At 71.1% G+C, this 54339-nt stretch carries 59 protein-coding genes and 1 tRNA gene (2 of these 60 only partly in view); 19 read left to right on the forward strand and 41 right to left on the reverse strand.

Features of this window, described 5'->3' with window-relative positions; all coding sequences use genetic code 11:
* The 3 genes from metF to metK all read right to left on the reverse strand — a co-directional run.
* Window positions 1-147: the 5' portion of a methylenetetrahydrofolate reductase [NAD(P)H] gene (gene metF / locus D466_RS0110045; protein ID WP_018913590.1), read on the reverse strand. Its footprint begins 687 nt before the window's first position; the window shows 147 of its 834 coding nt (coding positions 1-147); the start codon lies at window positions 145-147; its stop codon lies off the left edge, out of view.
* 5 nt (window positions 148-152) lie between these two features.
* Window positions 153-1571: an adenosylhomocysteinase gene (gene ahcY, locus D466_RS0110050; protein WP_018913591.1), complete on the reverse strand. Its 1419-nt coding sequence runs from the start codon at window positions 1569-1571 to the stop codon at window positions 153-155.
* A 220-nt stretch (window positions 1572-1791) separates the two neighbouring features.
* Window positions 1792-2997: a methionine adenosyltransferase gene (gene metK, locus D466_RS0110055; RefSeq protein WP_018913592.1), complete on the reverse strand. Its 1206-nt coding sequence runs from the start codon at window positions 2995-2997 to the stop codon at window positions 1792-1794.
* A gap of 227 nt (window positions 2998-3224) precedes the next feature.
* Here metK and D466_RS0110060 point away from each other — a divergent pair, with 227 nt between their 5' ends.
* The 11 genes from D466_RS0110060 to hslU all read left to right on the forward strand — a co-directional run bounded on the left by D466_RS0110060 (window position 3225) and on the right by hslU (window position 14764).
* The gene (locus tag D466_RS0110060) at window positions 3225-4100 is read left to right on the forward strand and encodes a lysophospholipid acyltransferase family protein (protein WP_018913593.1); all 876 of its coding nucleotides are present in this window, start codon (window positions 3225-3227) and stop codon (window positions 4098-4100) included.
* A complete protein-coding gene (locus D466_RS0110065; protein WP_018913594.1) occupies window positions 4097-4990 on the forward strand; it encodes a hypothetical protein in 894 nt (297 codons plus the stop codon). The genes D466_RS0110060 and D466_RS0110065 overlap by 4 nt, the downstream gene beginning before the upstream one ends.
* A 29-nt stretch (window positions 4991-5019) precedes the next feature.
* Window positions 5020-5901: a diaminopimelate epimerase gene (gene dapF / locus D466_RS0110070; protein WP_018913595.1), complete on the forward strand. Its 882-nt coding sequence runs from the start codon at window positions 5020-5022 to the stop codon at window positions 5899-5901.
* Window positions 5902-5920: 19 nt separating this feature from the next.
* A complete protein-coding gene (locus D466_RS0110075) occupies window positions 5921-6583 on the forward strand; it encodes a DUF484 family protein (RefSeq protein ID WP_018913596.1) in 663 nt (220 codons plus the stop codon).
* Between the two features lie 3 nt (window positions 6584-6586).
* Entirely contained in the window at window positions 6587-7597 is a 1011-nt protein-coding gene (locus D466_RS0110080) for a tyrosine recombinase XerC (RefSeq protein ID WP_018913597.1), read from the forward strand.
* Window positions 7598-7617: 20 nt separating this feature from the next.
* A complete protein-coding gene (locus tag D466_RS0110085; RefSeq protein WP_018913598.1) occupies window positions 7618-8799 on the forward strand; it encodes a class I SAM-dependent rRNA methyltransferase in 1182 nt (393 codons plus the stop codon).
* Window positions 8800-8906: 107 nt separating this feature from the next.
* Window positions 8907-9971 carry a GTP-binding protein gene (locus D466_RS0110090; protein ID WP_018913599.1) on the forward strand — a complete coding sequence of 355 codons (1065 nt, stop codon included), beginning with the start codon at window positions 8907-8909 and terminating at the stop codon, window positions 9969-9971.
* Between the two features lie 475 nt (window positions 9972-10446).
* Entirely contained in the window at window positions 10447-10935 is a 489-nt protein-coding gene (gene dksA / locus D466_RS0110095) for an RNA polymerase-binding protein DksA (protein ID WP_018913600.1), read from the forward strand.
* A 36-nt stretch (window positions 10936-10971) separates the two neighbouring features.
* Window positions 10972-12834, forward strand: coding sequence for an STAS domain-containing protein (locus D466_RS0110100; RefSeq protein ID WP_018913601.1), 1863 nt, complete (start codon window positions 10972-10974; stop codon window positions 12832-12834).
* Between the two features lie 63 nt (window positions 12835-12897).
* Complete coding sequence (hslV, locus tag D466_RS0110105) at window positions 12898-13434, forward strand: ATP-dependent protease subunit HslV (protein ID WP_018913602.1); 537 nt, start codon at window positions 12898-12900, stop codon at window positions 13432-13434.
* Window positions 13435-13459: 25 nt separating this feature from the next.
* Window positions 13460-14764 (forward strand): ATP-dependent protease ATPase subunit HslU, encoded by a 1305-nt coding sequence (hslU, locus tag D466_RS0110110; RefSeq protein ID WP_018913603.1) that lies wholly within the window; start codon window positions 13460-13462, stop codon window positions 14762-14764.
* Here hslU and D466_RS0110115 read toward each other — a convergent pair.
* The 5 genes from D466_RS0110115 to D466_RS0110135 are packed head-to-tail and all read right to left on the reverse strand — an operon-like array spanning window position 14752 to window position 19026.
* Complete coding sequence (locus D466_RS0110115) at window positions 14752-15546, reverse strand: type III pantothenate kinase (RefSeq protein ID WP_018913604.1); 795 nt, start codon at window positions 15544-15546, stop codon at window positions 14752-14754. The genes hslU and D466_RS0110115 overlap by 13 nt on opposite strands.
* Window positions 15547-15595: 49 nt before the next feature.
* Entirely contained in the window at window positions 15596-17173 is a 1578-nt protein-coding gene (gene ubiB / locus D466_RS0110120; RefSeq protein ID WP_018913605.1) for a ubiquinone biosynthesis regulatory protein kinase UbiB, read from the reverse strand.
* Window positions 17174-17179: 6 nt separating this feature from the next.
* Window positions 17180-17854, reverse strand: a complete 675-nt coding sequence (locus D466_RS0110125; RefSeq protein ID WP_018913606.1) for an SCP2 domain-containing protein — start codon at window positions 17852-17854, stop codon at window positions 17180-17182.
* Window positions 17855-17861: 7 nt separating this feature from the next.
* Entirely contained in the window at window positions 17862-18602 is a 741-nt protein-coding gene (ubiE, locus tag D466_RS0110130) for a bifunctional demethylmenaquinone methyltransferase/2-methoxy-6-polyprenyl-1,4-benzoquinol methylase UbiE (RefSeq protein ID WP_018913607.1), read from the reverse strand.
* Window positions 18592-19026, reverse strand: coding sequence for a gamma-butyrobetaine hydroxylase-like domain-containing protein (locus D466_RS0110135; RefSeq protein ID WP_018913608.1), 435 nt, complete (start codon window positions 19024-19026; stop codon window positions 18592-18594). The genes ubiE and D466_RS0110135 overlap by 11 nt, the downstream gene beginning before the upstream one ends.
* A 72-nt stretch (window positions 19027-19098) precedes the next feature.
* Between D466_RS0110135 and D466_RS0110140 the strand changes: the two genes are divergently transcribed.
* From D466_RS0110140 to D466_RS0110155, 4 genes are all read left to right on the forward strand, one after another.
* A complete protein-coding gene (locus D466_RS0110140) occupies window positions 19099-21780 on the forward strand; it encodes a bifunctional acetate--CoA ligase family protein/GNAT family N-acetyltransferase (protein WP_026285120.1) in 2682 nt (893 codons plus the stop codon).
* 122 nt (window positions 21781-21902) lie between these two features.
* On the forward strand, window positions 21903-22988 hold the full coding sequence (locus D466_RS0110145) for a YeiH family protein (RefSeq protein ID WP_018913610.1): 1086 nt from the start codon (window positions 21903-21905) through the stop codon (window positions 22986-22988).
* Window positions 22989-23115: 127 nt separating this feature from the next.
* A complete protein-coding gene (locus tag D466_RS0110150; protein WP_026285122.1) occupies window positions 23116-23571 on the forward strand; it encodes a prenyltransferase in 456 nt (151 codons plus the stop codon).
* A gap of 73 nt (window positions 23572-23644) precedes the next feature.
* Window positions 23645-25444 (forward strand): cation:proton antiporter, encoded by a 1800-nt coding sequence (locus tag D466_RS0110155; RefSeq protein WP_018913611.1) that lies wholly within the window; start codon window positions 23645-23647, stop codon window positions 25442-25444.
* Window positions 25445-25487: 43 nt separating this feature from the next.
* Here D466_RS0110155 and D466_RS0110160 read toward each other — a convergent pair whose 3' ends face one another.
* The 4 genes from D466_RS0110160 to D466_RS0110175 form a co-directional block, all read right to left on the reverse strand.
* Window positions 25488-27122, reverse strand: a complete 1635-nt coding sequence (locus D466_RS0110160) for a PAS domain S-box protein (RefSeq protein WP_081629912.1) — start codon at window positions 27120-27122, stop codon at window positions 25488-25490.
* 27 nt (window positions 27123-27149) lie between these two features.
* A complete protein-coding gene (locus D466_RS0110165) occupies window positions 27150-28793 on the reverse strand; it encodes an acyl-CoA synthetase (RefSeq protein WP_018913613.1) in 1644 nt (547 codons plus the stop codon).
* A 212-nt stretch (window positions 28794-29005) separates the two neighbouring features.
* Window positions 29006-29938: an EamA family transporter RarD gene (gene rarD / locus D466_RS0110170; RefSeq protein WP_038165928.1), complete on the reverse strand. Its 933-nt coding sequence runs from the start codon at window positions 29936-29938 to the stop codon at window positions 29006-29008.
* A 132-nt stretch (window positions 29939-30070) separates the two neighbouring features.
* Window positions 30071-30889, reverse strand: a complete 819-nt coding sequence (locus D466_RS0110175) for a hypothetical protein (RefSeq protein ID WP_156004169.1) — start codon at window positions 30887-30889, stop codon at window positions 30071-30073.
* A gap of 144 nt (window positions 30890-31033) precedes the next feature.
* Between D466_RS0110175 and D466_RS0110180 the strand changes: the two genes are divergently transcribed.
* Together D466_RS0110180 and D466_RS21355 are read left to right on the forward strand one after the other, a co-directional pair.
* The gene (locus tag D466_RS0110180; protein ID WP_018913616.1) at window positions 31034-31360 is read left to right on the forward strand and encodes an EthD family reductase; all 327 of its coding nucleotides are present in this window, start codon (window positions 31034-31036) and stop codon (window positions 31358-31360) included.
* A gap of 23 nt (window positions 31361-31383) precedes the next feature.
* Entirely contained in the window at window positions 31384-31584 is a 201-nt protein-coding gene (locus D466_RS21355) for a DUF1778 domain-containing protein (RefSeq protein WP_018913617.1), read from the forward strand.
* Window positions 31585-31704: 120 nt separating this feature from the next.
* On the opposite strand, the gene D466_RS0110190 is transcribed toward D466_RS21355, so the two are convergent.
* The 8 genes from D466_RS0110190 to petA all read right to left on the reverse strand — a co-directional run bounded on the left by D466_RS0110190 (window position 31705) and on the right by petA (window position 36713).
* The gene (locus D466_RS0110190) at window positions 31705-32013 is read right to left on the reverse strand and encodes a HigA family addiction module antitoxin (protein WP_018913618.1); all 309 of its coding nucleotides are present in this window, start codon (window positions 32011-32013) and stop codon (window positions 31705-31707) included.
* Window positions 32014-32022: 9 nt separating this feature from the next.
* Window positions 32023-32301, reverse strand: coding sequence for a type II toxin-antitoxin system RelE/ParE family toxin (locus D466_RS0110195; protein WP_018913619.1), 279 nt, complete (start codon window positions 32299-32301; stop codon window positions 32023-32025).
* Window positions 32302-32426: 125 nt separating this feature from the next.
* Window positions 32427-32502 (reverse strand) — tRNA-Thr (locus D466_RS0110200).
* Between the two features lie 31 nt (window positions 32503-32533).
* Window positions 32534-33094: a ClpXP protease specificity-enhancing factor gene (locus tag D466_RS0110205; protein ID WP_018913620.1), complete on the reverse strand. Its 561-nt coding sequence runs from the start codon at window positions 33092-33094 to the stop codon at window positions 32534-32536.
* Between the two features lie 24 nt (window positions 33095-33118).
* Window positions 33119-33730 carry a glutathione S-transferase N-terminal domain-containing protein gene (locus D466_RS0110210; RefSeq protein ID WP_018913621.1) on the reverse strand — a complete coding sequence of 204 codons (612 nt, stop codon included), beginning with the start codon at window positions 33728-33730 and terminating at the stop codon, window positions 33119-33121.
* A gap of 121 nt (window positions 33731-33851) precedes the next feature.
* Window positions 33852-34658: a cytochrome c1 gene (locus tag D466_RS0110215; protein ID WP_018913622.1), complete on the reverse strand. Its 807-nt coding sequence runs from the start codon at window positions 34656-34658 to the stop codon at window positions 33852-33854.
* Window positions 34659-34718: 60 nt separating this feature from the next.
* Window positions 34719-36122 (reverse strand): cytochrome bc complex cytochrome b subunit, encoded by a 1404-nt coding sequence (locus D466_RS0110220; RefSeq protein ID WP_018913623.1) that lies wholly within the window; start codon window positions 36120-36122, stop codon window positions 34719-34721.
* 12 nt (window positions 36123-36134) lie between these two features.
* Window positions 36135-36713: a ubiquinol-cytochrome c reductase iron-sulfur subunit gene (gene petA / locus D466_RS0110225; RefSeq protein WP_018913624.1), complete on the reverse strand. Its 579-nt coding sequence runs from the start codon at window positions 36711-36713 to the stop codon at window positions 36135-36137.
* 357 nt (window positions 36714-37070) lie between these two features.
* Between petA and mscL the strand changes: the two genes are divergently transcribed.
* Complete coding sequence (mscL, locus tag D466_RS0110235; protein ID WP_018913626.1) at window positions 37071-37499, forward strand: large conductance mechanosensitive channel protein MscL; 429 nt, start codon at window positions 37071-37073, stop codon at window positions 37497-37499.
* Here the strand turns inward: mscL and pdxA are convergent.
* Window positions 37489-38496: a 4-hydroxythreonine-4-phosphate dehydrogenase PdxA gene (gene pdxA, locus D466_RS0110240; RefSeq protein ID WP_018913627.1), complete on the reverse strand. Its 1008-nt coding sequence runs from the start codon at window positions 38494-38496 to the stop codon at window positions 37489-37491. The genes mscL and pdxA overlap by 11 nt on opposite strands.
* A 118-nt stretch (window positions 38497-38614) precedes the next feature.
* Window positions 38615-39361, reverse strand: coding sequence for a Nif3-like dinuclear metal center hexameric protein (locus tag D466_RS0110245; RefSeq protein ID WP_018913628.1), 747 nt, complete (start codon window positions 39359-39361; stop codon window positions 38615-38617).
* Window positions 39362-39419: 58 nt separating this feature from the next.
* On the opposite strand from D466_RS0110245, the gene D466_RS21360 reads away from it, so the two are divergent.
* Complete coding sequence (locus tag D466_RS21360; protein ID WP_051083732.1) at window positions 39420-40679, forward strand: S1C family serine protease; 1260 nt, start codon at window positions 39420-39422, stop codon at window positions 40677-40679.
* 25 nt (window positions 40680-40704) lie between these two features.
* Here D466_RS21360 and tatC read toward each other — a convergent pair whose 3' ends face one another.
* The 19 genes from tatC to D466_RS21365 all read right to left on the reverse strand — a co-directional run.
* Window positions 40705-41532, reverse strand: a complete 828-nt coding sequence (tatC, locus tag D466_RS0110255; protein WP_026285127.1) for a twin-arginine translocase subunit TatC — start codon at window positions 41530-41532, stop codon at window positions 40705-40707.
* 90 nt (window positions 41533-41622) lie between these two features.
* A complete protein-coding gene (gene tatB, locus D466_RS0110260; RefSeq protein WP_018913631.1) occupies window positions 41623-42126 on the reverse strand; it encodes a Sec-independent protein translocase protein TatB in 504 nt (167 codons plus the stop codon).
* Between the two features lie 62 nt (window positions 42127-42188).
* A complete protein-coding gene (gene tatA / locus D466_RS0110265) occupies window positions 42189-42434 on the reverse strand; it encodes a Sec-independent protein translocase subunit TatA (protein WP_018913632.1) in 246 nt (81 codons plus the stop codon).
* Window positions 42435-42586: 152 nt separating this feature from the next.
* Window positions 42587-42946 (reverse strand): phosphoribosyl-ATP diphosphatase, encoded by a 360-nt coding sequence (locus tag D466_RS0110270; RefSeq protein WP_018913633.1) that lies wholly within the window; start codon window positions 42944-42946, stop codon window positions 42587-42589.
* Window positions 42943-43341 (reverse strand): phosphoribosyl-AMP cyclohydrolase, encoded by a 399-nt coding sequence (gene hisI / locus D466_RS0110275; RefSeq protein WP_018913634.1) that lies wholly within the window; start codon window positions 43339-43341, stop codon window positions 42943-42945. Before hisI ends, D466_RS0110270 begins: the two co-directional genes overlap by 4 nt.
* A 402-nt stretch (window positions 43342-43743) precedes the next feature.
* Complete coding sequence (gene hisF, locus D466_RS0110280; RefSeq protein WP_026285128.1) at window positions 43744-44514, reverse strand: imidazole glycerol phosphate synthase subunit HisF; 771 nt, start codon at window positions 44512-44514, stop codon at window positions 43744-43746.
* Window positions 44515-44525: 11 nt separating this feature from the next.
* Entirely contained in the window at window positions 44526-45281 is a 756-nt protein-coding gene (gene hisA, locus D466_RS0110285; protein ID WP_018913636.1) for a 1-(5-phosphoribosyl)-5-[(5-phosphoribosylamino)methylideneamino]imidazole-4-carboxamide isomerase, read from the reverse strand.
* Window positions 45282-45346: 65 nt separating this feature from the next.
* Entirely contained in the window at window positions 45347-46006 is a 660-nt protein-coding gene (gene hisH / locus D466_RS0110290) for an imidazole glycerol phosphate synthase subunit HisH (RefSeq protein WP_018913637.1), read from the reverse strand.
* A gap of 46 nt (window positions 46007-46052) precedes the next feature.
* Window positions 46053-46640, reverse strand: coding sequence for an imidazoleglycerol-phosphate dehydratase HisB (hisB, locus tag D466_RS0110295; protein WP_018913638.1), 588 nt, complete (start codon window positions 46638-46640; stop codon window positions 46053-46055).
* A 10-nt stretch (window positions 46641-46650) separates the two neighbouring features.
* Entirely contained in the window at window positions 46651-47742 is a 1092-nt protein-coding gene (gene hisC, locus D466_RS0110300; protein WP_018913639.1) for a histidinol-phosphate transaminase, read from the reverse strand.
* Window positions 47743-47783: 41 nt separating this feature from the next.
* On the reverse strand, window positions 47784-49139 hold the full coding sequence (hisD, locus tag D466_RS0110305) for a histidinol dehydrogenase (RefSeq protein WP_018913640.1): 1356 nt from the start codon (window positions 49137-49139) through the stop codon (window positions 47784-47786).
* A gap of 21 nt (window positions 49140-49160) precedes the next feature.
* Window positions 49161-49832, reverse strand: a complete 672-nt coding sequence (hisG, locus tag D466_RS0110310) for an ATP phosphoribosyltransferase (protein WP_018913641.1) — start codon at window positions 49830-49832, stop codon at window positions 49161-49163.
* 65 nt (window positions 49833-49897) lie between these two features.
* Entirely contained in the window at window positions 49898-51166 is a 1269-nt protein-coding gene (gene murA, locus D466_RS0110315; protein WP_018913642.1) for a UDP-N-acetylglucosamine 1-carboxyvinyltransferase, read from the reverse strand.
* Between the two features lie 152 nt (window positions 51167-51318).
* Window positions 51319-51561, reverse strand: a complete 243-nt coding sequence (locus tag D466_RS0110320) for a BolA family protein (RefSeq protein ID WP_018913643.1) — start codon at window positions 51559-51561, stop codon at window positions 51319-51321.
* A gap of 23 nt (window positions 51562-51584) precedes the next feature.
* Complete coding sequence (locus D466_RS0110325; protein WP_018913644.1) at window positions 51585-52340, reverse strand: ABC transporter permease; 756 nt, start codon at window positions 52338-52340, stop codon at window positions 51585-51587.
* Window positions 52337-53254 carry an ABC transporter ATP-binding protein gene (locus tag D466_RS0110330; protein WP_018913645.1) on the reverse strand — a complete coding sequence of 306 codons (918 nt, stop codon included), beginning with the start codon at window positions 53252-53254 and terminating at the stop codon, window positions 52337-52339. The genes D466_RS0110325 and D466_RS0110330 overlap by 4 nt, the downstream gene beginning before the upstream one ends.
* Window positions 53255-53259: 5 nt before the next feature.
* Window positions 53260-53577, reverse strand: coding sequence for a lipid asymmetry maintenance protein MlaB (locus D466_RS0110335; protein ID WP_018913646.1), 318 nt, complete (start codon window positions 53575-53577; stop codon window positions 53260-53262).
* On the reverse strand, window positions 53574-54206 hold the full coding sequence (locus tag D466_RS0110340; RefSeq protein WP_018913647.1) for a phospholipid-binding protein MlaC: 633 nt from the start codon (window positions 54204-54206) through the stop codon (window positions 53574-53576). Before D466_RS0110340 ends, D466_RS0110335 begins: the two co-directional genes overlap by 4 nt.
* 71 nt (window positions 54207-54277) lie before the next feature.
* Window positions 54278-54339, reverse strand: partial view of a VacJ family lipoprotein gene (locus D466_RS21365; protein ID WP_018913648.1) — the end only. It continues 802 nt past the right edge of the window; 62 of the gene's 864 nt are visible here — the last part of the coding sequence; its start codon lies beyond the right edge, outside the window; it ends in the stop codon at window positions 54278-54280.

Here is a 54339-nt window from a genome sequence, read left to right on the forward strand (position 1 = left end):
CTCCTGCGTGGAGCCGCCGGCGCCGAAGGTCACCGAACAGAACTCCGGCGCGCAGGCGTACAGGCGCCGGCGCACCGCGCGCAGCTTGTCGGCGCCCTCGGGGGTCTTGGGCGGGAAGAACTCGAAACTGAGGTGGGCGAGGTCCATGCTGCTCAGTAGCGGTAATGCGCCGACTTGTACGGGCCTTCCTTGGGCACGCCGATGTAGGCCGCCTGCTGGTCCGTCAGCTCGGTCAGGCGCGCGTTGAGCTTGCGCAGCTGCAGGCGGGCCACCTTCTCGTCCAGGTGCTTGGGCAGGGTGTACACGCCCACCGGGTACTGCTCGGTGCGGGTGAACAGCTCGATCTGCGCGATGGTCTGGTTGGCGAAGCTCGAGCTCATCACGTAGCTGGGGTGCCCGGTGCCGCAGCCCAGGTTCACCAGGCGCCCCTTGGCCAGCAGGATGATGCGGCGCCCGTCGGGGAAGATGATGTGGTCGACCTGGGGCTTGATCTCCTCCCAGCGGTACTGCTCCAGCGAGGCGACGTCGATCTCGTTGTCGAAGTGGCCGATGTTGCACACGATGGCCTGGTCCTTCATGCGCACCATGTGCTCGTGGGTGATGACGTGGAAGTTGCCGGTGGCGGTGACGAAGATGTCGGCCTGCGGGCAGGCCTCGTCCATGGTCACCACGCGGTAGCCTTCCATGGCGGCCTGCAGCGCGCAGATGGGGTCGACCTCGGTCACCCAGACCTGCGCGGACAGCGCGCGCAGCGCCTGCGCCGAGCCCTTGCCCACGTCGCCATAGCCGCAGACCACCGCGACTTTGCCCGCCACCATCACGTCGGTGGCGCGCTTGATGCCGTCCACCAGGCTCTCGCGGCAGCCGTAGAGGTTGTCGAACTTGCTCTTGGTGACGCTGTCGTTGACGTTGATCGCCGGGAAGCGCAGCTCGCCGCGCTGGTGCATCTGATAGAGGCGGTGCACGCCGGTGGTGGTCTCCTCGGTGACGCCGCGCACGTGCGCCAGGCGCGTGGAGTACCACTTGGGGTCGGCCTTGATCTGGGCGCGGATGGCCGCGAACAGCACCCGTTCCTCTTCGCTGGTGGGGTGGCTGAGCACCGCCAGATCGGCTTCGGCGCGGGCGCCCAGGTGAAGCAGCAGCGTCGCGTCGCCGCCGTCGTCCAGGATCATGTTCGAGTAGCCGCCGTCCGCCCAGTCGAAGATGCGGTGGGTGTACTCCCAGTACTGCTCCAGGCTCTCGCCCTTGACCGCGAACACCGGGGTGCCGCTGGCGGCGATGGCCGCCGCCGCGTGGTCCTGGGTGGAAAAGATGTTGCACGAGGCCCAGCGCACCTGCGCGCCCAGCGCCTGCAGGGTCTCGATGAGCACCGCGGTCTGGATGGTCATGTGCAGGCTGCCGGTGATGCGCGCGCCGCGCAGCGGCTGCTGCGCCGCGAATTCCTCGCGGATGGCCATCAGGCCCGGCATCTCGGTCTCGGCGATGCGGATCTCGCGTCGGCCCCACTCGGCCAGGCCGAGGTCGGCGACCACGAAATCGGGGGAGGAAGCGTTCGAAGCCACAGCGTTCATGTCGGAATCTCCGCGAAACGTGGGCCCGCCAGGGGATGCACACCGCATCGCCGTGACGGGCACGGGTAGGGTGAGCGCGGTTGCATGGGCGGCGCACGCGCATCGCGGCGCCGCCGACGTCAACGGCCCCCGAGCCTGGCGACCCACGGCATGGGCGCGCGATCCACGCGCGCCCCGTGCTGCGGGCGTTGCAACGCTCCTCGGGGTCCGGGAATTGTAATCAGGCCGCCGCCACCGGCACCTCCGGGCTGAGGCCGACGTCGGCGCGCAGGGCCGCCGCCTTGTCCACCGCCTCCCAGGTGAATTCCGGCTCGTCGCGCCCGAAATGCCCGTAGGCCGCGCTCTTGGCGTAGATCGGACGCTGCAGGTCGAGCATGCGGATGATGCCGCGCGGACGCAGGTCGAAGTGCTGGCGCACCAGTTGCTCCAGGCGCGCATCGTCCACCACGCCGGTGCCCTGGGTGGTCACCATGATGCTGGTCGGCTGGGCCACGCCGATGGCGTAGGAAACCTGCACCAGGCAGCGCTTGGCCAGGCCCGCGGCCACGATGTTCTTGGCCACGTAGCGCGCGGCGTAGGCGGCCGAGCGGTCGACCTTGCTCGGGTCCTTGCCGGAGAAGGCGCCGCCGCCGTGCGGGGCCGCGCCGCCGTAGGTGTCGACGATGATCTTGCGCCCGGTCAGGCCGCAGTCGCCCTGCGGGCCGCCGATCACGAAACGACCGGTCGGGTTGATCAGGTACTTCACCGGGTTGCGCATCCAGTGCGCGGGCAGCACCGGCTTGATGATCTCCTCGATCACCGCCTCGCGCAGCTGCCCCATCTCGATGTCGGGCGCGTGCTGGGTGGACAGCACCACGGTGTCGATGCCCACCGGCAGCCCGCCCTCGTAGCGGAAGGTGATCTGGCTTTTCGCGTCGGGGCGCAGCCAGGGCAGGCGCCCGTCGCGGCGCAGCTGGCTCTGGCGTTCGACCAGACGGTGGGCGTAATAGATCGGCGCCGGCATCAGCTCCGGGGTCTCGTCGCAGGCGTAGCCGAACATCAGGCCCTGGTCGCCGGCGCCCTGGTCGAGGTCGTCGTCCTGCGCACGGTCCACACCGCGCGCGATGTCGGGGCTCTGCTTGTCGTAGGCCACCAGCACCGCGCAGCTCTTGTGGTCGATGCCGAAATCGGCGTTGTCGTAGCCGATGCGCTGCAGGGTGTTGCGCGCGACCTGGATGTAGTCGACCACCGCGCGGGTGGTGATCTCGCCGGCCAGCACGATCAACCCGGTGTTGGCCAGGGTTTCGGCGGCCACGCGCGATTGCGGGTCCTGTTCGATGAGGGCGTCGAGGATCGCGTCGGAGATCTGGTCGGCCACCTTGTCGGGGTGACCCTCCGAGACCGACTCGGACGTGAACAGGTGCGAGGAAGAAGGCAGAACGGCCATGCGCGGGCTCCGGAAAGGTACTGCGGTGGTGGAACCGCCTCGGGCCTGCTGCATGCCGACGCTTTAGCGGTTCCCACGGCCGGTGGCTCAGGGCCTGCCGGCTTGTCGCCCCGCAAGTTGTCATTAACTCGGCGACACCGTGCATTATAGGCCGCTCGAGGCCGCGCGTGCCGGACGCCGCCGCATGGCCCTCGCTAACATGCACGGCTTGCCCGCCCCCTGCCCTGATGCCGCCTTCCGCCATGCTGCGCCTGTTCCGCGTCCTGTCGCTGCTGCCGCTGGGCCTGCTGCAGGCCGGCGGCGGCGTGATCGGCCTGCTGGTGTACGCCGCCTCGCCGCGCTATCGCCGGGTGTTGCGCCACAACCTCGCGCAGGCAGGCTTCGCCTCGCGCGCGCTCGCGCTGAGGGCGGCGATGGAAGCCGGCCGCATGGCCGGCGAGCTGCCCTTCGTGTGGCTGCGCGACGGAGCCGGCGCCGCCGTGCGGCGCGTGCGGGTGAGCGGACGCGAGGCGGTCGAGCAGGCCTGGGCCGAGGGACGCGGCGTGCTCTACCTGACCCCGCACCTGGGTTGTTTCGAGGTCGCGGCCCAGGTGGCCGCGCAGTGGGGGCCGATCACCGTGCTGTACCGGCCGCCGCACAAGGCCTGGCTGAACCCCCTGGCCGGGGCGCGTCTGCGCCACAACCTGCGCACCGCGCCGGCCAGCGTGGCGGGCATGCGCCCGCTGTTGCGCGCGCTGCGCAACGGCGAGGCCGTGGGCATGCTGCCCGACCAGGCGCCGTCGGCCGGGGACGGCGTGTGGGCGCCGTTCTTCGGCCGGCCCGCCTACACCATGACCCTGCCGGTGCGCCTGGCCCGGCTCACCGGCGCGCGCATCGTGTTCGCCGTGGCCGAGCGCCTGCCGCGCGGCGCGGGCTACCGGCTGAACTTGCGGGCGCTGCAGGGGCCGCTGCCCGAGGACCCGCGCCAGGCCGCGGCGCGGCTCAACCGCGAGATCGAGGAATTGGTGCGCACCTGCCCGCGCCAGTACCTGTGGGGCTACAACCGCTACAAGGTTCCGGCCGGAGCGCCGCTGCCGCCCGCCGGGCCGGAGGCCTCGCCATGATGACTCGCCTGCTGCTGGCGCTGCTGTGGCTGCTGCACTGGCTGCCCTACCCGGTACAGGCCGCGCTGGGCTGGGCGCTGGGCAGGCTCCTGTGGCTGCTCGCGCGCAGGCGTCGGCGCATCGCGCTGCGCAACCTGGAGCTGTGTTTCCCGCAATGGGGCGCGCGCGAGCGCGAAGCCGTGGCGCGGGAACACTTCGTGTGCGTGGCGCGCGCGCTGCTCGACCGCGGCCTGCTGTGGTGGGGCGGCCCGCGGCGCCTGCGCCGCCTGCTGCACTTGCGCGGCCCGGTGGACGAGGCGCTGCACGGCGAGGGCGCGGTGCTGCTGGTGGGCCTGCACTTCGAGGGCATGGACGCCGCGTGGACCGCGCTGACCCTGGCCGCGCGCCGGCCGTTGTCGGGCATGTACACGCCGCAGAAGTCGCAGGCGCTGGACCGCTGGGTGCTCAGCGGGCGCAGCCGCTTCGCCACCGAGCGCATCGTCTCGCGCCACGAAGGCGCCACCGGCATGCTGCGGGCGCTGCGTCGGCACACGCCCTTCTACACCCTGCCGGACATGGATTTCGGGCCCAAGCATTCGCGCTTCGTGCCCTTTTTCGGGGTGCCCGCGGCCACGCTGGACGTGGTGCCTCGCCTGGCCGCCTCGGCCCGCGCCCGCGTGTACCCGGTGGTGGCTCGCATGCTGCCCGGCGCGCGCGGCTACGAGGTGACCATTCACCCCGCCTGGGAAGGCTACCCGGCCCTGCGCGACGGGCGCATCGCCGACATCGACGCCGAACTGGCGCGCCTGAACCGTTTCATCGAGCAGCGTGTGCTGGAGATGCCCAGCCAATATCATTGGGTGCACAAGCGCTTCAAGACCCGCCCGCCGGGCGAGCCGCCGCTGTACTGACCGGGCCACGTACTCCCACCGCCTCCTCCATGGTCCTGCATTTCGCCAAGATGCACGGCGCCGGCAATGACTTCGTGGTCATCGACGCCACCCGAGAGCCCTTCGCGCTGCGGCCGGAGCAGTTGCGCCTGCTCGCCGACCGGCATTTCGGCGTCGGCGCCGACCAGATCCTGGTGGTGGAGGCTCCCCCCGGGCCCGAGGTGGACTTCCGCTACCGCATCTTCAATTCCGACGGCGGCGAGGTCGAGCAATGCGGCAACGGCGCCCGCTGCTTCGTCGCCTTCGTGCGCCTGCGCGGGCTGACGACCAAGCGCACGGTGCGCGTGCTCACGCGCTCGGGCATCATCGAGCCGAGCATGGGCGAGGACGGCGAGGTGCGCGTGGACATGGGCCCGCCGCGTTTCGACCCCGCCGAGATTCCCTTCGACGCATCCGGCCTGCATTGCACGCCGGAGGGCGATCTGCCGCGCTGGGATCTGCCGCTGGACGACGGCCTGCTGCGCCTGAGCGTGGTGTCCATGGGCAACCCGCATGCGGTGCAGCGGGTCGACGACGTCGACCGCGCGCCCGTGGGCCTCGTGGGCCCGCGCCTGGAGCGCCACCCGCGCTTCGCCCAGCGGGTCAACGCCGGATTCCTGCAGGTGCTGGATCCGCACCACGCGCGCCTGCGCGTGTGGGAACGCGGCGCCGGCGAGACCCTGGCCTGCGGCACCGGCGCCTGCGCGGCGGCGGTGGCGGGCATGCGCCACGGCTGGCTGAGCAGCCCCGTGCGCGTGCAGGCACGCGGAGGCGAGCTGGGCATCGCCTGGCAGGGCCCGGGCCATCCGGTGCTGATGAGCGGGCCCGCGGTGCACGTGTTCGACGCCAGCATCGACCTCGATGCGCTGGCCGCGCCGCCGGCGGCGGCCTGAATCTTCTGGAAGGAACCCGATGGAACTCAGCGAACAGGACCTCGCCGCCTACCTGGCCGAGCACCCCGACTTTTTCGAACGCCACGCCGAGCTGCTGGCGACGGTGCAACTGGCCAGCCCCCACGGCAACCGTGCGGTGTCGCTGCAGGAGCGCCAGATCGAGATGCTGCGCGACAAGATGCGCGCGCTGGAGCACCGCCTGGCCGAGATGATGCGCAACGCCGCCGACAACGAGGCGCTGTCGGGCCGGCTGCTGGGCTGGGCGCGCGCGCTGCTGGAGCAGCCCGACGCCGCCGCGCTGCCGCGCAGCGCGGTGGAGCAGCTGCGCCAGCGCTTCGACATGCCGCTCGCGGCGCTGCGCCTGTGGGGCCTGAGCCCCGAGTTCTCCGCGCTGGCCGAGGCCGCCCCGGTGGGCGAGGACATTCCCGTGCTGGCCAGCAGCCTGAGCCAGCCCTTCTGCGGTGCCAATGCCGGATTCGAGGCCGCGCGCTGGCTGGACGCGCCGCCGCAGTCGCTGGCGCTGGTGGCGCTGCGCGCCGACCCGCAATCGGCCGCCTTCGGGCTGCTGGTCCTGGGCTCGCAGCAGTCGGATCGCTTCACCGCGGACATGGGCACCGAATTCCTCGCCCGCCTGGGCGAGGTCGCGTCTTCCGCGCTGCTGCGCCTGCTGCCGCGGGCCTGAGCCGTGCCGGCGCCGCGGCCTGCCGTTCCCGACGCCGCGGCCGCGGCGCCGCAGCTGGCGCAGGCCTGCGAGCGGCACCTGCAACGCCTGGAACAAGTGCGGCGCCTGGCGCCGCGCACCCTGGTCAATTACCGGCGCGACCTGCGCGACCTGTGCCTGCGCGCCGCCCAGGCCGGCGTGGACGCCGATGCGCTGCAGGCGCGCCACCTGCGTGCCTGGGCCGCCGCGCTGCACGCGCAGGGCATGAGCCCGCGCGCCATCGCCGCCCGCCTGTCGGCCTGGCGCGGCCTGCTGCGCTGGATGGGCACCGAGGGCCTGCTGCGCAGCGACCCGGCGCGTGAACTGCGCGCCCCGCGCGCGCAGCGCCCGCTGCCCAAGGCGCTGAGCGTGGAGCACGCGGTGGCGCTGGCCGCCGGCGCCCCGCCCTCCGACCCACCTGCCGCGCCTGCCGATGCGCGCGCCGACGCGCGCGCCCACGCGATGACCGAGCTGCTCTATTCCAGCGGCCTGCGCGTGTCCGAGCTGGTGGGGCTGGACCTGCGCCCGGTGCGCGGCGCCGAGCATGTGTCGCTGGGCTGGATCGACTGGGACGGCGCCGAGGCGCACGTGCTGGGCAAGGGCGGCAAGCGGCGCAGCGTGCCGGTGGGCCAGCAGGCCATGCAGGCCCTGCGCGAATGGCTGCGCCTGCGCGGCGAGCCGCCGCAAGGGGCGGCGGCGGGCGACCGCGCGGCGCTGTTCCTGGGCCCTCGCGGGCTGCGCATCAGCGCCCAGCGGGTGCGCGAGGAACTGCGCCGGCGCGCGCTGCAGGCCGGCCTGCCGGTCGCGGTGCACCCGCACATGCTGCGGCACTCCTTCGCCTCGCACCTGCTGCAGTCCAGCGGCGACCTGCGCGGCGTGCAGGAGCTGCTGGGGCATTCGAGCATCGCCAGCACCCAGATCTACACCCGGCTGGACTTCCAGCATCTGGCCAAGGTCTACGACCAGGCCCATCCCCGCGCGCGCAAGCCGCGCTGAAACCGCAACCCCGCATCCCCGTGAAAGTCATCCGCCTGCACCCCGGCAAAGAGCGCGCCGTGCTGCGCCGCCACCCCTGGATCTTCGCCGGCGCCATCGCGCGCGGCGGCGCCGACAGCGGCGAGACCGTGCGCGTGGAATCGCACGAGGGCCAACTGCTGGGCTGGGCCGCCTACAGCCCGGCCTCGCAGATCCGCCTGCGCATGTGGAGCTTCGACCCGGCGCAGCGCATCGACCGCGATTTCCTGCACGAGCGCCTGCGCGCGTCGATCGCGCGGCGCCACGACCTGGGCATCGACCTGCGCGCCGCGCGCCTGGTGTGGGGCGAGGCCGACGGCCTGCCGGGTTTCGTGGTCGACCGCTACGCCGACGTCGCCGTGGTGCAGTTGCTCAGCGCCGGCGCCGAGCGCTGGCGCGAGACCCTGCTGCAGGCGCTGCGCGACGAGTTGCCCGGGCTGCGCATCCACGAGCGCTCCGACGTGGGCGTGCGCGAGCGCGAGGGCCTGCCCGAGCGCAGCGGCTGGCTGCACGGCGACGGCTCCAGCCGCGTGGACATCGAGGAACACGGCATGCGCCTGCACGTGGACGTGGCCGGCGGACACAAGACCGGCTTCTACCTCGACCAGCGCGACAACCGCCTGCGCTTTCGCGAACTGGTGCGCCAGCGCGGGCTGCGGCGGGTGCTGAACTGCTACGGCTACACCGGCGGCTTCACGCTGGCGGCGCTGGCCGGCGGCGCCGAAGAGGTGATCACCGTGGACTCCTCCGGCCCGGCGCTGGAGCTGGCCGCCGAGCACCTGCGCGGCAACGGCTTCGATCCGGCGCGCAATCCCTTGCGCCAGGCCGACGTCGGGCGGGTGCTGCGTGAGCTGCGCGAGGCCGGCGAGCGTTTCGACGCCATCGTGCTCGACCCTCCGAAGCTGGCGCCCACGGTGGCGCAGGCACCGCGCGCCACGCGCGCCTACAAGGACATCAACCGCCTGGCGCTGGGCCTGCTGCGCCCGGGCGGCTGGCTGTTCAGCTTCTCGTGCTCCGGGGGCATCGACGCCCCTCTGTTCCAGAGCGTGGTGGCCGGCGCGGCGGTGGACGCCGGGCGCGATGCCGACATCGTGCAACGCGTGGGCGCCGCGCCCGACCACCCGCTGCTGCTGAGCTTCCCCGAGGGCGAGTACCTGAAGGGCCTGTTGCTGCGCGCGCGCTGAAACGCGCTCCGGCTTACACTGGCGGACCGGGGGCGCGCGAACCGCGCCGCGCCCCGCGCCGCCGCCGCGGCGGCGGCCCCGAAAACCCCTTGCCCGACCCTTGCGCCATGTCGTCCGCCCTCATTCCCGCCACCATCCTCACCGGCTTCCTCGGAAGCGGCAAGACCACGCTGCTCAAGCGCGTGCTCGGCGAGGCGCACGGCTCGCGCATCGCGGTGATCGAGAACGAGTTCGGCGAGGAGAACATCGACAACGAGATCCTCGTGCAGGAGCGCGAGGAGCAGATCGTGCAGATGTCCAACGGCTGCATCTGCTGCACCATCCGCGACGACCTGCGCGCCACCCTCAGCGACCTGGCGCAGCGCCGGCGCCGCGGCGAGCTGATGTTCGACCGCGTGATCATCGAGACCACCGGCGTGGCCGACCCCGGTCCGGTGGCGCAGACCTTCTTCATGGACGACGACGTGGCCAGCCAGTACCTGCTGGACTCCATCGTCACCCTGGTCGACGCCGTGCACGCGCATCAGCAGCTCGACCACCGGCTGGAAGCCCAGCGCCAGGTGGGTTTCGCCGACCGCATCTTCATCTCCAAGTCCGACCTGGTCGACGCCGCCGCGCTGGCCGAGCTGCAGCAGCGCCTGCGGCGCATGAATCCGCGCGCGCCGCAGAAGCTGGTGCATTTCGGCGAGGTGCCGCTGAAGGAGGTGCTGGACCTGCGCGGCTTCAACCTCAACGCCCGCCTGGAGATCGACCCCGAGTTCCTGCGCGAGGAGGAGCACGAGCACGAGCACCACCACGGTCACGACCACGACCATGCCTGCGCCGAGGACCACGAGCACGGCCCCGAATGCGCGCACCACCATCACCACGACGACGACGTCAAATCCTTCGTGTTCCGGGCCAGCCAGCCCTTCGAGCCGGCCAAGCTGGAGGAGTTCCTCGGCACCATCGTGCAGATCTACGGCCCGCGCATGCTGCGCTACAAGGGCGTGCTGAACATGCGTGGCATCGATCGCAAGGTGGTGTTCCAGGGCGTGCACCAGCTCATGGGCAGCGACCTGGCGGCAGCCTGGGGCCCGCAGGAGCCGCGCGAGAGCCGCATCGTGTTCATCGGCATCGACCTGCCTCGCGACATCATCGAGCAGGGCCTGCGCCAGTCGCTGGCGGCCTGAAGGCTGGCCGCGGCACCGCGCCCGGCGGGCAGGATCCGGCGCCTGCGCCGGCTGCGCTTATAATCCGCCGGTTTTTGGTCTTCGCTCCGGGCTGGCCGGCATGGGCACGGCCCAGGGCGCGGACGGCGCGTGGGCAGCGCGTGCAGTCGTGCCTGGGGCGCCAGTCGTGCCTGGGGCGCCAGGGGCGCCTGGGCCGGCAACTCATGCCGGAATCACGCGCAAGGTTGCATCCAAGCAACAGCCGCCTGCGGCCCGCGAGGGCACAGGTGCTACAACGTCCACAGGGGGATGAATCGTGGCCAAGAGCACACGCGCAGCACCTGCGGCACCCGGCGCGGGCGGCAAGACCGCCGCGCGCCGGCCATCCGGTTCGGCCGCCGCGCGCGCGTCATCCGCTCCAGCTACACTGCCGGCCGCGTCGCATCCCGAGCCCGCCGCGGGCCGCAACTCCGCATCGTCCAACGCAGCCAACGTCATGAGCACCGTCGCCACCTCCACCGCACCGACCCACGCCGACCCCAAGCTGGCCAACGCCTGGAAGTCGAAGTCGCCCCGGGACCTGAGCGACGCCGAAGTGCTCGCGATGCCCGAAGGCGAATACATGAACGCGGCGCAGCTCGAGTTCTTCCGCCACCGCCTGGCCACGCTGCGCGGCGAACTGCTGCGCAGCGCCGGCGAGACCACCGAGCACCTGCGCGAGGACACGCTGCTCGTGCCCGATCCTGCCGACCGCGCGACCATCGAGGAAGAGCATGCGCTGGAGTTGCGCGCACGCGACCGCGAGCGCAAGTTGCTGAAGAAGGTCGAGCAGGCGCTGGCGCTGATCGACAGCGGCGAATACGGCTGGTGCGAGGAGACGGGCGAGCCCATCGGCATCGGCCGACTGCTGGCGCGCCCCACGGCCACGCTGTCGCTGGAAGCCCAGCAGCGCCGCGAGATGAAGCAGAAGATGTTCGGGGACTGAGTCCGGACCGCCCGGCGCAGCCGCCCCGCACCGCCCATGGCCGACGAAGCATCTCCCAAGCAGCGCACTTTCTGGGGCCGGGTCACGGAGTTCGTCAAGAATCCGACCCAGGACTGGGCGCTCACGCGCCATGAGAACGCGCTGCGCGAACAGCAGGAGCAGGAGCATCAGCGCGCGCGCGAGGAACAACGCAAGCTCGACGCCTTCATCCGCAAGCGCGAGCTGGCCGCGCTGAGGCGCCTGCGCAAGCAGCAGGCCAGCGGCGAGGCCCCCGACCTGGTGTTCTCCGACCTGCCCGACACCGGCGCCGGCGTCGGCGCCCCGAAGGCTCCGCAGCGCGAGGCCACGCTGCGCAAGATCAACGAGATCGAACGGGCGATGGCGCAGGACTCCACCGCCGAATCCCGCCCCCGGCCTGCGTCGCTGGCACCCACCGCGCAGATGACCCGGCCGCCGGCACCGCCGCCGCTGAGCACCCAGCCGCTGAGCTTCGCCTCCACCAACACCGCCAGCCGCCTGCCGCCGCGCGCGGGGGCCGAGCAGGCGACCGTTCCCGCGCCGACCCGGCTGGCTCCCACGCAGATGGCCGCCGGCCACCTGGAGCCCACGCGCCTGGCCGCCGACCCGCTGGATGCCGGACTGCCCGCGCCCGGCGACGCCACGCGCATCGACCCGACGCAGATCGACGCCACCCAGCTTGCGCCCACGCGCCTGGGCGCGGTGGCCACCACCGAGCCTCCCCTGTCGCCGCTGTCGGGCGAGTCCGCGTGGCTGCGCAGTTCCCAGCCCAGCGACCCGACGCGCTCGATGGCGGTGGACGTGCAGGAAGGCGTGTCCTCCAGCCCGCTGTTCGACCAGGCCTGCATGGACTTCGCCAACGGCAACGACCAGGGCGCCGAGCGCGCGCTGCTGGAGGCCATCTCCGGCTCGCCGGAGCGCAAGCTGGAGAATGAATTCTGGCTGGCGCTGTTCGACCTGTACCGCGCCAGCGGCGACATGCAGCGCTTCGAGGCGCTGGTGGTGGACTACCTGGATCGCTTCCAGTCCTCGGCGCCGTCCTGGGGCTCCGCCGCTGCCGCCGCTCCCGCGGCGCAGACCCGCTCTGGCGCGGCCGGCACCGCGCAGGCTTCGTTCGCCGCGCTGGGCGAGCTCGACGCCGCGCAGGCGCGCACGCTGCTGCAGCTGGCGCGCGGCGGCGCGGCCAGCGTCAGCCTGGACTTCAACGCCCTGACCGCCGCCGCGCCCGGGGCCGAGCAGGCGCTGGCGGAGGCCTTCAAGGTGCTCAACGCCGCCAGCGGCTGCGAGGTGGAGGTCGCGGGCCTGGACCATCTGCTCGAAGCCTGCGCGGCCCAGTCGCCGGCGATGCAGCGCGACAGCGATGCGGCCTGGTGGAACGCGCGCCTGGAGGCGCTGCGCCTTGCCGGGGCCCAGGAAGCCTACGAAGCCACCGCGCTGGACTACTGCGTGACCTACGAGATCTCGCCCCCGTCGTGGGAGCCCAGCCGCGCCCGCGTGCGCCTGACCACCGGCTCCGAGCCCGCCGCGACGGGCGGCAGCACGCGCGGCGGCGAGGCCAGCGGCCGCGTGGCCACTCGCTTCGCCAACAGCGAGATGGACGGTATCGCCCTGACCCGCCTGGACGGCGAGATCCGCGGCGGCAGCGAGGATTTCCTGCAGCCGCTGGACGAAGCCGCCGCGGGCCGCTCCGCGGTGCTGATCGACCTCAGCGCGCTGCGCCGGCTGGATTTCGCCAGCGCCGGCATCGTGCTGAACTGGGTGATGGCGCAAAGCAGCGCCGGGCGCTCCGTGCGCTTCGAGGGCACCCACCGGCTGATCGCCGGACTGTTCGCCATCCTCGGCATCAGCTCGGTGGCGCAGGTCGAGCTGCGCAAGACCTGAGTCCGCGGCCCCCGATACGGGCCACGCCCTGCCGCGGGCCGCGCGAAGCCTTATGCTCCATGCATGGAACAATATCACGGCACCACCATTCTGAGCGTGCGCCGCGGCGCGCAGGTGGCCCTGGGCGGCGACGGCCAGGTCACGCTGGGCAACGTGGTGATCAAGGCCAGCGCGCGCAAGGTGCGCAAGCTGCACGACGGGCGCGTGCTGGCCGGCTTCGCCGGCGGCACCGCCGATGCCTTCACGCTGTTCGAGCGTTTCGAGGCCAAGCTGCAGGAACACCATGGCCAGCTGGTGCGCGCCGCGGTGGAACTGGCCAAGGACTGGCGCAGCGACCGCGCGCTGCGTCGGCTGGAGGCCATGCTCGCGGTGGCCGATGCCAGCGCCTCGCTGGTGATCACCGGCAACGGCGACGTGCTGGAGCCCGAACAGGGCATCCTGGCCATCGGCTCCGGCGGCGCCTACGCGCAGGCCGCCGCGCGCGCGCTGCTGGAGAACACCGAGCTGGCGGCACGCGAGGTGGTGGAGCGCTCGCTGCACATCGCCGCCGACCTGTGCATTTACACCAACCACGAACTGCGCATCGAAACCCTCGATTGATGCGCGGCAGCCCCGCGAGACTGCGATGGAAATGACCCCGCGAGAAATCGTCTCCGAACTCGACCGCTACGTGGTCGGCCAGGCGCAGGCCAAGCGCGCCGTCGCGGTGGCCCTGCGCAACCGCTGGCGCCGCCAGCAGGTGGCCGAGCCCCTGCGCCACGAGATCACGCCCAAGAACATCCTGATGATCGGCCCCACCGGGGTCGGCAAGACCGAGATCGCGCGCCGTCTGGCGCGCCTGGCGCATGCTCCCTTCGTGAAGATCGAGGCCACCAAGTTCACCGAGGTGGGCTACGTCGGGCGCGACGTCGACACCATCGTGCGCGACCTGGTCGAGGTGGCCGTGAAACTGGTGCGCGAGCAGGCGATGCAGGCGCACCGCGCGCAGGCCGAGGACGCCGCCGAGGAGCGCATCCTCGATGCGCTGCTGCCCGGCGTGGCGGCCGACTCCAGCACGCGCCAGGTGCTGCGCAAGCGCCTGCGCGAGGGCCAGCTCGACGATCGCGACATCGAGATCGAGGTGGCGCGGCCCCAGCCCAGCGTGGACATCATGACCCCGCCCGGCATGGAGGAGATGGCCGAGCAGCTCAAGGGCCTGTTCGCCGGCATGGGCCAGGGCCCCGGGCGCAGCAGCCGGCGCGCGATGAAGGTGCGCGAGGCGCTGCGAGCGCTTCAGCAGGAGGAGGCGGCACGCCTGCTCGACGACGAACAGATCAAGACCCGCGCGGTGCAGCTGGCCGAGCAGCACGGCATCGTGTTCCTGGACGAGATCGACAAGATCGCCGCCTCCTCGAATACCCACGGCGCCGACGTGTCGCGCCAGGGCGTGCAGCGCGACCTGCTGCCGCTGGTCGAGGGCACCACGGTGAGCACCAAGTACGGCATGGTGCGCACCGACCACGTGCTGTTCATCGCCAGCGGCGCCTTCCACGTGGCCAAGCCCTCGGACCTGATTCCCGAGCTGCAAGGGCGATTCCCCATCCGCGTCGAGCTCGACAGCCTGTCGGTGCAGGACTTCGTGGCCATCCTGGGCACCACCGATGCCAGCCTGGTCAAGCAGTACGAGGCGCTACTGGCCACCGACGGGATACACCTGGAGTTCGCGCCCGACGGTGTCGAGCGCATGGCCGAGATCGCCCATGCGGTGAACGCACGCACGGAGAACATCGGCGCGCGGCGCCTGCACACGGTGCTCGAGCGCCTGCTGGAGGAAATTTCCTTCCAGGCCGACGGCAGCCGGCCCCAGAGCCTGCGCATCGACGCGGAATTCGTCGAGCGCCAGCTCGGCGAGATCGCGCGCGACCAGGACCTGTCGCGCTACGTGCTGTAGCTGCGCACGCGCGCGGGCGAGGCCAGCCCGAGTTCGGCCGCGATGCCCTGCAGGCCGTCGAACACCAGGTGTTCGATGCTCTCGTGGGGCAAGCCCAGCGCCAGCTCCAGCTTGGGCGCGGCCCCGCCGGTCAGCAGCACCAGCGGCGCGCGCTGCTCCACGCGGCCCAGGCGCTCGTGCATCTGGCGCGCGGCGCCCGCGATGGCCAGCGCGCCGCCGGTCATCAGCGCGTCGCTGGTGTTGTTGGGGAATTCGCGCAGTTCGCCCTCGGGCACCTTCAGCCCCGCGGTGCCCATTTCCAGCGCCCGCAGCATGAGCCCGAAGCCCGGCAGGATCACCCCGCCCAGGAATCGCCCGTCGGCGGCCAGGCAGTCGATGGTCACCGCGGTGCCCACGCTGATGATCAGCACGGTCCGGCCGGGGTGGCGCAGGCGCGCGCCGACCAGCGAGGCCCAACGGTCCGCGCCGAGCATGCTGGGCGTGGTGTAGCCGTTGCGCACGCCGCACTGCTGGGGCAGCGAATGGATCCAGTGACAGCGCAGCCCCAGGCGCGCCAACTGCGCCTCGGCGCGCATCGTGGCCACCGCGCCGGCCACCGCGCAGCCCACAGCCGCGTGCAGCCTGGCGCCGCCGTGCGCGCGCACGCTTTCGGCCAGGGTCTCGATGGACTCCAGGGGCATCGCAGCGTGCGCCGGCACGGGCTGCGGCGCCGCGTCGGAGGTGCATGGGCACACGCCCCATTTCAGGCGGGTGTTGCCGAGATCGAGCAGCAGCAGGGCCATGGCGTGACGGGGCGGAAGTGGGCGCTACGGAACTTGGCGCTACCTTAGCTCAGAACGGGTGCAGATCCCACAGCGCGATCACCAGCAGCACCGCCAGCACCCCCAGGCCGAAGCCCACCAGGCCCTGCAGCAGCGCGTTGGTGCGCCGCTGCTCGGCCAGCAACTGGCGCTGCAGCTCGCGCTCGCGCCCGCCCAGCGAGTGCTCCAGCGCCTGGTGGGCCAGGCGCGGCAGCGCGGGCAGGTACTGCGCGTAGCGCGGTGCCTCGCGGCGCAGGTGCTCGCGCAGCGCCGGCCAGCCCACCTGGGAGCGCATCCAGCGCCGCAGGAAGGGTTGCGCGGTGCTCCACAGGTCGAGCTCGGGGTCGAGCTGGCGCCCCAGGCCCTCGACGTTGAGCAGGGTCTTCTGCAGCAGCACCAGCTGCGGCTGGATCTCGACCTTGAAGCGGCGCGAGACCTGGAACAGGCGCATCAGGATCTGCCCCAGCGAGATGTCCTTCAGCGGGCGCTCGAACTGGGGTTCGCACACCGTGCGCACCGCCGCCTCGAGTTCCTCCACGCGCACGTCGGCGGGCACCCAGCCCGACTCCAGGTGCAGCTCGGCCACGCGGCGGTAGTCGCGCTGGAAGAAGGCGATGAAGTTCTGCGCCAGGTAGTCCTTGTCGAAGGCCGACAGCGTGCCGATGATGCCGAAGTCCAGCGCGATGTACCAGCCGAAGGTCTCGGGCTCCAGGCTGACCATGATGTTGCCGGGGTGCATGTCGGCGTGGAAAAAGCCGTCGCGGAATACCTGGGTGAAAAAGATCTCCACGCCGCTTTGCGCCAGCTTGCGGATGTCCACGCCGGCCGCGCGCAGGCGCTCGATCTGGCTGATCGGCACGCCGCGCATGCGTTCCATCACGATCACGCTGGGGCGGCACAGGTCCCACACCATGCGCGGGATCAGCACCAGGCCCAGGCCGTCCATGTTGCGCCGCAGCTGCGCGGCGTTGGCGGCCTCGCGCACCAGATCGAGTTCGTCGTGCAGGTACTTGTCGAACTCGCCCACCACCTCGCGCGGCTTCAGGCGCTTGCCGTCGGCCCAGGCGCGCTCCACCCAGCCGGCGAGCAGGCGCATCAGGGCCAGGTCCTGGTCGATGACCGCCAGCATGCCCGGGCGCAGCACCTTCACCGCCACGTCGCGCGGAGTGTCGTGCGCCCGCCCGGCGGCCGCGGGCAGCGTGGCGAAATGCACCTGCGCGATGGAGGCGCTGGCCACCGGGGTGCGCTCGAACTGCTCGAAGCACTGCTCCAGCGGCCCCCCCAGCGCCTTCTCGATCAGCCCGACCGCGACCTCGGAATCGAAGGGCGGAACCCGATCCTGCAGCAGCGCCAGCTCGTCGGCGATGTCCAGCGGCAGCAGGTCGCGGCGCGTGGACAGCATCTGCCCGAACTTCACGAAAATCGGCCCCAGGCTCTGCAGCGCCAGGCGCAGGCGCACGCCGCGGGGGGTGCCGAGGTCGCGCCCCAGCGCCAGCACCCGCGCCAGCGCGCGCAGCCAGCGGTGCTTGAAGCCGCCCAGCACGAGCTGGTCCAGCCCGTAGCGGTGCGCGACCAGCAGGATGCGCAGCAGGCGCAGCAGGCGACGCATGCGGCCTCAGGCTCCGTGCAGGCGCCGACGCAGGGCGTCGACGCGCTTTTCCAGGCGAGCCGCCGCATCGCGCAGGCGCGCCACGTCGGCGGCGGCGGACTGCAGCTCCCAGCGCCCCACCACCGCACGCGGCCCCTCGCGCAACCACTCCCGCGCGTCGGTCTCGGCGCGCCGCGCGAAGGCGCGCGCGCGCGCGGCGGCGGCGCCGGCGGCGCGCGCGGCGCGGTGCGCGACCACGTCGCCCACCACCCGCGCCATGTCCGCCTCGGCATCCCAGCGCAGGTGGCCGAGCAGCCAGGACACCGCCTGTGCGAACTCGGCGTCGCCGGCGATGCGCACGCCTCCCAGCGCCGCCTCCGCGCCGCCGCGCAACTGCGCGGACAGCCAGCGCGCGACGTCGACGTCCAGGCGCAGCGCGGGCGGGGCGAGGCCCTGCTCGGCGGCGGGCTCCGGCGCCGCGGGCAGCAGCCGCGCGTCTTCGCTCACGCCGAAGCGCAGGCTGATCGCGCCGGCGCGCAGTTCCAGGGTCTTGCCGGCATGCGGCAACAGGCGCCGGCGGCCCTCGGGCTGCTGTTGCAGCAGGTGGTCGAGGACAGCGGCCAGGGCGCGCAGCACCTGGCGTTGCGCATCGGCGAAGGCGCGGCCCGTCGCGGGGCCGGCCGTGGCGCTGGTTTCGGCCATCGGTCGCTCAGCCCCGCATGCCCACGTGCAGCGCAACCACCCCCGCGCTCAGGTTGTACCACTGCACGCCCACGAAACCGGCCTGCTCCATCAGCGCCTTCAGCGTGGCCTGGTCCGGATGCTTGCGGATGGACTCGGCCAGGTAGCGGTAGCTGCCCGCATCCCCGGCGACCAGCTTGCCCAGGCGCGGCAGCACCCGGAAGGAATACCAGTCGTACAGCGGGCGTACGGCCTCCCAGGGTCGGGAGAACTCCAGCACCATCAGCTTGCCGCCCGGACGCAGCACGCGCCGGAACTCGGCCAGCGCGGCCTCCTTGTGGGTCATGTTGCGCAGCCCGAAGGCCACGCTGACGCGGTCGAAGCTGGCGTCGGCGAAAGGCAGGCGCTCGGCGTCGCACTGCACGGCCGGCACGCACACGCCGGCGTCCAGCAGGCGGCGCCGGCCCTCGGCCAGCATGGCGCCGTTGATGTCGGTGGCCACCACCATGCCGCCAGGCTGCACGCGACGCGCGAAGGCCAGCGCCAGGTCGCCGGTGCCGCTGGCCACGTCCAGCACCCGCTGGCCCGGACGCAGCCCGGCCAGTTGCACCGTGAAGGCCTTCCAGGCGCGGTGCAGGCCGGCGCTCATCAGGTCGTTCATCAGGTCGTAGCGCGGGGCCACCGAGTCGAAGACCTCGGCCACGCGCCGGGCCTTCTCGCTCTCGGCGACGGTCTCGAAGCCGAAATGCGTGGTCGGCTCAGTGGGCATGTCGTCCTCCCTGGTGTGAGGAGCAGGCCGAAGCGGAGCCGGAACCGGCGCCCTGCATCGGCGCGTCGCGGTCGGCGCCGGCCAGCTGCAGGCGCTCCAGGTATTCCTGCCACAGGCGCTCGCGCTCCTGGCCGAGGAAATACAGGTATTCCCAGGTGTAGATGCCGCTGTCGTGCCCGTCGGAAAAGCTCGGCTGCACGGCGTAGTTGCCCACCGGCTCCAGCGCATCCACCAGCACCTCGCGCTTGCCGGTCTGCAGCACCTCCTGGCCGGGGCCATGGCCGCGCACCTCGGCCGACGGGGAGTAGACCCGCATCAACTCGAAGGGAATCCGGTAGCGGGCGCCGTCGTCGAAGGCAACTTCCAGCACGCGCGAGCCCCGGTGCACGGTCAGCTCGGTGGGTTGTGGGACGGACTTGGTCATGGCGCAAGAGATCGGCGGAAAGTGCATTATGCGACTGGCCCGGCGCCCTGGCTGCGGCGCACAATGCCGGACATGGACAAGCACTACCTCAAGCCGCTGTTCGCCCCCGAGTCGATCGTGGTCTTCGGCGCCGCCGACGGCCAGGCCGGCGACAGCCCCGCGCTGGCCGTGCAGCAGGCGCTGCGCCACGGCGCCTACCAGGGGCGCCTGCACTTCGTGGACCTGCGCACCAGCGGCACGCTGGAGGAACTTTCCCATGCGCATGCCGACCTGGCGGTGCTGGCGCTGCCGCAGGAGCAGGCGGCCGAGGCGCTGGAGCTGGCCGCGCGCATGGGCTGCGCCAGCGCGTTGCTGGTTTCCCATGGCATCGACGCGCAGCGCGCCCGCCAGTTGCGGGAAATCGCCGAACGCGAGGGCCTGCAGTTGCTCGGGCCCAACAGCCTGGGCTTCCAGCGCCCGGCCGCGGGGCTCAACGCCAGCGCCTGCGGGCCCCTCGCCCAGCCGGGCCCGCTGGGCCTGGTGTCGCAATCGGGCGCACTCAGCGCCTCGATGCTGGACTGGGCGCTGGAGAATCGGGTCGGCTTTTCGTCCCTGATCTCGGTGGGGCCGCATACCTGCGTGGGCATCGATGGCGCGCTGGACTTCCTCGCCAACGACGCGCAGACCCACAGCATCATCGTGTACCTGGAAGGCATCACCAACGCGCGGCGCTTCATGAGCGCGCTGCGCATGGCCGCCAGCGCCAAGCCGGTGATCGTGCTCAAGGCCGGGCGGCGCCCAGCGGGCGGCGAGGCGGCGCAGACCCACAGCGCCGCCAGCGTGGGCAGCGACGACGTGTTCGACTCGGCGCTCAGCCGCGCCGGGGCGGTGCGCGTGCGCTCCTTCGTCGAGCTGTTTTCCGCCGCCAAATGCCTGGCTTCGCGCTACCGCGCGGTGGGGCGGCGCCTGGCGGTGGTCACCAACGGCGGCGGCCCCGGCGTGCTGGCGGCCGACTGGATGAACGAGATCGGCCTCGAACTCGGCCGCCTGGATGCCGGCGCCGCCGCGGCGCTGCGCCCGCAGCTGCCGCCGCTGGCCTCGCTGAGCGACCTGCTGGACCTGTCCGAGGACGCGCAGGCCGAGCACTACCGCATCGCGCTGCACGCAGCCGCGCAGGACCGCGCCATCGACGGCGTGCTGGCCATCCACTCGCCCAAGGCGGGCAGCGACGGGCTGGCCGCCGCCGAGGCGGTGGCGGCGACGCGCCGCCAGTTCGGCAAGCCGCTGCTGGCCTGCTGGATGGGAGACGCCACGCCCGAGCCGGCGCGGGCCGCGTTGCGCGCCGCAGACATCCCGAGCTTTCGCACCCCGGAAGCCGCGGTCGGCGCCTTCGGCAACATCTCCACCTTCTACCGCAACCAGCAACTGCTGCAGCAGACCCCGCCGCCGCTCAGCGACCTGCGTGCCCCCGACGTGGAATGCGCGCGCCTGGTCATCGAGGGCGTGCTGGCCGAGCGCCGCACCGTGCTCACCGAGATGGAGTCCAAGGCGCTGCTGTCGGCCTTCCACATCCCGGTGACCCACGCGGCGCTGGCGCGCAGCGGCAACGAGGCGATGCTCCTGGCCAGCCAGATGGGCTTTCCGGTGGCGATGAAAATCGACTCCCCCGACATCAGCCACAAGTCCGACGTGCAGGGCGTGGCCCTCGACGTCGCCAGCGGCGCACAGGCGCGCGACACCTTCGACGAGATGATGCGCACCGTGGCGCGCCTGCAGCCGGGCGCGCGCATCCACGGCGTGACGGTGCAGAAGATGGCCGCCGCGCGCCGCGGCCGCGAGGTCTTCGTCGGCATGGTCACCGACGACCCCTTCGGCCCGGTGATCGTGTTCGGCGCCGGCGGCGTGCTGGTCGAGCTCATGGGCGACCGCGCCATGGAACTGCCCCCGCTCAACCCCTTCCTGGCGCGCCACATGATCGAGCGCACCCGCGTGGCCGAGACCCTGGGCGCCTGGCGCGGCGCGCCGCCGGCCAGCCTGGAGGCGCTGGAGCAGCTGCTGCTGCGCGTGTCCGAGATGGTGTGCGAGCTGCCCCAGCTGCGCGAAATGGACATCAACCCGGTCATCGTCGACGAACACGGCGCCGTGGCGGTGGACGCACGCATCGTGGTCGACGGCACCCAGCTGGCCATGGCCGGCAGCGCCGACCGCTACCGCCACCTGGCCATCCTGCCCTACCCGGCGCGTTTCGAGCAGGTGCAGCCGCTGCCCGGCGGCGGCGAGTACCTGCTGCGCCCGGTACGCCCCGGCGACGGCGCGCTGCTGCAGCAACTGGTGCAGAACCTGTCGCCGGAAAGCCGCTATTTCCGCTTCGTCTCGTCGCGCGCCGAATTGCCTCCGTCGATGCTGGCGCGTTTCACGCTGATCGACTACGACCGCGAGATGGCGCTGGTCGCCGTGCTGCACGAAACCAACCCCGCCGCGTCCGATGCGCCGGCACACGAGCGCATCATCGGCGTGTCGCGCTACATCACCAATCCGGACCGCAGCAGCTGCGAGTTCTCCCTGGTGGTGGCCGACGAGTGGAACGGCAAGGGCATCGGCTCGCGCCTGATGCAGGGCATCATGGACGTGGCCCGCGAGCGCGGGCTCAAGACCATGGAAGGGCTGGTGCTGAGCAATAACCCGGCCATGCTCAAGCTCATGCGCGGCCTGGGCTTCGTCGTCGAAGCCTACCCCGAGGACCCCGACTTCCGCCTGGTGCGCCACGCGCTGTAGGCCCCAGCCCGCGCGCCCACGGAGAGCGCCCGCGCTTTCCGTGCCATGAATCGATTTAATCGATAGGTAGAAGCGAAACAATTCGTTTTACAGGTCAAGACACCCCGGGGAGAATCCTCCCCATGAACTCCGGTCCCTACGTTTTCAGTTTCCTGCGCCCACCCGGCCGTGCCGCCGCGCTGGGCGTCCTGCCAGGTCTGGCGCTGTGCGCGGCAGTCACCGCCGCGGCGATGGGCCTGCAGGCCCTCGAAGCACGCTGGCTGGGCCGCGCCTGGCTGGAAGCCCTGGTGCTGGCCATCCTGCTGGGCACCGCGCTGCGCACCCTGTGGGCCCCGGGGCCGCGCTGGACCGCGGGCATCCGCTTGAGCGCCAAGACCCTGCTCGAGATCGCGGTGGTGCTGCTGGGCGCCTCCATCAGCGCGCGCATGATCCTGCAGGCTGGCGCCGGGCTGATCGCGGGTATCGCGCTGGTGGTGGTGCTGGCCATCTGCGCCAGCTACGCGCTGGGGCGCCTGTTCGGCCTGTCGCACCAGCTGTCGACCCTGATCGCCTGCGGCAACTCCATCTGCGGCAACTCGGCCATCGCCGCGGTGGCTCCGGTGATCGGCGCGCATGGCGAGGACGTGGGCGCCTCCATCGCCTTCACCGCGGTGCTCGGCGTCGCCGTGGTGCTGGGCCTGCCGCTGCTGGCCTCGGCGGCGCACATGGACCCCCGCATGTTCGGCGTGTTCGCCGGCATGACCGTGTACGCCGTGCCGCAGGTGCTGGCGGCCACGGCGCCGGTGGGCCAGGTCGCCGCGCAGGTGGGCACCTTCGTCAAACTGGTGCGGGTGCTGATGCTGGGGCCCGTCGTGCTGTCGCTGTCGTTGGCCGCCCGGCGCGGCGCGCCCGGCGCGGACCACGCCGGGAAGACGGCGGCGCGGCGCCTGCCCTCGCCGGGCCAGTTGCTGCCCTGGTTCATCGTCGGCTTCCTCGGCCTGGTCGCGCTGCGCTCGGCGAACCTGATCCCGACCGGGCTGCTGGCGCCGCTGTCGGTGGCCTCGACCTGGCTGACCATCGTCTCCATGGCGGCGCTGGGCCTGGGCGTGGACCTGCGCGCCATCGCCAAGGCCGGGCCGCGGGTCACCGCGGTGGTGTCGTTGTCGCTGCTGGTGCTGGGCCTGGTGTCCTGGGCGCTGATCCACCTGCTGCAGCTGGGGCCGCGCTGAGGCCCAGAGGCTCGACCCGGCCGGCCCTCCTGTAGTAAGGTCGATGGTCGAGCGCCTGCGTCTACCGCCGCGCGTGCGCCTTCCCGCCCCCCTCGGCCCTGCCCCGGCCGCATCCTCCGCCTTCCCCATGCCCACGCCAGCGTCCCGGCTGTTCGCCCCCATCGCACTGGCCGCCTGGCTGGCCTGCAGCCCCGCGCACGCGGCCACCCTGGACCAGGTGGATGCGCTGCTGCACGCAGGCCACCTGAACCAGGCCGACCACGCCGTCGCCCAGGTCCTGGCCGCGCAGCCGGATTCGGCGCGCGCCCATTACCTGGACGCGCGCCTGCTGGCCGCCGAGGGCAAATGGCCCCTCGCCGAGGACGAACTGCAGCGGGCGCGCCGCCTCGACCCCACGCTGGGCTTCGCGCCAGCGCCCCAGGTGCAGGCGCTGGCGCACGAGGTGATCCAGCACCGCTGGAAGAACCCCTCCGGCTTCGCCGGCTACGGGCAGGCCGCCCTGGCCGGGCTGTTCCTGCTGGTGTCGGGCTACCTGGTGTTCGGCATGCTGCGCGGCCGGCGCAGGCCGCCGCCCAAGGCCTGACCCACCGCGCCCGGCCCGGCGGTCCGGCGCGCGCCGCGAGGCCCGGCGCGCTCCTTCGCTCTACCATCCGCGCATGTCCGCCACCGCCGTGCTCACCCTGCTCGCGGCCACCGTGCTGCTGGTGCCCCTGTTCAAGCGCCTGGGGCTGGGCTCGCTGCTGGGCTACCTGATCGCCGGCATCGCCGTGGGCCCCTACGGGCTGCACGTGGATTCGCAACCCCAGGCCGTGCTGCACACCGCCGAACTGGGCGTGACCCTGCTGATGTTCCTGATCGGCCTGGAACTCAAGCCCACGCGCTTGTGGGCCTTGCGGCGCCAGGTCTTCGGCCTCGGCCTGCTGCAGATGGCGGGCGTGGCGCTGCCGGTCGCGGCCCTCGCGCTGCTGGCCGGGCTGGCGCTGCCGGGCGCCGCGCTGGTGGGGGTGGCGCTGGCCATGTCCTCCACCGCCTACGTGCTGCCGCTGCTGGCCGAGCGCCGCGAACTCACCACGCGCCAGGGACGCGAGGCCTTCGCCATCCTGCTGTTCCAGGACGTGAGCGTGATTCCCATCCTGGCGCTGCTGTCGGTGGTTGGCGGAGCCGGCCGCGCCCCGGGCTGGGCGGCGCTGGCCGCGCTGGGGCTGCTTGCGGTGGCCGGGCGCCCGGTTCTGGCCACCATGTTCCGCTACGTGACCCGCTTCGGGCGCGGCAACCGCGAACTCTTCGCCGCCGCCGCCCTGCTCGGCGCGGTGGGCATCGCCGTGGCCCTGAACGCGGTGGGCCTGTCGGCCTCGCTGGGCGCCTTCCTGGCCGGCGTGCTGCTGGCCGATTCGGAGTTCCGCCATGAGCTGGAAGCCGCCATCGAGCCCTTCGAGAGCCTGCTGCTCGGGCTGTTCTTCATCGCCGTGGGCATGGGCATTCCGCTGGCCCTGCTGGCGGCGCATCCGCTGCTCATCGGCGGCCTGGGCGCCGGCATCGTGCTGCTCAAGGCGTTCAGCCTGTACGCGGTGCGCCGCGCCACGGGCGGTGAGCCGGCCGTGGCGCGTTCGCTGGCGGTGCTGCTGGCCTGCGGCGGCGAATTCGCCTTCGTGCTGTTCGCCGCGGCGCGCGGCAGCCTGCTGGCCCCCGAAACGGCCGACCTGCTCACCGCCGCGGTGGCGCTGAGCCTGGCGCTGGCCCCGCTGGCGGTGATCGCCCACGACCGCCTGCTGCTGCCCTGGGCGCGCTCGCGCGAGGCCCCTCCCTTCAGCCCCATCGACGAGCCGGGACGCCCGGTGGTTATCGCCGGCTTCGGCCGCGTCGGCCAGGTGGTGGGGCGCATGCTCAATGCGCGCGGAGTTCCCTTCACGGCGCTGGACGCGAGCGCCGAGCAGGTGGATTTCGTGCGCCGTTTCGGCAACACCATCTACTACGGCGACGCCAGTCGCCTGCCCCTGCTGCGCGCGGCCGGCGTGGAAGCGGCCCGCCTGTTCGTGCTGGCGGTCGACGACGTGGAGGCCAGCGTGAAGATCGCCGAGCTCCTGCGCAGGCATTTCCCCGAGGTTGCCGTGCTGGCGCGCGCGCGCAACCGCACGCACATGATGCGCCTGCGCGAGCTCGGCATCCAGCAAGTCATGCGCGAGACCTGGGGTTCCAGCGTGGACATGGGCAAGCACGCGCTGCAGCTGGTGGAGCCCGCGCTGGACGTGGAGGCCTTCGCCACGGTGTTCACCCAGCACGACCTGCGCCTGCTCGATCGCCAGCAGGCGGTCTATCACGACCAGGCCGCGCTCATCGCCCTGTCCCGCCAGGCCGGGGCCGAGCTCGAGGACATCCTGCAGAACGACGCGCGCCTGCGCCTGCGGGCCGCGCAGGTCCAGGCGCAGGAACAGGCCCCGGCGGCCGAGCTGGATTGAAGCCGTCCGCGTCCTCCTCGGCCCCGCGGCAGCCGCGGACGGCTCAGGGCGCCGCGCCGGCGCGCTCGCAACGCACCTCGGTACCCGCACCGGGCCGCGAAACCACGCTCAGCGAGGCTCCGATGATGCGCGCACGGTAGCGCATGATCGACAGCCCCAGGTGGCCCCAGGCCGGGGCCGTGTCCGGCAGGCCCACGCCGTCGTCGCTCACGCGCAGGCCGAAGGCCGCGCCCTGCGCGTCGAAGCGGATGTCGATGCGCGTGGCCTGCGCGTGCTTGGCGGCATTGACCACCGCTTCCTGCGCGATGCGGTACAGATGGGTCGCGGTGACCTGGTCGAGGGCTCCGGCATCGCCCGAGAACTCGAGCACGCAGGGCAGGCCGTGGCTGGAGGACGCGCTCGCGGCCATGGCCTCCAGGCTGGTCCGCAGCGAGCCGGCGTCGATGTGCACCGGCGCGCTGCCATTGGCCAGCGCACGTGCCTGGGCGAGCGCCTGCTCGATCTGCGCGGCCACCTGGCGCAGCGACTCCAGGGTCTGCGCATCGGCGCCGCCGCGCGCCAGGCGCCGCTCCAGGCCCAGCACCATCAGGTCGATGGCCAGCAGTTGCTGGCAGATGCCGTCGTGGATCTCGCGGCCGATACGGGCCTGCTCGGCGGTGCTGATCTCGATGACCTCGCGCTCCAGCGCGCGGCGCTCGCTGACGTCCTGCACGATCACGTGCAACAGCCGGCGCCCGCCCTCGCGCAGCGGCGAGGCCGTGAGTTCGATGTCGATCTCCTGCCCGTCCAGGCGCCGGGCCCGGTCCTGTTGCAGCGGCAGCACCTCGCCGGTGGCCTGGAAGCGCTCCAGGCGCTCGAGCACCGCCGCGCGGCGCGCTTCGGGAACGAGGTCCAGCAGGCTGCGGCCCACGAGTTGCGCGGCCGACCCGGCGCGGAACATGCTCAGCGCGCGTTGGTTGGCCATGACGATGCGCTCGCCGTCGCAGACCAGCTTGCCGATGGGCGACTGGTTGAACAGGTCGCGGTAGCGCCGCTCGCTGTCGGCCAGCGCCCGTTCGATCGCGCGGCTCTCGCTGAGGTCGAACACGAAGGCGATGCGATGCTGCGCCGTCCCCTCGGCATCGCGCACCACGGTGGCGTCGATGCGCACGGGAAATCGCGAGCCGTCGGCGCGCACGTGCTCGCTGTCGATCACCCCATGCTCACCCACCCCGATGCCGTCGAGCAGGCGCTGCAGGTCGCCCTGACGCTCCTGCGGAAACAGCACGGCCAGCGGCAGGCCGGCGAACTCGCCGGCCTGCCGCTGGCGCGCCTGTGCGAAGGCCCGGTTCACCGCGATCAGCCGGTTGCTGCGCGCGTCGGCGATGGCGATGCCGAATCCCGCCGAGTCGAACACCGTGGTCGGCAGCACGCGGCGCGCCAGCGCCTCGCGCCCCAGGTGGCGCAGCAGCAGGTACAGCACCGCGCTGGTGATCGCGACGAAGGCCAGGCCCTTGAGTGAATCGAAGGTCTCGGCCAGCCCGGGCCTGCCCACCGAAACGCGCACGATGCGGTCCGACACCAGGATCCACAGGCTGGCGGCGGCGGCGTAGGCCGCGACCATGGTCGACGGCCTCCATGCGAAATCGCGCCGCGCCATGCCGCGCGCGTTTCGGGCATCCCGGGGCAGGGCCTTCATGGGTCGTCGTGCGCGAGCGTCATCCGGTCACACGTCGATGGCGTCGCGCGAATGCGCACGCTCGCGCAGCACGAATTTCTGGATCTTGCCCGTGGAGGTCTTGGGCAACTCGCCGAACACCACCTTGCGCGGGGCCTTGAAACCCGCCATGTGCTCCTTGCAGAAGGCGATGATCTCGGCCTCCGTGGCGATGGCGCCGGCCTTGAGCTCGACGAAGGCGCAGGGGGTCTCGCCCCATTTCGGGTCGGGCCGCGCCACCACCGCGGCCACCATCACCGCCGGGTGGCGGTACAGCACGTCCTCCACCTCGATGCTGGAGATGTTCTCGCCGCCGGAGATGATGATGTCCTTGCTGCGGTCCTTGATCTTGATGTAGCCGTCCGGGTCCACCACCGCGAGGTCCCCGGTGTGGAACCAGCCGCCGCGGAAGGCCGCATCGCAGGCCTTGGGGTCGCCCAGGTAGCCCTTCATCATGATGTTGCCCTGGAACATCACCTCGCCCATGGTCTGGCCGTCGTGGGGCACCTCGGCCAGGGTGTCGGGGTCGCGCACCGTGGCGCCGTCCTGCAGGTGGTAGCGCACGCCCTGGCGGGCGTTGAGCCGCGCCCGCTCGGACAGCGGCAGCCCTTCCCAGGCCTGCTGCTTCACGCACACCGAGGCGGGGCCGTAGACCTCGGTGAGCCCGTAGACGTGGGTGAGATCGAAGCCCATGGATTCGAGGCCCTCGATCAGCGCCGCGGGCGGCGCCGCACCCGCCACCATCGCACGCACCTGGTGGGAGATGCCGGCCTTGAGCCCGGGGGCCGCGTTCACCAGCATGCCGTGCACGATGGGCGCGCCGCAGTAATGCGTGACCCGGTGCTCGCGGATCAGCCCCAGGATCGCCGCGGCGTCCACGCGCCGCAGGCACACGTTGACTCCGGCGCGCGCCGCGATGGTCCACGGAAAGCACCAGCCGTTGCAGTGGAACATCGGCAGGGTCCACAGGTACACCGGGTGCTGGGGCATGTCCCATTCCAGCACGTTGGACACGGCATTCAGATGCGCGCCCCGGTGGGAATACACCACCCCCTTGGGCTTGCCGGTGGTGCCCGAGGTGTAGTTCAGCGCGATCGAGGCCCACTCGTCGTCCACCCCGGGCGGCAGCTCGGCGGGATCCCCCTCGGCCAGCAGCTCCTCGTAGTCCACCCCGCCCAGGCTGGCGCCGCCCACGTCGAACTGGGTCTCGGCCACGTCCACCAGCAAGGGGCGCTGCAGGCCCTGGGCCGCGGCCAGTTCCAGCGCCTCGCCCATGGTGCCCGCGAATTCCGGGTCGCACAGCACCGCGCGGGCGCCGCCGTGGTACAGCATGTAGGCCAGCGCCTCCGGATCGAGCCGGGTGTTCAGGGTGTTGAGCACCATGCCCGCCATGGGAATGCCGAAATGCGCCTCCACCATCGCCGGCACGTTGGGCAGCATCACCGCCACGACATCGCCCGGGCGCAGGCCGCGCTTGCGCAGCGCGCTGGCCAGGCGCCGGCAGCGCTGGCCCACCTCGCCCCAGTCCCGGCGCAACGCGCCGTGCACGACAGCCAGGCGCCGCGGGTGGACCGCCGCGGCGCGCTCGAGGAACTGGATGGGAGTCAGCGGCCGGTGATTGGCCGCGTTGGGGCGCAGATCTGCGTCGAGCATGGGCGAGCTTCCTCGATGGGCCGAAAGGGCCGTTTTGCTTCGTTTGTATCCCGACTCAGGCCGAGGCGCCAGAGGGTTTGGGCAAGCTTTGTGCGGTGGAGGACACGAATCGACGAATCTGCGGAGGAATTCAGTCGGAGCAGCCAGGGCAGTTGCGGCTCTGGATCACGCTCACCTCGAAGGCGACGACACCGCGAACTCGTGCAGGAGGATCAGGAATCGCCGACGTCGCGAACCGCGGGCCGGGTCGGCGCGCCCTTGCGCGGGAGCACGCGATCGCCCAGGTAGAGGGCGATGCCGGCCCAGACCAGCCCGAAGCCGACGCCGTGGACCGCATCGAAGGCTTCGTGGTACAGCGCGACTCCCAGGATGAGCAGCATGGTCGGCGTGACGTACTGCAGGATCCCGAGCATGGCCAGCGGGATGCGCCGCGCACCGGCCGCGAACAGCAGCAAGGGGATGGTTGTCACGGGCCCTGCGGCGGCCAGCATCAGGCGATCGCCAGAAGTCGCGGCGACGAAGGCGTTCGCATGCTGCGCGCCCAGTAAGGCCAGGTACGCGAAGGCGAGCGGAAACACCAGCGCTGTCTCCAGCGCCAGCCCCTCGCAGGCGCCCAGCGGAGCGGTCTTGCGCAACAGGCTGTAGCCTGCGAAGCTCGACGCGAGCGCAACGGCGATCCAGGGCGCAACGCCAAGCGCCACGCCCATCCACCCGACTCCGGCCATGGCGAGAGCGATGGCTACGCGCTGTGCACGGCTCAACGGTTCGCGGAGCACGAGCGTGGCCAAGCCGATAGTGAGCAGGGGATTCAGAAAGTAACCCAGACTGGCATCGACCACATGCCCATGGTTGACGGCCCAGATGTTCACCCCCCAGTTGCACACCAGGAGCAGCCCGGCGGCGCCGAAGTGCGCGAGCAATGCCGGTCTTTCGCGCAGACGGGCGAGCCAGCGCCAGTCGCCTCCCCAGGCCACCACGGCAAGCGCCACTGGCAACGACCAGACTACCCTGTGCGCGAGGATCTCGATCGACGGAACGTGTTGCAGCAACCTGAAGTACAGCGGATACAGGCCCCAGAGCGCGTAGGCGGCGCATGCATAGGCGATGCCGGGTGATTCTCGGGACATACTGGATGTGGATTTCATGATTGCGCTCCCAAGCACGAGCTAGCGGAGAGGGAATGCGTGGACCTTATGGTCGGCAGCGTTGGGCTCGCAAGTCCATGTTTCTGGATTGGGGGAATTCGACCCTGCGAACAGCATGGATCGCGGGTCGCTTCAGCGTTGCCTCTTCGTGCAGTCCGGCAGGGTTCTGGAGCCGAGCAGAAGCTCGAACAAGGGGCGCGGCGCCGCTCCGGCCAAGCCCGCGTCGGCGAGGAGGCGACGAAAGCCCCGACTGTCCGAGTTCCTGCCGAGGCGTTCGCAAATGCGGTTCTTGCATTTGTGGATGGTGTCGGCGCTCCTGCGCGTACGCCCTGGCTGGGCCCGGTTCATGAACTCGGCGGTTTCCGCAAAGCTCCAGCCGTTAGCCAACAGGAAGCACACCAGGTGTTCATATTCGCTGAGCGCGACCCCGTGCAGGGACGGAGCGGCGGGTGTGCAACGCATCGGGCACCCGGTCGCGCAGGGCCCGAGGGAAGCCGGGAAGAACCGAAGGAAATGGCTGACGTCCGCGGGATACGCGCAGTAGACGGTTCCCGGCACTTCGCAGGTCGGCCGATGTTTCAGCAGGGACTTCTCGAATACGAAAGCCGCCGTGCCGCTCGCATAGCGGTGAACGTTGAGTACCGAGACTCGCGCATCGAGGTCCGAGCCATGCAGCAGCCGCAGGTCCTCCCTTCGGTAGTGTTCCGCGAACTCCGCGGTTCCCGCGCATGGCATGTCCCCGTCCAGACGCCCTGCGACTTCGCCACCGCGGGTCAGCCCGACAAGTCTCGCGAAGGCATCCGTGGCCGCCAAATGGCGCGACTCCACGTCCTTGACCCCACAGACCATCCCGGTGTGGGTCGAGAGCTTCCCGAAGGAGCGAACCATGCCCAGCAGGACCCGCCTGTGCTCGCAGGAAAAGTCAGTGGATGAAACGAGCACGAATGGCATGAGCCCTTGGATCCGCCTGCTCATGGCAAAGTTCCGACCCCGCAGGCAAGAGGGGGGCGAATCCTGCTCTCAAGCTTGCCCGCGCCACTTGCCGGTCGGGCAGAATCTCACAGGAACGAAAGCCCGCATGACAAGGAGAGCCACATGATCAAGGTCAGCGTGATGTACCCATACACCGAAGGCGCCCGCTTCGACCACGCCTACTACCGCGACCGCCACATGCCGCTGATGAAAGCGTGGTTGGGTGGCGCCTGCAACTATTACACCGTCGAAAAGGGCCTGTCCGGCAGATCGCCCGGTACGCCGCCCGCCTTCGTCGCCATGTGCGCGTTCATCTGCGAATCGGCTGAAGGCTACCGTGCCGCGCTGCAGGAGCACGGCGCCGAGATCCTGAACGACATCAAGAACTACACGGACATCGTGCCGGTGGTCCAGATCAGCGAGCTCGTGGTCGAGCGCTCAGCCCCCTGAATCCACGGGGAACCGTTGCGCCCATGCTGACGGGTCGCAGCCTGAGCGAACTCGTCATCGAAAGTACCCAGGAAGCCGCCGCGAAGATCGTGCGGGAGCATGAGCTCATCCGCCTGTCGCGCGAAGAACAGGCCGCCTTCGCGCATGCATTGCTGACGCCGGCCGAGCCAGGCACGCGCCTGCAGAAGGCGGTGCGGAACTACCGTCGGAAGACGGCGCTGTGATGGACCCCCGCCATGCCCCCGGTTAGGGCTGTGGACTGCGGCAGTCTGGCCCCAAGCAGTTCGTAGAGGAACGCTTGCGCGTTCTACGGGCGAGCGCTCGAGCGATCGGTACTCCGCAGGTCAACAGGCAGCATCCGCGTGGAACACGCGGATGCGCGGCTCGATGGCCGCCTTCGTCTCGCGCACGGCCATCCGCATGTCGTACTCGGTCTGCAGGTTCAGCCAGAACCGAGGCTCCATGCTGAAAAACAGGCCCAGGCGCAGCGCCGTGTCGGCCGTGATGGGACGCGTGCCGTGGACGATTTCGCTGATGCGGCTGGGCGACACGTCGATGTCGGCAGCAAGTTGCCGGGCGCTGATGCCCATGGGCTTCATGAAGTCCTCCAGCAACACCTCGCCGGGGTGGATCTCGTCAAGCAGCTTGGTCATCGTCCATTCTCAGTGATAGTCCACGATTTCGACCTGGTGGGCGCCGTCGCTCTTCCAAACGAAGCACACGCGCCACTGGTCATTGATGCGGATACTGTGCTGCCCTCTTCGGTCATCCTTCAAGGCCTCCAGATGGTTGCCCGGAGGAACGCGCAAGCTCTCCAGCATGGTCGCAGCGTGCAGCTGCAGCAGTTTGCGCCGGGCGACCCGCTCGAAGTTCCTGGACCGCGGCACAGGCTGGCTGTGGAACAGCGCCTCGGTCTGCGCGCAGGCGAACGACTGGATCATGGCGCATGATGTTCCGTATCAAAGAACCTGTCAAGAAGAATGGTATTCGCTGGCATTCTTCGTGGAGATGCGACCGGTCGGGCGGCGCCACGGCGCGCGGGCGCGCCCAGCCGGCAATCGTTCTCTGGTGCCGCTTGTCCGACTCGAACGGACGACCTACCGCTTACAAGGCGGTTGCTCTACCAGCTGAGCTAAAGCGGCCGGAAAGGCTCGGGGGGCGCGTGGCGGCGCCCTATTTGACCCGTTTGAGATGCGAGCCGGGAGCGCGCGGGGGAGGCTCGGGCTCGTCGTCGTCCGGCCCCTTGCGCCCGGCGGCGCCCTCGGATCCGGAAGGCGGCACCGCGTGCAGGCGCGGGGCGCCGGCCGCGGGCGCGGCGGGCGCAGGCGCCGGGGCGGGCGCGGCTTGCGGCGCGGCCTCGGCCGGGGTGGACTCGGGCGCGGCCTCGCCCGGCTCCCCGGCGTCGGGGTGGCTCACCGGGAAGGCCATGCCCTGGCCGTTCTCGCGGGCGTAGATGGCGTTGACGTGGCTGACCGGCACGACGATGTCGCGCGCGACGCCGCCGAAGCGGGCGCGGAAGCTGATCTCGTCGTTGCCCATGTTCAGGCCGCTGGTCGCGCCGAAGCTGATGTTCAGCACGATCTCGCCGTTGCGCACGTGCTCGCGCGGCACGCGCACGCTGGAGTCGACCCGCACCGCCAGGTGGGGCGTGAAGCCGTTGTCGCAGCACCATTCGTACAGGGCGCGCAACAGGTAGGGCTTGGTGGAGGTGGAGCCCTCGGCGGTGTCGGTCATGGTGGCCTCCAGCGGCGCGCGGACTTACTTGCGCATCACCTTCTCGGACGGGGTCAGCGCCTCGATGTAGGCCGGGCGCTGGAAAATGCGCTCGGCGTACTTGGCCAGCGGCGCCGCCGACTTGGGCAGGTCGATGCCGTAGTGGTCCAGGCGCCACAGCAGCGGCGCGATGGACACGTCGAGCATGGAGAACTCGTCGCCCAGCATGTAGCGGTTCTTGGTGAACACCGGGGCGAGCTGGGTCAGGCGGTCGCGGATGGCCGAGCGCGCCTTTTCCATGGCCTTCTCGTTGGCCTTGGTGGCGCGCGCCTCCAGCGTGCCTACATGCACGAACAGTTCCTTCTCGAAATTGAACAGGAACAGACGCACCCGCGCGCGCGCCACCGGGTCGCCCGGCATCAGCTGCGGGTGCGGGAAGCGCTCGTCGATGTACTCGTTGATGATGTTCGATTCGTACAGGATCAGGTCGCGCTCGACCAGGATCGGGACCTGGCCGTAGGGATTCATGACGTTGACGTCCTCGGGCTTGTTGAACAAGTCGACGTCACGGATCTCGAAATCCATGCCCTTTTCGAACAGCACGAAACGGCAACGCTGCGAGAACGGGCAGGTCGTGCCGGAATAAAGCACCATCATGAGATGCGACTCCTGAAAAAGCAAAGGGAGTGAGCTGACTCACCCCCGGGGACAGGCTTCGGTGGTTGCGCAGGGCCGTGCCACGCCAGGGCGGGGGCACGCGTGCCGTGCGCGGGACGGACTACTTCACGTCTTTCCAGTATTCGGTCTTGAGCCGCCACGTGATGAAGGTGAATACCGCCAGGAACAGCAGGACCACGACCCCGATACGCTTGCGCTCGATCTGCGCCGGCTCGGCCATCCACTGCATGAAGGCGACAAGATCGGCAATCTGTGAATCATACCTCGTTTCCGGCAAGACCCCCGCATGCAGCTGCTGCCAGCCCAGGAACACCTCGCGCCGGGCGGCGGGGTCGCCGGGGTCGGCTTCCAGGCGCATGCGCGCCGCGCGCTCGCCCTGCAGGCGCCACAGCGGGTTGGGCATGGCCACGCCGGGCACCAGCAGATTGTTCCAGCCGGTCGGGCGCGAGGCGTCGCGGTAGAAGCTCAGCAGGTAGGTGTAGAGAAAGTCGGCCCCGGAGCCCTGCTCCGAACCCAGCGCGCGCTCGATCACCGAAAGGTCCGGCGGCACGGCGCCGAACCAGGCCTGCGCCTGCTCGGGGGTCAGCGCCACGGTCATGGTCTCGCCCAGGCGCTGCCCCGTGAACATCAGGTTGGCCTGGATCTGCGCCGCGCTCAGGCCGATGGAGCGAAGTTTCTCGTAGCGCATGAACTGCGCGGAATGGCAGTTCAGGCAATAGTTGACGAACAGGCGCGCGCCGCTTTGCAGCGAGCGCATGTCGCCAACCCGGTAGGGAGCGTGCATCAGGCGCGGCGCGGCGTCGGCGCGGGCGCCGCCGGCCGGGCCCAGCAGGAGGGGCAGGCACAGCAGCAGCGCGCGCAGCAGCGCCGCCGGGCGCGTCGCGCGGTCAAGCAGGTCGAAGGGCATGGTGCGGCCTTGGAAAGCGGCGTGGGGTGGCGGCGTGGGCCGGCGGCGAGGCAGCAGCCTTCAGTGCGGGCGGTAGACCAGTCGCTCGGGCACCGGGCGGCAGCGCCCCAGGCGGCTCCACCAGGGCATGAGCCAGAAGAAGCCGAAATACACGAAGGTGCAGGACACCGAGATCCAGTAGCCCATCGGAGACGGCGGGGAAATGCCGAACCAGCCCAGCACGACGAAGGCGCAGACGAATCCCAGCAGCAGCGCCAGATGCCAGCGCGGCCGGTAGCGCATGGACTTGACCGCGGAGCGATCCAGCCAGGGCAGCGCGAACAGCGACAACACGGCGCCGCCCATCACCACCACGCCCCAGAACTTCGCGTCCAGCGTGGCCAGCGCCCACAGCAGCCAGGCCGTGCCGGCCGCGAGCAGGGCCGCGCGCAGCGGACGACGGCGCGCGCGCCAGGCGCCGCGCAGCGCGGCGGCACCCAGCACCACCATCCAGATGTGCACCGAGTTGCTGGTGGTGGCGCGCAGCATGGAATAGAAGGGCGTGAAATACCAGACCGGAGCGATGTGCGGCGGGGTCTTCAGCGGGTCGGCCGGCATGAAGTTGTTGTGTTCGAGAAAGTAGCCGCCGAAGGTGGGGGCGAAGAACAGCACCGCGCAGAACACCATCAGGAACACCGAGACGCCGAACAGGTCGTGCACCGTGTAGTAGGGATGGAAGGTGATGCCGTCGCGCGGGTTGCCGCGTTCGTCCTTGTTGGCCTTGATCTCGATGCCGTCGGGGTTGTTGGAGCCGACCTGGTGCAGCGCGATGATGTGCGCGCCGACGATGGCCACCAGCAGCAACGGGATGGCGACGATGTGGAAGGCGTAGAAGCGGTTGAGCGTGGCGTCGCCGACCACGTAGTCGCCGCGGATCCACAGCGCCAGGTCCGGCCCGATCCCGGGGATGGCCGAGAACAGGTTGACGATGACCTGCGCCCCCCAGAAGGACATCTGGCCCCAGGGCAGCAGGTAGCCGAAGAAGGCCTCGGCCATGAGCGCGAGGAAGATCAGGCAGCCGACGATCCACACCAGTTCGCGCGGCCTGCGGTAGGAACCGTACAGGAAGCCGCGGAAGATGTGCATGTAGATGACGATGAAAAAGGCCGAAGCGCCGGTAGAGTGGATGTAGCGGATCAGCCAGCCCCAGTCGACATCGCGCATGATCAGCTCGACCGAGCCGAAGGCCAGCGCCGAGTCGGGCTTGTAGTGCATGGCCAGGAAGATGCCGCTGACGATCTGGATGGCCAGCACGAAGATCGCGAGCGAGCCGAAGTAGTACCAGAAGTTCAGGTTCTTCGGCGCGTAGTACTCGGTCAGGTGCGCCGACCACAGCGAGGAGAAGGGGAAACGATCGTCGATCCACTGGCGCAGGCCGACGCGCGGCGCGGCCTCGGTGATCTCGGGGGAGCTGCTCTCGGACATGGCCTCGTCTCCTCAAGCCTGGGCTTCGCCGAGCAGGATCTTGTGCTCGCCGATGAAGCGGTAGGGGGGCACCGGCAGGTTGGCCGGCGCCGGCATGTTCTTGAACACCCGCGCGGCGAGGTCGAACTCGGAGCCGTGGCAGGGGCACAGGAAGCCGCCATCCCAGTCCGCGGGCAGCGAGGGCTGCGGGCCGGGGCGGAAGCGGTCCACCGGGGAGCAGCCCAGGTGGGTGCAGATGCCCACGACCACCAGGTATTCGGGGCGGATGGAGCGCCAGCGGTTCTGCGCCCACACGGGGGTGGGGACGTCCTGGTTCTTCGACAGCGGGTCGGCCACCAGCGCGTCGGTGTGTTCCAGGCTGGCCAGCATCTGCGGCGTGCGACGCAGGAACCAGATCGGCTGGCCGCGCCATAGCACGGTCATTTTCTCGGCCGGGCGCAGCGCCGAGATGTCGACCTCGATGGGTCCGCCCTCGGCGCGCGCCTTGGCAGACGGGCCCAGGGATTCGGCGAAGGGCAGCGCGGCACCTGCGCCCCCCACGCATCCGGCCGCTCCCGCGGCAATCAACCAGATCCGGCGTTGCGAGTCCATGGGTTCCCTCGGGCGATGTCGATGGCCGCCTGCGGCCGGTCGGAGGGGCCCGGCGTTGGCGCCCGGCCCCCCTGCGAGGACCGCATTGTGGAACCCGCATGCCCCCAGGGGCATTAGGAAAACTATGTATAAGCAGATGCTTATTTACGCCGCGGGCCCGGGAATCTTGCGCGCGCGCAAGCTGGCGTCGCACAAGGAGTTTTCCGGGCTTCGCACGCTGCAGCGCAACACGCAAGCCTGAAACGGGGAAAGCCCTGCCCTGTCTTCGCAAAGTTCGGCGGCTGGATCAAAATACACTGCAGCTTCCTCGCTTCCCCGCGTGCTTCACGCAGTTCTCACAAAACGGAGATGGTTCCGATGAGCCTTCTGAAGGATTTCAAGGATTTCGCGGTCAAGGGCAACGTGATCGATCTGGCCGTGGCGGTGATCATCGGCGGCGCCTTCGGCAAGATCGTCTCGGCGCTGGTCGCCGACCTCATCATGCCGGTGGTCGGCCTGGTGGTGGGCAAGATCGACTTCACCAACCTGTTCGTCGTGCTGGGCGACCTGCCGCCAGGTACGCCGCGCACGCTGGAGGCGCTGAAAAAGGCCAACATCCCCGTGCTGGCCTACGGGGATTTCCTCACCATCACGCTGAACTTCCTGATCCTGGCCTTCGTGATCTTCCTGATGGTGCGCATGATCGCCAAGCTCAAGCGGGCGCAGCCGGAGGAGGCGGCGCCGCCGGCGCCTACGCCCGAGGACGTGCTGCTGCTGCGCGAGATCCGCGACAGCCTCAAGCGCTGAGCACTGGCGCGGCCAGGCGCCGCGCCATGGCGATGGCCGAGCACAGGCTGGCCTCGTCGGCCACGCCGCGCCCGGCGATGTCGAAGGCGGTGCCGTGGTCGGGGCTGGTGCGTACGAAGGGCAGGCCCAGCGTGATGTTGACCCCCTGCTCCAGCCCCAGGTATTTCACGGGGATCAGCGCGTGGTCGTGCAGCATGGCCACGACCACGTCGAAGGCCCCGGGGTGCGTGGGGGTGTTGCGGGCGCGCATGAACACCGTGTCGGGCGCGTAGGGGCCGCTGGCGTCGATGCCCTCGGCGCGCGCGCGCCCGATGGCCGGCGCCAGGATGCGTGCCTCCTCGTCGCCGAACAGCCCGCCCTCGCCAGCGTGCGGGTTGAGCCCCGCCACCGCGATGCGCGCGGCGCCCAGGCCCCAGGCACGCGCCGCCGCGTGGGTGATGCGCAGGGTCTGCAGCACCGCCTCCTCGGTGATCGCCTCCAGCGCACGGCGCACGCTGAGGTGGATGGTGACCAGCACCGTGCGCAACTCGTCGTTGGCCAGCATCATGCGCACCGGCGCGCCGCCGCACAGGTCCTGCAGGATCTCGGTATGCCCGGGCAAGGGCACGCCGGCCGCGTGCAGCGCTTCCTTGTGGATGGGCGCGGTGACCAGCGCCGCCACCTCGCCACGCAGCGCCGCGCGCGACGCCGCGATGATGCTGGCGTGCGCGGCCGCGCCGGCGCGCGCATCGACATGCCCCAGGGCCACGCCGCGCAGGCTGGCCGCATCGACGCCTTCGGCCTGCAGCACCGGAATCACGCCCGGCGGCAGGCCGGCGCCATCGCCGGGGCGCTCGATGCGCGCCACCACGGCACGCGCGCAGGCGGCCTCGCCGGCCAGACGCGCCGCGGCCCGCGCCAGGGTCTCGGCGCAGCCGTAGACCACGCAGCCGGCGGCGGCCCCGCGCGCGTAGGCCTTGACGATGATTTCCGGGCCGATGCCCGCGGCATCCCCCATGGAGATGGCCAGGGGTTTTTCGAGCGCCCCCAGGGCCGGGCTGCACCCAGCCCGCCCCCCGTGGGGGTCAAGAAGACTTGGGGCGGCCCGGCGCTTTCTTGAGAGCTTCATGGCGGCCTCAGGCGGGGTTGTCCAGGTCGATGAAATGGTGTTCGAGGCCGAACTGCGCAGCCAGGTGCTCGCCCAGCGCCTGCACGCCGTAGCGCTCGGAGGCGTGGTGCCCGCAGGCCAGGTAGGCCACGCCCATTTCCTGCGCGAAATGCGCGGTGGGCTCGGAGATCTCGCCGCTGACGTAGGTGTCGGCCCCCGCCTGCTGCGCCGCTTCGATCCACCCCTGCGCGGCCCCGGTGCACCAGCCCAGGCGGCCGACCGGCGCGGCGGCGTCGCCCACCAGCAGCACCTTGCGCCCCAGCAGCCCTTCCAGCGCCCGCGCCAGCTCGCCGCGCGTGGCCTGGGGCGCGCGCCCCAGCACACCCAGGCCCTGCTTGCCGAAATGGCTTTCGGCCTGCCAGCCCAGGCGGGCGGCCAGTTGGGCGTTGTTGCCCAGCAGGGGGTGCGCGTCCAGCGGCAGGTGGAAGGCGAACAGGTTCATGTCGGCCTGCAGCAGCGCCTTCAGGCGCTTGTGGCGCTGCCCGGTGACGCGCGCATCCTCGCCGCGCCAGAACCAGCCGTGGTGCACCAGCAGCGCGCAGGCATCGAGTTCGGCGGCACGGCGCACCAGTTCCAGGCTGGCGGTCACACCGCTGACCACGCGGCGGATGCGCGCGCGCCCCTCGACCTGCAGGCCGTTCGGGGCATAATCGTCGAAGCTGTCGACGCTCAACAATTCGTGCAGGTGCTCCGCAAGGCGTTCGCGTGTGAGCATGTCGGGTTCGGGCCGTGTGAGATGCATGGGAGCACGGCAGCGCGACGAAACACGAGCCATGCGACGACTCTGGGAGATTTTCGCTCAAGCGACCACGATTGCGGTGGGCGTGCTGCTGGCCGCGCGCCTGCTGGCCCCACAATGGTTCGCCGGGCCCCGGCCGGCGGCGAGCCCGCCGGCGGCGGTCCAGTTCGCGCCCCGCGCCGTGCAGGCGCCGCGCGGGTACGCCGAAGCGGCCGCGCGCGCGATGCCCGCGGTGGTCTCGGTCACCTCCGAGCGCATGCCGCGCCGCTCGCGTGCGCTGCCCGGGGACCAGGGCTCGGGCCGCCCCGGCACACTGCGCCCGAGTCTGGGGCTGGGCTCGGGCGTGCTGGTCTCGCCGTCCGGCTACGTGTTGACCAACGACCACGTGATCGAGGGCGCCGAGCAGATCGAGGTGCGCCTGGCCGACGGCCGCCGGGCCCGCGCCACCCTGGTGGGGCGAGACCCCGACACCGACCTGGCGGTGCTGCGCATCGCGCTGCCCGATCTGCCGGCGCTGGACTTCGCCGACGAACGCAAGGCGCGCGTGGGGGACGGGGTGCTGGCCGTCGGCTACCCCTTCGGCGTGGGCCAGACCGTGACCCAGGGCATCATCAGCGCACTGGGCCGCAGCCGTCTGGGCATCAACACCTTCGAGAACTTCATCCAGACCGACGCTGCCATCAACCCGGGCAACTCGGGCGGCGCGCTGGTGGACGCGCAGGGCCGTCTGCTGGGCATCAACACCGCGATCTACTCCGCCTCGGGAGGCTCGCTGGGCATCGGTTTCGCGGTGCCGGCGTCCACCGCCCGGGAGGTGCTGCGCCAGTTGATCGCCCACGGACGGGTGCGCCGCGGCTGGATCGGCGTGGAGGTCCGCGGCCTGGAGCCCTCGCAGGCCCGGCGCCTGGGCCTGCCTGGCGGGCGCGGCGCGCAGGGCGTGCTGGTCGCCGAGGTGCTGGCCGGCGGACCCGCGCAGCGCGCGGGGCTGCGCGCGGGAGACGTCCTGCTGCGCCTGGACGGCCGCGCGGTCGACGACGCCGACCAGTTGCTCGACCGCGTGGCCGCGCTGACTCCCGGGGGCGAGACGAGCCTCGAAGTGCTGCGCGCCGGCAAGCGCCGCAGCCTGCAGCTGAAGGTGGGCCTGCGCCCGCTGCCGCCGCCGTCGGAGGACGGCGACTCCGCGGACGACGAGGATGGGGCGGCGGACGGCGCGGCGAGCGAGCCGGGCCCGGCCGCGCTGCCGCCCTGGGGGCAGCCTTCGCGGCCGGCGCCGACGGGCCGGCCCTACAGCTGAGCGCGCCCGGACCGGCGGCCGGGGCTCAGCCCTTGGACGGGTCCTCGGACGCGTCCTTGGCCTCGGCCGCGTCCTCGGCGGCCTGCGCCTCGGGAGGCGCCGAATAGGTGCCGAGGATGCGCGCTCCGATGATGCCCACTTCGTACAGCAGGATCATCGACACCGCCAGCGAGCTCTGCGAGAACACGTCGGGCGGCGTGATCACCGCGGCGATGGCGAAGGCGGCGACGATGAAGTAGGCGCGCCAGGCCTTGAGCTGCGCGACGGTCAGCACCTGGAAGCGCACCAGCAGCATCAGCACCACCGGGACCTCGAAGGCGCTGCCGAAGGCCAGGAACAGCGTGAGCACAAAGTTCAGGTAGGACTCGATGTCCGGGGCCGCGGTGATCACCTTCGGCGCCACCGCCTGGATGAAGGTGAACAGGCGGCCGAGCACGATGAAATAGGCGAAGGACACGCCCAGGTAGAACAGGATCGTGCTCAGGATCACCAGCGGCAGCACCAGGCGGCGCTCGTGGGCGTACAGGCCGGGGGCCACGAAGGCCCACAGCTGGTAGAGCACCACCGGCAGCGCCACCATCAGCGCGGCCAGCATGGTCAGCTTCAGCGGCACCAGGAAGGGGGTGATGACCCCGATGGCGATCATGCTGGAGCCGTGGGGCAGGTGCGCGATCAGCGGGCGCGCGAACAGGTCGAACAGCCCCGAGGGGCCGGGATAGAACACCAGCACCGCGAACACCACGCCCACCCCGATCAGCGCGCGGATGAGGCGGTCGCGCAACTCGATCAGGTGGGAAATGAAGGGCTGTTCGCCCTGCGGATCATCGGGTTGGGACGACGGGGCTTCGCTCACCGTGCTCACTCGAGGCTCAAGGGGGAGTCCATGGGAATGCGCGGCGCCGCGCGAGGCGGGACCGGCGATGGATGGTTCGGTCCGCAGCGCTCAGGCACGCGTGCGCACCCGGTAGCGGGCCATGCGCGCCGCACCCGACAGCGCATGCCCGCGCAGGCGCGAGTGCCGGCGGTACCACAGCGGCACCGAGCCGCCGCCCGAGCGCTTGAGGCGCTTGGAGCGCCCCGGCTCGGCCAGGTAGGGGACGGGCGAGGCGCCGGCGCTGTCCTGCGCGACGTCGGCCGAACCCGTGCCCGGCAGGCCCGCGGTGGCTTCCTTCCAGGCGCTGTCGAACTCGTCGCGCACGTCGCCGAGGTTCTTGGACACCGACTCGTGGATGTCGCGCACCGAAGTCTCCACCGCCGACTTCATGCTGCGCAGGTCGTCGAGCTCGATCTGCCGGTTGACCTCGGTCTTGACGTCGGCCATGTAGCGCTGCGCGCGCCCCATCAGATTGCCCACCGTGCGGGCCACGCGCGGGAGCTTCTCGGGGCCGAGCACGATCAGCGCGACCACGCCGATCACGCCCAGTTCGGAGATTCCGATGTCGAACATGGCTCAATGAGGACAACGCCGCCGGCCGCGGGGGCCGGCGCGCGTGGCGTCCACTCGGGGGCTCAGGACTTTTCCTTCGCCTCGACGTCGATCGCGTCCTTGCGCGCGGCGGCCTCGGGGGCCTGCGCGGCGATCTGCTTGTCGGCCGGCGCCGAGGCCCCGGGGCCCTCGCCTTCGCGCATGCCTTCCTTGAAGCCCTTGACCGCGGAGCCGAGGTCGGAGCCGATGTTCTTCAGCTTCTTCGTGCCGAAGACCATCATCACGATGACCAGGACGATCAGCCAATGCCAGATGCTCAGTGAACCCATGATGAACCTCCTGCGCGCATTCCGGGCGAAAGCGCGTTTGCACGGGCGGCGGCCGCCCAGGATGAAGACAGACTGCTTATTTTAGCTGGCGGCGGCCGATCCGGCCTCGACCCGCGGTGCCGAGACGGTAACAAGCTTGCACCAGCGCAGCATCAACGCGCGCCGGAAGGCTTCGCGGCGGAGCCGCGCGAGGCGAATTCCTGCAGCCCGGAGACGCCCTCGCGCCGGGCCAGTTCAGCCAGCACCTCGCGCGGCGCGATGCCGTGCGCGCCCAGCGCCACCAGCACGTGGAACCACAGGTCGGCCGCCTCGTAGACCATCTGCGCGCGCTCGCCCCCCTTGGCCGCCAGCACGAACTCGGTGGCTTCCTCGCCCACCTTCTTGAGCATCGCGTCCTCGCCCTTGGCGAACAGGCGCGCGACGTAGGACTGCTCGGGATCGGCCTGGCGGCGCGCCAGGATCAGTTCCCCCAGTCGATCCAGCACATCGCCGGTGTCGGCGGCTTGGTTCATCGGTAGATGTCCTCGGGATCCTTCAGCACCGGCGCCACGCTGGTCCAGTCGCCGCCCTGCAATTCGCGGAAAAAGCAGGAATGGCGCCCGGTGTGGCAGGCGATCGGCGGCTCGTGGCCGAGCTGGCGCACGGTGAGCAGCAGCACGTCGCCGTCGCAGTCCAGGCGGATGGACTCGACCTTCTGCACATGGCCGGATTCCTCGCCCTTGTGCCACAGGCGCTTGCGCGAACGCGACCAGAACACGGCCTCGCCGAGTTCACGCGTGCGCGCAAGCGCGTCGCGGTTCATCCACGCCACCATCAGCACGTCGCCGCTGCCGGCTTCCTGCACCACGGCGGTCACCAAGCCTTGCGCATCCCAGCGCACGGCGTCCAGCCAGTCCTTGTCGCTCATGGCCGAAGTGTAGTCAACCCCACCGACCGCCGCCCTAATGCCGAGACCACGCCCGCCGCAGGCGGCTCCGCAGCCCGCCTGAAGGCCTCCCTTGCACGCGAGGCCTCCCAATGCAAGCCGCCGCAGGCGGCTCCGCAGCCCGCCTGAAGGCCTCCCTTGCACGCGAGGCCTCCCAATGCAAGCCGCCGCAGGCGGCTCCGCAGCCCGCCTGAAGGGCTCCCTTGCACGCGAGGCCTCCCAATGCAAGCCGCCGCAGGCGGCTCCGCAGCCCGCCTGAAGGTCTCCCTTGCACGCGAGGCCTCCCAATGCCGAGAACCCTCCTGCCGCAGGGCCGCCCCAAGGCAGGGGGTGTCCCCCTTGGGGGGACGGAGCGGGGGTCGCCCCCCGCGACGGAGGGGGCCGTCAATCCGTCAGCCGCATCGGGATGCCGCGGTCGGCCATGTAGTGCTTGGCCTCGCTCACCGTATGCTGGCCGTAGTGGAAGATGCTGGCGGCCAGCACCGCGTCGGCGTGGCCCAGCTGGATGCCGTCGGCCAGGTCCTGCAGGCCGCCGACCCCGCCCGAGGCGATCACCGGAACCGGCACGGCGTCGGCCACCGCGCGCGTGAGTTCCAGATCGAAGCCGGACTTGGTGCCGTCGCGGTCCATGCTGGTCAGCAGGATCTCCCCGGCGCCGGCCTCGGCCATGTCGCGCGCCCATTGCACGGCGTCCAGCCCGGTGGCGCGGCGGCCTCCGTGGGTGTAGACCTCCCAGCCCGCCTGCTCACCCTCGCGCCGGCGCGCGTCGATGGCCACGACGATGCATTGGGCGCCATAGCGCTGCGAGGCACGCCGGATCAGTTCCGGATCGGCCACCGCGGCGGAGTTGAAACTGACCTTGTCGGCCCCGGCGTTGAGCAGGCGGCGCACGTCCTCGACGCTGCGCACGCCCCCGCCCACCGTCAGGGGAATGAACACCTGCGCGGCCACCGCCTCGATCATGTGCAACAGCAGGTCGCGCCCGTCGCTGGTGGCGGTGATGTCCAGGAAGGTGATCTCGTCGGCGCCCTGCTGGTCGTAGCGCGCGGCGATGTCCACCGGATCGCCGGCGTCGCGCAGGCCGACGAAATTGACCCCCTTGACCACGCGCCCGCCGGTCACGTCCAGGCAGGGGATGATGCGCTTGGACAGCATGGCGGCGCGGCTCACGCCTTCGCGGACGCGGCGTCGGCCTCGCCCACCCGCTGCAGCGCGGCGCGGAAGTCCAGCGCTCCGGTGTAGATGGCGCGCCCGCAGATCACCCCTTCCACGCCGCTGGGCTCGGCCTGCAGCAGGCGGTCGATGTCGGTCATCGAGGCCAGGCCGCCCGAGGCGATGACCGGGATGCTCAGCGCCTCGGCCAGGCGCACCGTGGCGTCGATGTTCAGCCCGGTGAGCATGCCGTCGCGCCCGATGTCGGTGTAGATCACCGCCTCGACCCCGTATTCCTCGAACTTGCGCGCCAGGTCGACCACCTCGTGCCCGGTGAGCTTGCTCCAGCCGTCGGTCGCCACCTTGCCGTCGCGCGCGTCCAGCCCGACGATGATGTGCCCGCCGAAGGCGCTGCAGGCCTCCTTCAGGAACCCCGGGTTCTTCACCGCGGCGGTGCCGATGATGACGTAGCTCAGGCCGTCGTCCAGGTAGCGCTCGATGGTCTCGAGGTCGCGGATGCCGCCGCCGAGCTGCACCGGCACCTCGTCGCCGACCGCGCGCAGGATGGCGCGGATGGCCGGCTCGTTCTCCGGGCGCCCGGCGAAGGCCCCGTTGAGGTCGACCAGGTGCAGCCTGCGCGCGCCCTGCTCCACCCAGTGCATGGCCATCGCCGCCGGGTCGTTGGAGAACACGGTCGCGGCCTGCATCTCGCCTTGTTCGAGGCGGACGCACTGGCCGTTCTTCAAATCGATCGCGGGGATCAGCAGCATGGGCTGGGGAACGAGGGGGAGCGAAGGAAGGGAGAGGACGGGAGCCGCCGCTGCGACTGGGGCCCTCAGGGTTTCCAGGACAGGAAATTGCGGTACAGCCGGAGCCCGGCCGCGGCGCTCTTTTCCGGGTGGAACTGGGTCGCGAAAATGGTACCCCGTGCGATGGCGCTTGCAAATCGAAGGCCATATTCGGTCTGGCCCGCGATGTTGCGCGGGTCAGACGGGTCCGCGTAGAAACTGTGCACGAAATAAAAGGCCGACATGTCGGCGATGCCGTCCCAGAGCGGATGCACGCTGCCGTCGTGCGCCACTTGCGCCACCTGGTTCCAGCCCATGTGCGGCACCTTGTAGCGGCTGCCGTCGGGCTGCAGCGCGCCTTCGAGCTCGAAGCGGCGCACGCTGCCGCCGAACAGGCCCAGGCCCTCGGTAGGACCCTCGTCGCTGCGCTCGAGCAGCATCTGCATGCCCACGCACACGCCGAACAGCGGCTTGCCGGCCGCCACGGCGTCCAGCACCGCCTGCTGCAGGCCGGATTCGCGCAGTTCGCGCATGCAGTCGGGCATCGCGCCCTGCCCCGGCAGCACGATGCGCTCGGCCTGCTCGATCTGGCGGGCCTCGGAGCTGACCACGACCTGCCAGGGCAGGCCCTTGGCCACGTGTTGCACGGCCTGCGACACGGAGCGCAGGTTGCCCATGCCGTAATCGACGATGGCGACGGTTTTCATGGACGAGAATGCTCGCGGCGCGCCGCGGCCGCGGCGCGCGGGGATTTCACAGCGAACCTTTGGTGGACGGGATCTGCTGGGCCAGCCGCGGATCGGGCTCGGCGGCCTGGCGCAAGGCGCGCCCGAAGGCCTTGAACACGGTCTCGCACTGGTGGTGCGCGTTGTCGCCGCGCAGGTTGTCCACGTGCACGGTGATGAAGGCGTGGTTGACCAGGCCCTGGAAGAACTCGTGCGCCAGTTCCACGTCGAAGGCGCCGATGCTCGAACGCGTGAACGGCACCTGCCAGATCAGGCCCGGGCGCCCGGAGAAGTCGACCACCACGCGCGACAGCGCCTCGTCCAGCGGCACGTAGGCATGGCCGAAACGCCGGATCCCCTTCTTGTCGCCCACCGCCCTGGCCAGGGCCTGGCCCACGGTGATGCCCACGTCCTCCACCGTGTGGTGGCCGTCGATGTGCAGGTCGCCGGCGGCGTGCACCTTCAGGTCGATCGCTCCGTGGCGGGCGATCTGGTCGAGCATGTGGTCGAAGAACCCGATGCCGGTCTTCAGCTCGGAACGGCCGGAGCCGTCCAGGTCGAGTTCGACCTCGATGCGGGTCTCGGCGGTCTGACGCAAGATCTGTGCGGTGCGCATGATGCCCCGATTATTCACCAAGCCCGGCACCAGCGGCCTGCACGATGCCCCGCAACGCCTGGACCAAGGCTTCGCATTGCGCCTCGGTGCCGATGCTGATGCGCAGGAACTGCGCGATTCGCTCGGGCCGCCGGAAGTGGCGCACCAGGATGCGCCGCTCGCGCAAGGCGGCGGCCAGCCCGGCCGCGTCGTGTCGGGCATGGCGGGCGAACACGAAGTTGGCCGACGAGGGCAGCACCTCGAAACCCAGCTCGCCCAGCTGCCCCGCGAGCTGCTCGCGGCTGGCGACGATGCGCGAGCGCGTGTGGGCGAACCAGGTGTCGTCCTGCATGGCCGCGACGGCGCCGGCCAGCGCCAGGCGGTCCAGCGGATAGGAGTTGAAGCTGTCCTTCACGCGCACCAGGCCCTCGATCAGTTCGGCCTGGCCCAGCGCGTAGCCCACGCGCAGCCCGGCCAGCGCGCGCGCCTTGGACAGCGTGCGCACGACCAGCAGCTGCGGATGGCGCTCGATCAGCTCGGCCGCGCTCTGCGCGCCGAAATCCACGTAGGCCTCGTCGACCAGCACCGCCGAATCCGGGTTGCCGCGCAGCAGGTGCTCGATGTCCTCCAGCGGCAGCGCGATGCCGGTGGGGGCGTTGGGGTTGGCCAGCACGATGCCGCCGTTGGCCCCCGCGTCCAGCAGATCCTGCACGCGCAGGCGCAGTTGCGCGTCCAGCGGCACGCTGCGCGTCTGGATGCCGTAGAGCTGGGCGTATACCGGGTAGAAGCTGTAGCCGATGTCGGGCATCAGCAGGGGCTTGTCCTGCCGGAACAGCGCCATGAAGGCATGCGCCAGCACCTCGTCGGAACCGTTGCCGACGAACACCTGGTCGGGCTTCAGGCCGTGATGCGCGGCGATGGCCTCGCGCAGCTGCGTGGCCTCCGGGTCCGGATACAGGCGCAGGTCCTCGCCGGCGGCGTCGCGGATGGCCTGCAGCACGCGCAGGGAGGGCGCGTAGGGGCACTCGTTGGTGTTGAGTTTGATCAGCCCCGCGATGCGCGGCTGCTCGCCGGGCACGTAGGGGGTGAGACCGTGCACGGCCTGACTCCAGAAGCGGCTCATCGTTGGGCTGGAAAGGACAATCGGTGGGCGGGTGCCGAGGCTCAGCCCGCTTCGGGGTCGAGATCGTTCAGGCGCATCTCGGCCGCGGTGGCATGGGCCTGCAGGCGCTCGCCGTGCCCCAGCACCGAGGCGATGCGCCCCAGGTGCACCGCGCCGCGCCGGCTGACCTGGATCAGGCTGGTGCGCTTGACGAAGTCGTACACCCCCAGCGCCGACGAGAAGCGCGCGGTGCCCGAGGTGGGCAGCACGTGATTGGGCCCCGCGCAATAGTCGCCCAGCGACTCGGAGGTATAGGCGCCGAGGAACACGGCGCCGGCGTGGCGCAGGCGGTCGGCCAGCACGCGCGGCTCGCGCGTGGCCAGCTCCAGGTGCTCGGGGGCGATGCGGTCGGCCAGCTCGCAGGCCTGCTCCAGGTCGCGCACTCGGATGAAGGCGCCGCGCCCGCGCAGCGAGGCCTCGATGATGGCCCGGCGCGACATGCCCGGCAGCAGGCGCTGCATCGCCCGGCCCACCTGCTCGATGTAGGCCGGGTCGGGACACAGCAGGATGCTCTGCGCCAGCTCGTCGTGCTCGGCCTGGCTGAACAGGTCCATCGCCACCCAGTCGGCCGGCGTGCTGCCGTCGGCGATGACCAGGATTTCCGAGGGACCGGCGATCATGTCGATGCCGCACACGCCGAACACGCGGCGCTTGGCCGCCGCCACGTAGGCATTGCCCGGGCCGGTGATCTTGTCCACCTTCGGAACGCTGGCGGTGCCGAAGGCCAGCGCCCCCACCGCCTGCGCGCCGCCGATGGCGAAGGCCCGGCTCACGCCGGCCACCGCCGCGGCGGCCAGCACCAGCGGGTTGCGCTCGCCGTCGGGCGTGGGCACGACCATGACGATCTCGGGCACGCCCGCCACGTGGGCGGGAATCGCGTTCATCAGCACCGACGACGGATAGGCCGCCTTGCCTCCGGGCACGTAGATGCCCACACGGTCCAGCGGGGTGATCTTCTGGCCCAGCAGGGTACCGTCGGCGTCGTGGTATTCCCAGCTGCCACCCATGTGCTCGCGCTGGCGCTCGTGGTAGGAGCGCACGCGCTCGGCCGCGGCCTGCAGGGCCTCGCGCTGCTCGGCGGGAATGGCCTCGAGCGCGTCCTGCAGCTCGCGCTGGCCGATTTCCAGCGCGGCCATCGACGCGGCCTCGACGCGGTCGAAGCGGCGCGTGTACTCCAGCACCGCGGCGTCGCCGCGCCGGCGCACGTCTTCGAGCATGTCGGCCACGCGCGCGTCGATCGCCGCGTTCTCCTCGGAGATGCGGTCGAACAGCTCGGCGTAGCGGGTCTCGAAATCGGCGGCCGTGGCGTCCAGGCGGCGCAGCTGCGGCGCGGGAGCGGAGGAGGTGGGGTCGGACATGATGCGGCCTCTCGGGGCGGTTCAGGCCGCGGGGGCGGCGGACGCCGCCTGCGCGGCGTCGCGCAGCGCGGCCACCAGCGGCTTGAGCTCGGCCGCCTGGGTCTTGAAGGCGGCCTGGTTGACGATCAGGCGCGCGGAAATGTCCATGATGCGCTCGACCTCGACCAGGCCGTTGGCCTTGAGCGTGCCGCCCGAGGACACGAGGTCGACGATGGCGTCGGCCATGCCGGTCAGCGGCGCCAGCTCCATCGAGCCGTACAGCTTGACCAGGTCCACGTGCACGCCCTTGGCCGCGAAGTGCTCGCGCGCCAGATGCACGTACTTGGTGGCCACGCGGATGCGCGCGCCCTGGCGCACCGCGCCGGCGTAGTCCCAGCCCTGCGGCGTGGCCACGCTGAGCCGGCAGCTCGCGATGCCCAGGTCCACCGGGCGGTACAGGCCGTCGCCGCCATCGGCGGCGTCGGCCTCGAGCAGCACGTCCAGCCCGGCCACGCCCAGGTCGGCGCCGCCGTAGCGCACGTAGGTGGGCACGTCGCTGGCGCGCACCAGCACCACGCGCAGGTCCGCGCGGTTGGTGCCCAGGATGAGCTTGCGGGTGCTTTGCGGGTCCTCCGCGACCGTGATCCCGGCGCGCTCCAGCAGCGGCAGGGTGTCGTCGAAGATGCGTCCCTTGGACAGCGCGAGGGTGAGCATGGCGGGGGCGGGGTGGATGCCGAAGAGGGCGAGGGACAGGGTGAGGGAGAGGCGGCCGGAACTTCTCAGCGCAGGCGCTCGATGCGCGCGCCGAGGGCGGCCAGCTTGTGCTCCATGGCCTCGTAGCCGCGGTCGAGATGGTAGATGCGCTCGATGCAGGTACTGCCCTCGGCCACCAGCGCGGCGATCACCAGCCCGGCGGAGGCGCGCAGGTCGGTGGCCATCACCGTGGCGCCCGACAGGCGCTCGACGCCCTGCACCACGCAGGTGTTGCCTTCGGCCGTGATGCGCGCCCCCAGGCGCACCAGCTCCTGCACGTGCATGAAGCGGTTCTCGAAAATCGTCTCGGTCACGGTGGCGGTGCCCTCGGCCACGCAGTTCAGCGCCATGAACTGCGCCTGCATGTCGGTGGCGAAACCCGGGTATTCGCTGGTGCGCACCGACACCGCGGCCGGCCGCGCGCCGGGCAGCGCGTCGGCGCGCAGGCGCACCCAGTCGGCGCCGCATTCCAGCCGCGCGCCCGAGGCGCGCAGCTTGTCGAGCAGCGCGTCCAGGTGCTGCGGCACGCAGTCGCGCACCGTCACGTCGCCACGCGTGGCGGCCGCCGCGCACAGGAAGGTGCCGACCTCGATGCGGTCGGCCACGATGCGGTGGCGCGCGCCGCCCAGTTCCGGCACGCCGCGGATGCGCAGGCGCGAACTGCCCTCGCCTTCGATGTCGGCGCCCATGGCGCGCAGCATGAGGGCCAGGTCGACGACCTCGGGCTCCTGCGCGGCGTTCTCGATCACCGTCTCGCCGTCGGCCAGGCAGGCGGCCATCATCAGGTTCTCGGTACCGGTGACCGTGACCATGTCGGTGGTGATGCGCGCGCCGCGCAGGCGCCCGCCGGGCACGCTGGCGACGATGTAGCCATGCTCCACCTCGACCTGCGCGCCCAGCTGCTGCAGCCCTCGGATGTGCTGGTCCACCGGGCGCGCGCCGATCGCGCAGCCGCCGGGCAGGCTGACCCTGGCGTGCCCGAAGCGCGCCAGCAGCGGCCCCAGCACCAGCACCGAGGCGCGCATGGTCTTCACCCGCTCGTAGGGGGCCTCGCAGGCCTGGATGCGGTCGGCCTGCAGGTTCAGGCTGGCGCCGTCGCGCTCGACCTGCGCGCCCATCGAGCGCAGCAGTTCGCCCAGGGTGTGTACGTCCATCAAGGCCGGCGCACGCTCCAGGCGCACCGGCCGGGAGCTCAGCAGGCTGGCCGCCATCAGGGGCAGCGCGGCGTTCTTCGCGCCGCTGGCAGCGACCTCCCCGTGCAGGGGCTGGCCGCCGTCAATGCGCAATTTATCCATCGTGGCGCTCGATCGTGGAGGGGATGCCCGGCGGCTCAGGTGCCGCGCCGCGCACGCGAAGCCGCGCGCAAGGCCCTGGCGGGCCCGGCAAAGCCTGGAATTCTAGCGGCGCGGCCGCCATCCGGCTGGCCGCCGGGCCGCGCCCGGGGGCTTCACCCGGGCAGGGCTTCGCCCGGCGCCAGCGTGCGCATGGACAGCGCGTGCACGCGCTCGCGCATGCCGTCGCCCAGCGCGGCGTAGACCAGGCGGTGGCGGGCCAGACGCCCGAGCCCGCTGAAGCGCGGACTGACGATGGTGGCGAAAAAGTGCTGGCCGTCGCCCTGCACTTCCAGCTGGGTGCATTCCAGGCCGGCGGCGATCAGCTCGCGCAATTCTTCGGGAGTGGGCAGGGACATGGCGATGGCAGTGCCTCGGGTTGTCAGTTGCGCAGCTTGTAGCCGCGCCGGATCCAGTTCCAGGCCAGCCCGGCGCAGACCAGGTTGCCCAGCAGCGCGGCGCCCAGGCAGGTCCACGGCGATACGTCGGACACGCCGAAAAAGCCGTAGCGCATGCCGTCGACCAGGTAGAAGAAGGGATTGAGCCGCGACACCGCCACCCAGAAGGGCGGCAGCGTGGTGACCGAGTAGAACACGCCCGACAGGAAGGTCGCCGGCACGATGATGAAATTCTGGAAGGCCGCCATCTGGTCGAACTTCTCGGCCCAGATGCCCGCCACCACGCCCAGCGAACCCAGCATGGAGGCGCCCAGCACCATGAACAGCAGCGACCACAGCGGATCGTGCCACTGCAGGGGTACGAACCAGGCGGTGGCCAGCAGCAGGCCGCAGCCCACGAACAGCCCGCGTACCACCGAGGCGCCCACGTAGCCCAGGAACAGCTGCCAGGGCTCCAGCGGCGACAGCAGCACGAACACCAGGTTGCCGGTGATCTTGGACTGGATCAGCGACGAGGAACTGTTGGCGAAGGCGTTCTGCAACACGCTCATCATCGCCAGCCCCGGGATCAGGAAGCTGGTGTAGGGCACGCTGCCGTAGACCACCAGGTGCCCGGCGATGGCATGGGAGAAGATCACCAGGTAGAGCAGGCTGGAGATGACCGGGGCGGCCACCGTCTGCAGCCACACCTTCCAGAACCGCAGCACCTCCTTGCCGAACAGCGTGCGCAGTGCGTTCATGGCCGCACCCCCGGCCCGGCCATGATCTGCAGGAAGGCGTCCTCCAGGTCGGCGCGGCGCACCTCGATCTCCTCGATCTCGCAGCCCGCCGCGCGCAGTTCGCCCAGCGTGCGCTCCACCTCGGCGGCGTCGCGCACGGTCCACGCCATGCGGGCCCCCATCGCGCGCGCGCGCTGCGCCAGCGCCGACGGCATGGGCTGCCCGCTGACCCGCAGCAGCAGTTGCGTGGAGGCGAAGCGCGCCAGCAGCGCGTGCGTGGCGTCCAGCGCCACCAGGCGGCCGAGCTTGAGCATGCCGATGCGGCTGCACAGGGACTCGGCCTCCTCCAGGTAGTGGGTGGTCAGCAGCACCGTGTGGCCCTGACGGTTGAGGTCGGTGATGAATTGCCACAGGCTCTGGCGCAACTCCACGTCGACCCCCGCGGTGGGCTCGTCCAGCACGATCACCGGCGGTTTGTGCACCAGCGCCTGCGCCACCATGACGCGGCGTTTCATGCCCCCCGACAGCGCGCGCATGTTCTGCTCGGCCTGCTGCGCCAGCCCCAGGCGCTGCAGCAGCTCGTCGATCCACGCGTCGTTGTGCCGCAGGCCGAAATAGCCCGACTGCAGGCGCAGCGCCTCGCGCACCGTGAAAAAGGGATCGAACACGAGTTCCTGGGGCACCACGCCGAGCAGGCGGCGCGTGACGTAGGACTCGCGCGCCACGTCGTGCCCCAGCACCTGCACGCTGCCGGCGCTCGGACGCGCAAGCCCGGACAGCATGCTGATCAGCGTGGTCTTGCCGGCGCCGTTGGCGCCGAGCAGCGCGAAGAATTCGCCTTGCGCGATGTCCAGGCTCACGCCGTCGACCACGTTGCGCGCGCCGTAACGCTTGACCACCCCCTGCAGGCGCACCGCGGGGACGGCTCCATCCATGGGCTTCATCGCTGCGGCGGATCCCCGGCCGGCCCTGCGGCTTGCGCGTCGCCGCCGTCGTCGAGCACGAAGCCCACGCCGTAGGCCTGGGCGAGGGTGCGCAGGCGCTCGGGCACGCGCGACAGCTCGATGCCGCCGGCGCCGGCGCGGCGGCGCAGTTCCATCAGCAGCGCCAGGCAGGAGGAGTCGAAGCGCTGCAGGTCTCCGGCGTCGATGCGCCAGGGCGCCGGGCGCGGCTGCAGCGCCCGCAGCGCCTCGCGCAAGAGCGCCGGCGCCTGCTGCACCGTCAGCTCCTCGGCGAGGGCAAAATCGGCCGGGCTCATGGCTCCTGGCCGCCCTTGGCCAGTTCCTCGTTGCGCTGCTTGAGCACGCCGATCAGGCCGTCGATTCCCTTGCTGTTGATTTCCTGCGCGAACACGCCGCGGTAGTTGTCGACCAGCCACACGCCCATCACGTTCACGTCGGAGATCTTCCAGTCCTCGCCCTGCTTGAGCAGGCGGTAGTCGAGCTGGATCTGCTCGCCGTTGTCCAGCACCCGGGTGCGCACGACCACGCTGGTGGCGTGCGGCGCCGCGCGCAGCGGCAGGTATTGCACCTTCTGGTTCTTGATGCGCCCGACGGCGCCCGAATAGGTATGGATCAGCAGTTGTTTGAACTGTTCCTGAAGCTGGTCACGCTGCTGGGGCGTGGCGCGGCGCCAGGCCGGGCCCACGGCCGAGGCGGTCATGCGATGAAAGTCCAGGTAAGGCAGCACCTTGGTCTGCACCAGCTGCTCGATCTTGGCCTGGTCGCCGGCCTTCAGGGTCGGGTCCGAACGCACGGAACCCATCACCGAGTCGGTCAGGCTGCGCACCACCTGCACCGGCGGCGCGACCTCGTCGGCGTGGGCAACGCCGCCCGCCACGAACGCCAGCACGGCCGGCAGGAACAACGCTCGAATCTTGGCAAACATGATCTGCTCCCTTGGGATCTGCGGCGCCGGGCGCCGCGGTGTCTTGGGTTTCCAGGGCCTCGGAAGGCGCTTCAGTTCCCCGGCGCCTGGCTGCCGGCTTGGCTGCCGGCCTGGCTGGCCGCCTGCGCCGGCG

The sequence above is a fragment of the Thiomonas sp. FB-6 genome, assembly GCF_000377645.1.
In the GTDB taxonomy this organism is placed as follows: domain Bacteria; phylum Pseudomonadota; class Gammaproteobacteria; order Burkholderiales; family Burkholderiaceae_C; genus Thiomonas_A.

Coding starts and splice junctions, on each gene's coding strand:
- ahcY (WP_018913591.1), bottom strand. CDS start 1,571: ATGAACGCTGTGGCTTCGAACGCTTCCTCCCCCGATTTCGTGGTCGCC.
- metK (WP_018913592.1), bottom strand. CDS start 2,997: ATGGCCGTTCTGCCTTCTTCCTCGCACCTGTTCACGTCCGAGTCGGTC.
- D466_RS0110060 (WP_018913593.1), top strand. CDS start 3,225: ATGCCGCCTTCCGCCATGCTGCGCCTGTTCCGCGTCCTGTCGCTGCTG.
- D466_RS0110065 (WP_018913594.1), top strand. CDS start 4,097: ATGATGACTCGCCTGCTGCTGGCGCTGCTGTGGCTGCTGCACTGGCTG.
- dapF (WP_018913595.1), top strand. CDS start 5,020: ATGGTCCTGCATTTCGCCAAGATGCACGGCGCCGGCAATGACTTCGTG.
- D466_RS0110075 (WP_018913596.1), top strand. CDS start 5,921: ATGGAACTCAGCGAACAGGACCTCGCCGCCTACCTGGCCGAGCACCCC.
- D466_RS0110090 (WP_018913599.1), top strand. CDS start 8,907: ATGTCGTCCGCCCTCATTCCCGCCACCATCCTCACCGGCTTCCTCGGA.
- dksA (WP_018913600.1), top strand. CDS start 10,447: ATGAGCACCGTCGCCACCTCCACCGCACCGACCCACGCCGACCCCAAG.
- D466_RS0110100 (WP_018913601.1), top strand. CDS start 10,972: ATGGCCGACGAAGCATCTCCCAAGCAGCGCACTTTCTGGGGCCGGGTC.
- hslV (WP_018913602.1), top strand. CDS start 12,898: ATGGAACAATATCACGGCACCACCATTCTGAGCGTGCGCCGCGGCGCG.
- hslU (WP_018913603.1), top strand. CDS start 13,460: ATGGAAATGACCCCGCGAGAAATCGTCTCCGAACTCGACCGCTACGTG.
- D466_RS0110115 (WP_018913604.1), bottom strand. CDS start 15,546: ATGGCCCTGCTGCTGCTCGATCTCGGCAACACCCGCCTGAAATGGGGC.
- ubiB (WP_018913605.1), bottom strand. CDS start 17,173: ATGCGTCGCCTGCTGCGCCTGCTGCGCATCCTGCTGGTCGCGCACCGC.
- D466_RS0110125 (WP_018913606.1), bottom strand. CDS start 17,854: ATGGCCGAAACCAGCGCCACGGCCGGCCCCGCGACGGGCCGCGCCTTC.
- ubiE (WP_018913607.1), bottom strand. CDS start 18,602: ATGCCCACTGAGCCGACCACGCATTTCGGCTTCGAGACCGTCGCCGAG.
- D466_RS0110135 (WP_018913608.1), bottom strand. CDS start 19,026: ATGACCAAGTCCGTCCCACAACCCACCGAGCTGACCGTGCACCGGGGC.
- D466_RS0110140 (WP_026285120.1), top strand. CDS start 19,099: ATGGACAAGCACTACCTCAAGCCGCTGTTCGCCCCCGAGTCGATCGTG.
- D466_RS0110145 (WP_018913610.1), top strand. CDS start 21,903: ATGAACTCCGGTCCCTACGTTTTCAGTTTCCTGCGCCCACCCGGCCGT.
- D466_RS0110150 (WP_026285122.1), top strand. CDS start 23,116: ATGCCCACGCCAGCGTCCCGGCTGTTCGCCCCCATCGCACTGGCCGCC.
- D466_RS0110155 (WP_018913611.1), top strand. CDS start 23,645: ATGTCCGCCACCGCCGTGCTCACCCTGCTCGCGGCCACCGTGCTGCTG.
- D466_RS0110160 (WP_081629912.1), bottom strand. CDS start 27,122: ATGAAGGCCCTGCCCCGGGATGCCCGAAACGCGCGCGGCATGGCGCGG.
- D466_RS0110165 (WP_018913613.1), bottom strand. CDS start 28,793: ATGCTCGACGCAGATCTGCGCCCCAACGCGGCCAATCACCGGCCGCTG.
- rarD (WP_038165928.1), bottom strand. CDS start 29,938: ATGAAATCCACATCCAGTATGTCCCGAGAATCACCCGGCATCGCCTAT.
- D466_RS0110175 (WP_156004169.1), bottom strand. CDS start 30,889: ATGCCATTCGTGCTCGTTTCATCCACTGACTTTTCCTGCGAGCACAGG.
- D466_RS0110180 (WP_018913616.1), top strand. CDS start 31,034: ATGATCAAGGTCAGCGTGATGTACCCATACACCGAAGGCGCCCGCTTC.
- D466_RS21355 (WP_018913617.1), top strand. CDS start 31,384: ATGCTGACGGGTCGCAGCCTGAGCGAACTCGTCATCGAAAGTACCCAG.
- D466_RS0110190 (WP_018913618.1), bottom strand. CDS start 32,013: ATGACCAAGCTGCTTGACGAGATCCACCCCGGCGAGGTGTTGCTGGAG.
- D466_RS0110195 (WP_018913619.1), bottom strand. CDS start 32,301: ATGATCCAGTCGTTCGCCTGCGCGCAGACCGAGGCGCTGTTCCACAGC.
- D466_RS0110205 (WP_018913620.1), bottom strand. CDS start 33,094: ATGACCGACACCGCCGAGGGCTCCACCTCCACCAAGCCCTACCTGTTG.
- D466_RS0110210 (WP_018913621.1), bottom strand. CDS start 33,730: ATGATGGTGCTTTATTCCGGCACGACCTGCCCGTTCTCGCAGCGTTGC.
- D466_RS0110215 (WP_018913622.1), bottom strand. CDS start 34,658: ATGCCCTTCGACCTGCTTGACCGCGCGACGCGCCCGGCGGCGCTGCTG.
- D466_RS0110220 (WP_018913623.1), bottom strand. CDS start 36,122: ATGTCCGAGAGCAGCTCCCCCGAGATCACCGAGGCCGCGCCGCGCGTC.
- petA (WP_018913624.1), bottom strand. CDS start 36,713: ATGGACTCGCAACGCCGGATCTGGTTGATTGCCGCGGGAGCGGCCGGA.
- mscL (WP_018913626.1), top strand. CDS start 37,071: ATGAGCCTTCTGAAGGATTTCAAGGATTTCGCGGTCAAGGGCAACGTG.
- pdxA (WP_018913627.1), bottom strand. CDS start 38,496: ATGGGGGATGCCGCGGGCATCGGCCCGGAAATCATCGTCAAGGCCTAC.
- D466_RS0110245 (WP_018913628.1), bottom strand. CDS start 39,361: ATGCTCACACGCGAACGCCTTGCGGAGCACCTGCACGAATTGTTGAGC.
- D466_RS21360 (WP_051083732.1), top strand. CDS start 39,420: ATGCGACGACTCTGGGAGATTTTCGCTCAAGCGACCACGATTGCGGTG.
- tatB (WP_018913631.1), bottom strand. CDS start 42,126: ATGTTCGACATCGGAATCTCCGAACTGGGCGTGATCGGCGTGGTCGCG.
- tatA (WP_018913632.1), bottom strand. CDS start 42,434: ATGGGTTCACTGAGCATCTGGCATTGGCTGATCGTCCTGGTCATCGTG.
- D466_RS0110270 (WP_018913633.1), bottom strand. CDS start 42,946: ATGAACCAAGCCGCCGACACCGGCGATGTGCTGGATCGACTGGGGGAA.
- hisI (WP_018913634.1), bottom strand. CDS start 43,341: ATGAGCGACAAGGACTGGCTGGACGCCGTGCGCTGGGATGCGCAAGGC.
- hisF (WP_026285128.1), bottom strand. CDS start 44,514: ATGCTGTCCAAGCGCATCATCCCCTGCCTGGACGTGACCGGCGGGCGC.
- hisA (WP_018913636.1), bottom strand. CDS start 45,281: ATGCTGCTGATCCCCGCGATCGATTTGAAGAACGGCCAGTGCGTCCGC.
- hisH (WP_018913637.1), bottom strand. CDS start 46,006: ATGAAAACCGTCGCCATCGTCGATTACGGCATGGGCAACCTGCGCTCC.
- hisB (WP_018913638.1), bottom strand. CDS start 46,640: ATGCGCACCGCACAGATCTTGCGTCAGACCGCCGAGACCCGCATCGAG.
- hisC (WP_018913639.1), bottom strand. CDS start 47,742: ATGAGCCGCTTCTGGAGTCAGGCCGTGCACGGTCTCACCCCCTACGTG.
- hisD (WP_018913640.1), bottom strand. CDS start 49,139: ATGTCCGACCCCACCTCCTCCGCTCCCGCGCCGCAGCTGCGCCGCCTG.
- hisG (WP_018913641.1), bottom strand. CDS start 49,832: ATGCTCACCCTCGCGCTGTCCAAGGGACGCATCTTCGACGACACCCTG.
- murA (WP_018913642.1), bottom strand. CDS start 51,166: ATGGATAAATTGCGCATTGACGGCGGCCAGCCCCTGCACGGGGAGGTC.
- D466_RS0110320 (WP_018913643.1), bottom strand. CDS start 51,561: ATGTCCCTGCCCACTCCCGAAGAATTGCGCGAGCTGATCGCCGCCGGC.
- D466_RS0110325 (WP_018913644.1), bottom strand. CDS start 52,340: ATGAACGCACTGCGCACGCTGTTCGGCAAGGAGGTGCTGCGGTTCTGG.
- D466_RS0110330 (WP_018913645.1), bottom strand. CDS start 53,254: ATGGATGGAGCCGTCCCCGCGGTGCGCCTGCAGGGGGTGGTCAAGCGT.
- D466_RS0110335 (WP_018913646.1), bottom strand. CDS start 53,577: ATGAGCCCGGCCGATTTTGCCCTCGCCGAGGAGCTGACGGTGCAGCAG.
- D466_RS0110340 (WP_018913647.1), bottom strand. CDS start 54,206: ATGTTTGCCAAGATTCGAGCGTTGTTCCTGCCGGCCGTGCTGGCGTTC.